The sequence below is a fragment of the Limimaricola litoreus genome (genome assembly GCF_024159025.1).
Classification (GTDB): Bacteria; Pseudomonadota; Alphaproteobacteria; order Rhodobacterales; family Rhodobacteraceae; genus Limimaricola; species Limimaricola litoreus.
Window position 1 is genome coordinate 1 of record NZ_JAMYXC010000044.1, and the last position, 47,329, is coordinate 47,329.

Sequence of the window (47,329 nt, forward strand, 5' to 3'; positions counted from 1 at the left end):
AGGGCGCGGCCACCGCCTCGCCGCTGCCCGCGGGCGAAAGCGCCGCCCCCGCCCCGCAGAGCGAGGCGGTGAGGGAGGCCGAGATCGTCGAGCCCGAGGGCACGATCCCGCCCGAGCGGACCGAGGCCGACGCCGTGGCGCAGGCGCGAAAATAGCCCTTTTCCCTCCGGCGTCCGGGTGCTAAGAGGCGCCCGGGCGCCGCTGTAGCTCAGCTGGTAGAGCACGTCATTCGTAATGATGGGGTCGGGGGTTCGAGTCCCTTCAGCGGCACCACCGCACAAGCGGACGAAAAAAAGGCGCGTCCCTCGGGGCGCGCCTTTTTCGTTTCAATCACACGCTTCTAGCGCGGGCTGCGCTTGGCGAGAATGCGTTGCAGCGTGCGACGGTGCATGCCCAGACGCCGCGCCGTCTCGCTCACGTTGCGGTCGCACAGCTCATAGACCCGCTGGATATGCTCCCAGCGCACGCGGTCGGCGCTCATCGGGTTCTCGGGCGGCGGCGGCAGCGCGTCGCCGCGCGCCAGGAGCGCATTGGTGACCTCGGTCGCATCGGCGGGCTTCGACAGGTAGTCGGTCGCGCCGATCTTGACCGCCGCGACGGCGGTGGCGATCGCGCCATAGCCGGTCAGCACCACGATCCGCGCCTCGGGGCGGCTTTCGCGCAGCGCCTCGACCACGTCGAGCCCGTTGCCGTCCTCGAGCCTGAGGTCGACCACGGCATAGGCGGGCGGGGTCTGCGTGGCGACGCGCCGCCCCTCCTCGACCGTGCCGGCGAGGGTGACCGCGAAGCCGCGCTTTTCCATCGCCTTGCCGAGGCGCTTGAGGAAGGCCTCGTCGTCGTCGACGAGCAGCAGGCTCGGATCGGGGCCGAGGTCGATCGCCTCTGCGTTCATGTCGGGCTCTCCTCTTGGGCGTGCGGGAAACCTAGCGTCGCCCGCCGCGGGGTCAATCCACCGCCTCGACGAGGCAGGCGATGCGGCGCGCGACCTCGTCGGGGCCGTCATCGCGCTTGAAGAACTCGACCGTGCCCTCCCCGGGCAGCACGAGGTAGGTCATCGTCTGGTGGTTCATCAGGTAGTAGTCGGGGTCGTCGTCGGCGCGAGCGTAATAGGTCGAATAGGCCTTGGCCGCCGCCTCGATCTGCGCGTCGCTGCCCGACAGACCGACCATCCGGGGGTGCATGTTGGCGGCGTAATCCCCCATCACCTCGGGCGTGTCGCGCGCGGGATCGACGGTGATGAACACCGGCTGCGCCGTGATGCCGTGATCCTCGGCGAGGATGTCGACGGCCGCCGCGTTGCGGGCATTGTCGACCGGGCAGACATCGGGGCAGGAGGTGTAGCCGAAGTAGACGAGGCTCGGCTCGGTGATGACATCGGCATCGGTGACCTCGCGCCCTGCGCCGTCGAGCAGGGTGAAAGGCCCGCCGAGCTGGTCGAAGCCGCCGGCGACATTGCCGGTGCGGCAGGCGGCGAGACGGTCCGACGGGGCGAGGATCGTGGTGGCGATCAGGGCGCCGCCGACGATGGCGGCGACGGTGGCGGCGGCGGCGATGGCGACTGGGCGCTGCATGCGAACTCCTGTGAGACGGGGCGCCGCATTGATGGCGGCCCGGGGCCCGCCTATCAATGGTCACCATTGACGCACAAGCCGGAGCCGCGCCTTGCCCCTTCCCGATACAGAGCTGGCGATGCTGCGCGACCTGGGCCGCCGCAACCGGGTCCGGCTCAAGACCCAGATCCTGCTGCGCTGGATCGCCCTGGCCGGGCAGACCGCGGCGGCGCTGGTGGCGGCGCTGGTCTACGGGCTGGTGTTTCCCATCGGGCCGGTGGCGATCACCATCGGCGCGGCGGGCATCCTCAACCTGCTGGCCGGTTTCCTGCTGCCCGCGACGCGGCGGCTGAGCGAGGGCGAATCGACCGCGATGCTGGTGTTCGACATCGCCCAGCTCTCGGTGCTCTTGTGGCTCACCGGCGGGCTCGACAACCCCTTTGCGCTGCTGATGCTGGCCCCGGTGACGATCTCGGCCACCATGCTGCGCCTACCCGGCGTGCTGCTGGTCAGCGGGCTGGCGCTGGTTTCGGTGACGGTGCTGTGGCTGTGGAGCCGGCCGGTGCTGTCGCCGCAGATGGTGGCGCTGACCCTGCCCGAGCTCTTGCGCCTTGGCTTCTGGCTGGCGCTGGCGATCGGCATCACCTTCATCGCGCTCTACGTGCGGCGGGTGACGCTCGAGATGCAGGCGATGGGCGACGCGCTGGCCGCGACGCAGCTGGCGCTGGCACGCGAGCAGAAGCTGACCGATCTGGGCGGTGTCGTCGCCGCCGCCGCGCATGAGATGGGCACGCCGCTGGCGACCATCACCCTGACCGCCTCGGAGCTGGTCGACGATCTCTCGGACAGCCCCGAACTGGCCGAGGATGCGGCGCTGATCCGGGCCCAGGCGATGCGCTGCCGCGACATCCTGCGCTCCATGGGGCGGGCGGGCAAGGAGGACACCCATCTGCGCCAGGCCCCGATCGAGGCGGTGGTGCGCGAGGCGGCCGAGCCGCATCTGGCGCGCGGGCGCGAGGTCGTCTTCGCGGTGGGCGCCGAGACGGAGGGGGCGCTGGAGACGCAGCCCTCGATCCACCGCCGCCCCGAGATCGTGCACGGGCTGCGCAACCTGATCCAGAACGCGGTCGATTTCGCGCAAGCTCGGGTCGAGATCGACCTGTCCTGGACCGATGACAGCGTGATGGTAACGATCGAGGACGACGGGCCGGGCTTTCCGCCCGGGCTGATCGACCGGATCGGCGATCCCTTCATGCGCTCGCGCCGCAGGCCCGGCTACGAAGGCATGGGGCTGGGGCTGTTCATCGCCAAGACGCTGCTGGAGCGCTCGGGCGCGCGGCTGAGCTTCGCCAATGGCGGCGAGCGGCTGCGCGCCAGCGGCGCCGCCGCCGGTGGGGCCATCGTCATGGTGGCCTGGCCGCGCCAGACGCTCGAGGCCTCCACCACCGTCCAGCCCGCCAATCCGCAGTTCCTGCCCTGAGGCGAGGCGCCCCTGGTTAACCCGTGGCTTGGTTAACCTATGGTTAAGACTTCCTGACCAGTCTGGAACGCACCCGCCACAGTTGCGTGCCTTCATGTTTCTTACACCTCCCGCCTCCTTGCTGATCGTGATCTTCGTGTCGACCCTTTCGGCGGCCGCGATCGTGTCCTTCGTGACCTGGTGGCGCGATCCGAACCGGCGCGACAGGGGGACGGGCGAGGCCGGGCAGAGCGTCTTTCTCTTCGACGGCGATTGCCTGATCGACGCCAGCCCCCCGGCCCGGCGGTTGCTCGACCGGCTCGATGGCATCGGCACGGAGCGGGCCCGGCTCTGCGCCCTGCTCGAACACCGGTTTCCGGGGCTGAGCGCGCGGCTCGACGCGGTCGAGGGCGATGGCAATTTTCGCAGCGACGCGCGCGGCGGGCTTGGGCGGATCGAGGTCGAGCATTGGAACGGGCTGCTGCGCCTGACGCTCGATTCCAACCAGGAGGCCGCCGCCGTCATCGACGCCATCGCCTTCGCCGCGCTGCAGGACGAGCTCGAGACCCTGCGCTGCATCGGCGAAGAGGCGCCGCAGCTGATCTGGAAGCTCGACGAAAGCGGCCGGCTGAGCTGGGCCAACAGGGCCTACATGGCGCTCGTCGAACGCGTGACCGATCCCCCCGGTGGCCTGTCCGACGACTCGGGTGGCCCGCTCCGGGGTTCAGCCGACTGGTCGCCCGAGGATCTGTTCCCGGACCCGGATTTCACCCCGTCCGGTCCGGATGCGGAAAGCTGCCGGGTCAACCTCGTCCTGCCCGGCGAAACCCGCCGCCGCTGGTACGAGATCACCCGCTTGCGACGCGGCGCCGAGCGGGTTCATTTCGCGCTCGATATCACCGAGATCGTCGAGGCCGAACAGGCCCGGCGCAAATTCGTGCAGACCCTGACCAAGACCTTCGCGCAGCTCGCCATCGGCCTCGCCATCTTCGATCGCGACCGCAAGCTCGTCATGTTCAACCCGGCCTTCCACGATCTGACCGGCCTGCCCATCGCCTTTCTGAGCTCGCGCCCGCAGGTGCAGACCGTGCTCGATCGGCTGCGCGACGGCAACATGCTGCCCGAACCCAAGGATTACGCCAGCTGGCGCGAGCAGGTCGCGGCGCTGGAGGCGGAGGCCGCGCGCGGCACCTATTGCGAGACCTGGTCGCTGCCCAGCGGGCAGACCTATCGCGTCACCGGGCGGCCGCATCCCGACGGGGCGGTGGCCTTCCTGTTCGAGGACATCACCGCCGAAATCTCGCTCACCCGGCATTTCCGGGCCCAGATCGACACCGGCCGCGCCGTGCTCGACACTCTGCCCGAGGCGATCGCGGTGTTTTCGGCGGGCGGCACGCGGTTGTTGCACAACAGCGCCTATGACGCGCTCTGGGGCGAGACCGGCTCCGAGCTTTCCGAGACGGGGCTGGTCGACGAGATCCGGCGCTGGCAGGGGATGCTGGCCCCCTCCCCGGTGCTGGGTGAGCTGCGCGATTTCGTGGCCGCCTTCGGGGAGCGGGCCGAATGGAGCGACCAGCTGCGGCTGATCGACGGGCGCGGTCTGACCTGCCGTTTCACCCCGCTGCCCGGCGGCGCGACGCTGACCAGCTTTTCGCCCGAAACGCCCGACCGGCCCCGCATCGCCCTGCGCAGCACCACGGCCGAGGAAGCCGGGCGCGAGAGCGAAGGGATGATCCGCCTGCAGCGCGGCTGACGGGGCGTTTCGGCTTGCAGCAGGCCGCCCAGCGCCTAGTTTGCAGCCATGAGCCTGATCGCCGGTCCCATAGCGCTTCGCGACGAATCGCACAGCCTCGCGCTGGCGCGCGCCCTAGCGCCGCATCTGCGCGCCGGGGACACGCTGCTGCTGTCGGGGCAGATCGGGGCGGGCAAGAGCTTTTTCGCCCGCGCGCTGATCCGCGCCCGCACCGGCAACCCCGACGAGGAGGTCCCCTCGCCCACCTTCACGCTGGTGCAGAGCTACGAGGCCCCCGGCGCGGAGATCTGGCATTGCGACCTCTACCGTCTGAGCGATCCCTTTGAGCTTGTCGAGCTGGGGCTCGATGAGGCGCTGGGCCGGGCGATCTGCCTGATCGAATGGCCCGACCGGATGGGCGACATGGCCCCGCCCGAGGCGCTTTCGCTCGCCTTCGAAGCCCGCCCCGACGGGCATATGCTCACCATGACTGGCAACGCGGATTGGCGCGCGCGGCTGGAGCCGGTACTTGGCTGAGATCGTGGATTTCCTTGCCCGGCACGGCTTGTCGGGCCATGCCCGGACGCCACTGGCGGGCGATGCCTCGTCCCGGCGCTACGAGCGTCTGAGCGGCCCCTCGGGCGAAAGCCTGATCCTGATGATCTGCCCGCGCGACACATTGCCCGCGCTCGATGCCTTTGTCGCCGTGGCGCGTCACCTTTGCGGTCTTGGCCTCTGCGCCCCGGCGATCCACGCGCTCGACCGCGACTCTGGGCTTGCGGTGATCGAGGATCTCGGGCCCGTGCAGGTCGCGCAATGGGCCGAGAGACATCCGCGCGACACAGCCCCCTACGAGACCGCGATCGACGTGCTGGCCCGGCTGCAGGCCGCACCGCCGCCATCGGGCCTCAAGGCGCTGACGCCAGCGGTTGGCACCGAGATGATCGACCCCTTGGGCGAATGGTACGCGCCCGGTCTCGATCTCGCGGCGCTGCAATCGGGCCTGCGCGACGCGCTGGAGCGACACGCGCCCGAGGCTTCGGTGCTGGCGCTGCGCGACTACCACGCCGAGAACCTGATCTGGCGGCCCGAGCGCGCGAGCACCGACCGGATCGGCCTGCTCGATTTTCAGGACGCGCTGCGCGCGCCGCCCGAATACGATCTCGTCTCGCTCCTGCGCGACGCCCGCCGTGATGTCTCCGAAAGCCTGCGCGAGGAGATGATCGCGCGCTTTGCCGCCGCCACGGGGCGCGAGGCGCACGCCGTCGCCGCCGCCTGCGCGGTGCTGGGGCTGCAACGCAACCTGCGCATCCTGGGCATCTTTGCCCGGCTCGCCCGGCGCGACGGCAAGACCCGTTATCTTGCGCTGATGCCCCGCGTCTGGGGCCAGATCCAGGCCGATCTGCGCCACCCCGCCCTGTCGGATCTCGCCGTCCACGCCGCCGCCATTCCCGCCCCCGAGGAGACCGCCGCATGACCCCGAACGGGACGCCCAGCGCCGTCATGATCTTTGCCGCCGGCCTTGGCCGCCGCATGGGGCCGCTCACCGCCCAGCGCCCCAAGCCGATGGTCGAGGTGGGCGGACGGCCCCTGATCGACCACGCGCTCGACCTCACCGCGCCGCTGATGCCGCTGCGGCGGGTCGTCAACCTGCACCACAAGGGCGAGGTGCTGCGCGATCATCTCGCGGGCCGCGACGTGATCCTGTCGGACGAAACGGACAAGCTCTTGGAAACCGGCGGCGGGCTGAGAAAGGCGCGGCCCCTGCTCGGCCCCGGCCCGGTCTACACGCTCAATTCCGACGCCATCTGGTCCGGCCCCAACCCGCTCCTGGCGCTGCGGCACGCCTGGGACCCGGCGCGCATGGAGGCGCTTCTCCTGCTGCTGCCGCGCGAGAACGCGATGGGCCACACCGGGCAGGGTGATTTCATCGTGGCTCCCGACGGGCAGCTCACGCGCGGGCCGGGTCATGTCTATTCCGGCGCGCAGATCATCCTGCCCGACGGGCTCGACGCGATCCCCGAGGAGGCGTTTTCGCTGAACCTGCTGTGGAACGAGATCGCGGCGCGGGACAGGCTCTACGGCGTGGTGCATGACGGGCGCTGGTGCGACGTCGGCCGCCCAGATTGCATCCCGATCGCCGAATCGATGCTGCAGGGCGATCATGTCCTCTGAAACCTTTCCCGACGCCGGTCCCGCCCATCTCTATGCCCTGCCCTGCGGCGTCGATTTCGCCGAAGGGCTGGTGGCGGGGCTGCGCGCGCGCTTCGGCGACCAGGGCCCCGAGGCGATGGCCCGCGTCACCGTCTATCTCGGCACCAACCGGATGCGCCGCCGGGTGCGCGACATCTTCGATCAGGGCCCGGCGACGCTGCTGCCGCGGCTGCGGCTCATCACCGACCTCGCGCTCGACCCCATGGGGCCAGAGCTGCCGCTCCCGGTCGCGCCGCTGCGGCGCAGGCTGGAGCTGACGCAGCTCGTCGCGCGGCTGATCGAGGCGCAGCCCGACCTGGCACCCCGCGCGGCGCTTTACGACCTGTCCGACAGCCTTGCCGGGCTGATGGATGAGATGCAGGGCGAGGGCGTGAGCCCCGACGATATCGCGGGTCTCGACGTGACCGACCTGTCGGGCCACTGGGCGCGGTCCTTGCAGTTTCTCAACATCGTCAACATCTGGTTCGGCCCCGACGCCGCCCCCGACCGAGAGGCGCGCCAGCGCATGGCGGTGGAGCGGCTGATCGCGACATGGGCCGAGACACCGCCCGAAGACCCTGTGATCGTCGCGGGCTCCACCGGCTCGCGCGGGGCGACGGCGCTGTTCCTCGACGCGGTGGCGCGGCAGGACAAGGGCGCCGTGGTGTTGCCCGGCGTCGACATGGACCAGCCGCAGGACGTCTGGGAGCGGCTCGACGAGGCGCTCGCCGCCGAGGACCACCCGCAGTTCCGCTTTCGCCGCATCCTGCGGATGCTCGAGATGGAGGCCGCCGAGCTGCGGCTGTGGCACGGCACGCCCGCGCCGTCGCCCGCGCGCAACCGGCTGGTCTCGCTGTCGCTGCGCCCCGCGCCGGTCACCGACCAGTGGCGCGACGAGGGGCCGGGGCTTGGCGATCTCGGCCCCGCGACCGAGGGGCTGACGCTGCTTGAGGCCCCCTCGCCCCGGATGGAGGCCGAGACCATCGCGCTGCGGATGCGCGCGGCCGTGGACGAGGGCAAGACCGTGGCGCTCGTCACGCCCGACCGGATGCTGACGCGGCAGGTCTCGGCGGCGCTCGACCGCTGGGATCTCGTGGCCGACGACAGCGCCGGCGTGCCGCTGCCGCTCACCCCGCCGGGGCGGTTTCTGCGCCTCGTGGCCGAAGCCATGGGCGAGCGGCCCGGCCCCTCGGCGATCCTGTCGCTGCTCAAGCACCCCTTGTGCCATTCGGGGCATGACCGGGGTCCGCACGTTAGACGTGCCAACGAGTTAGAACTTGAATTACGCAAAAAGGGTATTGCTTTCCCTAAGGCTGCCCAACTTCGAGAATGGGCAATCGAGACAGCAGGCTCAAAGCCGGGACGGATAAATTGGGCAGACTGGCTTTGCCATGCGCTGGACATGATCCCGAATGACGCCATACGACCTTTGTCTGAGCACTTGAAATGCCACATCGAATTAGCTGAATACCTAGCAGCTGGACCCGAAGCAGAAGGTAGTGGCCAGCTATGGGATAAGGATGCAGGCCGAAAAGCGCGTAAAACTTGTGAAACGCTAGCTGAACACGCTGAAGCATCTGGTGAAATGGGCATTCGCGACTATCGCGCGCTCTTTATCGGTGTCTTTAGAAATGAAGAAGTCCGCAACCCCGACACCGGTCACCCCCAAGTGCTCATCCGCGGCACGTTGGAGGCGCGGGTGCAGGGCGCGGATCTGACCATCCTCGCCAGCATGAACGAGGGCTCATGGCCCGAGGCCCCGCCCGCCGACCCGTGGCTCAACCGCAAGATGCGCGCGCAGGCGGGTCTGTTGCTGCCCGAGCGGCGCATCGGCCTTTCGGCGCATGACTACCAGCAGGCGGTGGCCGTGCGCGAGGTCTGGATCACCCGCTCGACCCGCTCGTCGGACTCTGAGACCGTGCCCTCGCGCTGGATCAACCGGCTGACCAACCTGCTCGAAGGCCTGCCCGAACAGGGCGGGCGCGCGGCCCTGGCCGAGATGCGCGCGCGCGGCGCCGATTGGTTAGCGCGGGCCACGGCGCTCTCGGTGGCGCAGGCCCGCGTGCCGCCAGCGCCGCGCCCAAGCCCGCGCCCGCCCCTCTCCGCGCGCCCCGACAAGCTCTCGGTCACCGCGATCCGAACGTTGATCCGCGACCCCTATGCCATCTATGCGCGCAATGTCCTGCGCTTGCGCAGCCTCGATCCGCTGACGTCGAGCCCCGATGCCGCGCTGCGTGGCACGGTGCTGCACGAGGTGTTCGAGAAATTCCTGAAGGAGGGCATTGCGCCTGCCGATCCGCGTGCCAAGGCGCGGCTGATGGCGGTGACCGAAGAGGTGCTGGAGGCGCAATGCCCATGGCCCACCGTGCGCAGGCTCTGGATTGCGCGGATTGTCCGGATCAGTGACTGGTTCCTGACCACCGAAGCCGCGCGGCAAAAGCTCGCTACGCCGCGCCATTTCGAGATCGACGGTTCGGCGAGGATGGAGGATCTGAACTTCACCCTGACCGCGCAGGCCGACCGGATCGACGAAGGCCCGGAAGGCTTGCACATCTACGACTACAAGACCGGCGCGCCGCCGACCAAGAGCCAGCAGAAGACTTTCGAGAAGCAGCTCCTGCTCGAAGCGGCGATGGCCGAGCGCGGCGGCTTCGACAAGGCGGGCGCGGGCCGGGTGGCGGGCGCGTCCTATATCGGGCTCGCGGGCAAGGGCACCACCGTCGACGCGCCGCTGGACGAAATCCCCCCCGCGCAGGTCTGGGCACAGCTGCGCGAGTTGATCGCGCGCTGGCAGGAGCCGGAGCGCGGCTATTCGGCGCGCATGGCGATGATGAGCGACAAGGACCGCAGCGATTACGACCACCTGTCGCGCTTTGGCGAATGGGACTTTTCGCAAGAAGCCCGAGGGGAGGATGTCGGATGATCCGCGACGACGCGACAGAGCGGCAGGTCCGCGCCGCCGACCCGGCCAACTCCACCTGGCTTTCGGCCAATGCGGGCTCGGGCAAGACCCGCGTGCTCACCGACCGAGTGGCGCGGCTGCTGCTCGACGGGACCGATCCGCAGAACATCCTGTGTCTGACCTACACCAAGGCCGCGGCCTCGGAGATGCAGAACCGGCTGTTCCGCCGCCTGGGCGAATGGGCGATGATGGAGGACGCGGCGCTGCGCGAGGCGCTGGAGCGGCTCGGCACGCCGCAGGCGATCACCCTGCGCTCGGCCCGCACGCTCTTTGCCCGCGCGATCGAAACGCCCGGGGGCTTGCGCATCCAGACGATCCATTCCTTCTGCGCGGGACTCCTGCGTCGCTTTCCGCTTGAGGCCGGGGTCAGCCCGCAATTCACCGAGATGGAGGACCGCACCGCGCAGCTTTTGCGCGCCGAGGTGGTCGATGCCATGGCCTCGGGGCCGGAGCGCCGTCTCGTCGATGCGCTGGCGCTGCAGGCCTCGGAGGGGGATTTCGACAAGCTGCTGATGGAGATCACGGCGCGGCGGGAGGCCTTTCTCACCGCGGCCGACGACGCCGCGCTGGCGCGATATTTCGACCTGCCCGCCGGGCTGACGCTGGAGCGGTTCTACGATGTCTGCCTCGAGCCGGATGATTTCGACACGCTGGAGGCGCTGCGCCTGCTGCTGCGCAAGGGCACGGTGACCGATCAGAAGGCGGCGGCCAAGCTCGACACCGTCGATCTCAAGGCCGCCCCCGATGCCGCCCTGCTCGATCTGCTCGAAAGCCTTTTTCTGTTCGGGGCCTCTGCCGCCGCCCCCTTCGGCGCCAAGATCGGCAAGTTTCCGACCAAGAAGCTGCGCGAGAGCGACCCGGCGCTGATCGAGCGGCTCGACGATCTGATGGAGCGGATCGAGGAGGGGCGCGCCACGCGGCTGGCGCTGAACGCGCTGGACAAGACCCGCAATCTCGATGCCTTTGCCCGGGCCTTCGTCCCCGCCTATGAGCGGCAAAAGCTCCTGCGCGGCATGCTCGATTTCGACGATCTGATCGGCAAGGCACGCAAACTTCTGACCGACCCGGCGGTGGCACAATGGGTGCTGTTCCGGCTCGACGGCGGGATCGACCATATCCTCGTCGATGAGGCGCAGGACACCTCGCCTTCGCAATGGGCGGTGATCGAGCGGCTGGCGCAGGAGTTCGCGGCCGGAGAAGGCGCGCAGCCCGAGCGCCGCCGCACCATCTTCGTCGTGGGCGACAAGAAGCAGTCGATCTATTCCTTCCAAGGCGCTGATCCCGAGGGTTTTGACCGGATGCAGGAGCATTTCCGCGAAAGGCTGGAAGCGGCGGGACAGGGTCTGAACCGGCTCGATCTGGAGCATTCCTTCCGTTCCTCCGAGGCGATCCTGCGCGCGGTGGACGCGACCTTCGTCGGCCCGCACCGCGAGGGGCTGGGCGGCGAGGTGCCGCACCGGGCGTTCAAGTCGGAGATGCCGGGTCGGGTCGATCTCTGGCCGCCGGTCGAAAAGCCCGAGGCCGAGGCAGAGGAGCCCGACTGGACCGACCCAGTGGACCGCCCCGGAGAGACCGACCCCGCCGTGGTGCTGGCGCGCCGCATCGCCGAAGAGGTGGTGCGGATGAAGGCCCATGAGACCATTCCCGTCGAGCGCGGCCATTCGGGCGTCTATGACCGTCGCCCCGTCAGCGAGGGCGATGTGCTGATCCTCGTGCAGCGGCGATCGGCGCTGTTTTCCGAGATCATCCGCGCCTGCAAGGCGGCGGGGCTCAACGTCGCGGGCGCAGACCGGCTGCGCATCGGCGGGGAGCTCGCGGTCAAGGACATCGCCGCCGTCCTGCGCTTTCTCGCCCTGCCCGAGGACGACCTGTCGCTCGCCTGCGCGCTGCGCTCGCCGCTCCTTGGCTGGAGCGAGGCCGATCTCTACAGCCTCGCCCAGGGCCGCCCCGGCCATCTGTGGCCCCGGCTGCGCGACGCGCGTGAGCGGTTTCCCAAGACTCTGGCGCTGCTCGACGACATGCGCCGGCAGTCCGACTACCTGCGCCCCTACGATCTCATCAACCGTCTGCTCCTGCGCCACGACGGCCGCCGCAAGCTGCTGGCCCGGCTTGGGCCCGAGGCGGAGGACGGGATCGACGCGCTGTTGTCCCAAGCGCTCTCCTACGAGCAGACGCAGGTGCCGGGCCTCACCGGCTTTCTCGAATGGCTGGAGACCGACGATCTGGAGATCAAGCGGCAAGCGGAATCTGCAGGCGATCGTCTGCGCGTGATGTCGGTGCATGGCGCCAAGGGGCTCGAGGCACCGATCGTGATCCTGCCCGACGCCGCCAAGCGCCGCGTGGACCTGCGCGACAAGCTCTATGACGCGGGTGAGGCGCAGCTCTGGGCCGGGGCTGCGGCCGAGATGCCCGAGCCGATGCGCGAGCTGCGCGAGGAGCTGATCGACGCGCAGGAGCGCGAGCGTCGTCGCCTGCTCTACGTGGCGATGACGCGGGCCGAAAGCTGGCTGATCCTCTGCGCGCCGGGCGATGTGGGCGAGGCGGGCGACAGCTGGCACGCCACCGTGGCCGAAGGGCTGGAACGGATCGGGGCCGCGCCTGCGCCGATGCCCGGCGGCGAGGGGCTGCGCTATGCGCATCTCGACTGGTCCTGCGGCGAGATGCTGCCGCCCCGCACCCCCGCCGCCGCCCTGCCCGCGCCGCCCGCCTACCCGTCCATCGCCTTGCCGGAGGCCGTGGCCGCGACGCTTTCGCCCTCGGATCTCGGCGGGGCCAAGGTGATGCCGGATGATGCGGGCGAGACCGATGGCGAGACGGCACGCGCGCGTGGCACGCTGATGCATCTTCTGCTCGAACACCTACCCGCTTTGCCCGAGGCGAGCCGCGCCGCACAGGGCCGCCGCCTTCTGGCCAATGCCGAGGAGGCCGAGGGGCTCGACGAGACCGAAAGCCTGCTCACCGATGCGCTGGGCCTCGTGTCCGCCCCCGGTCTGGAGGCGGTCTTTGCCCCCGGCACGCTGGCCGAGGCCGGGATCACTGCCGCCCTGCCCGAGCTGGGCGGGCTGCGGCTGCACGGCGCGATCGACCGGCTGGTGATCGAAGCCGATCGCGTGATCGCCATCGACTTCAAGACCAACCGCGTGGCGCCCGAGCGGCCCGAGGACACGCCCGAGGGCATCCTGCGGCAGATGGGGGCCTATGCCGCGATGCTGGAGCAGCTCTGGCCCGGCCGCAGGGTCGAGGTGGCGGTGCTGTGGACGGCGCGCGCGGCGCTGATGCCCCTGCCGCGCGATCTGGTCATGGCGGCCTTGCGCCGGGCCGCCCATTGACGCGCTAGGCCTGCGTCCTTACGTCTCTGATCCAACCCGAGACCCAAGGAGAGCCCCGATGGCCACCGTTGCAGTCAATGACGCGAATTTCGACGCCGAAGTGCGTCAGTCCGATGTCCCCGTCGTGGTGGATTTCTGGGCCGAGTGGTGCGGCCCCTGCAAGATGATCGGCCCCGCTCTTGAGGAGCTGTCCGAGGAGTATGGCGACAAGCTCAAGATCGTGAAGGTCAATGTCGACGAGAACCCGAATTCGCCCGCGCAGCTCGGCGTGCGCGGCATTCCGGCGCTGTTCCTGTTCAAGGATGGCGAAATCGTCTCGAACCGCGCTGGCGCAGCCCCCAAGGCCGCGCTCAAGGGCTGGATCGACGAATCGGTCTGATCCTTGGCCAAGCGATGACGATCAAGGCGCCTTCGGGCGCCTTTTTCGTGTCTGAACACGTCTCTGATCCGGGGCAAACTTGCCCTTCCCGGCCCCGGCCCCCATATCGGCCCGGACGGCGAAGGGGCCCTCCCCTTCATCTTTCGACAAATACGCATGGCGCGCGGGCCCACCCGCGCCCGACAGGAGGCAAGATGAGCGACGAGTTTCCCGGCTGGCACGGCACGACCATCATCGGCGTGCGCAAGGGCGGCAAGGTGGTGATCGCGGGCGACGGGCAGGTGAGCCTCGGCCAGACCGTGATCAAGGGCACCGCGCGCAAGGTGCGCAGGCTGTCGCCCGGCGGCTACGACGTCATCGCCGGTTTCGCGGGCTCCACGGCGGACGCCTTCACCCTGCTGGAGCGGCTGGAGAAGAAGCTCGAAGCCACGCCCGGTCAGCTCGCGCGCGCCAGCGTCGAGCTGGCCAAGGACTGGCGCACCGACAAGTATCTGCAGAAGCTCGAAGCGATGCTGATCGTCTCGGATGGCAAGGATCTTCTGGTCATCACCGGGGCGGGCGACGTGCTCGAGCCCGAGCATGACGTCACCGCCATCGGCTCGGGCGGCAATTTCGCGCTCGCCGCGGGGCGCGCCATGATGGAAACCGACCTCGATGCCGAGGAGGTGGCGCGCCGCGCCATGGCGATCGCCGCCGACATCTGCGTCTACACCAATGGCAAGCTGACCGTGGAGACGCTCGAGGCCTGAGCCTCGCGTCTGCCCCCCACAGAAGGACCCTCCCATGAGCGACCTGACCCCCCGCGAGATCGTCTCCGAACTCGATCGTTTCATCATCGGCCAGAAGGAGGCCAAGCGCGCCGTCGCCGTCGCCCTGCGCTCGCGCTGGCGGCGCAAGCAGCTCGGCGCGGATCTGCGCGACGAGGTGTATCCCAAGAACATCCTGATGATCGGCCCCACCGGCGTCGGCAAGACCGAGATCTCGCGCCGCCTCGCCAAGCTGGCGCAGGCGCCCTTTCTCAAGGTCGAGGCGACGAAATTCACCGAAGTCGGCTATGTCGGCCGCGACGTGGAGCAGATCATCCGCGATCTGGTGGAGGCCGCGATCTTCCAGACCCGCGAGCAGATGCGCGAGGATGTGAAATCCAAGGCGCACGAGGCCGCCGAGAACCGCGTCATCAGCGCCATCGCCGGCACGGATGCGCGCGACCAGACGCGCGAGATGTTCCGCCGCAAGCTGAAGTCGGGCGAGCTCGACGGCACGATGATCGAGATCGAGGTGACCGACAGCTCCAACCCGATGCAGGGCATGGACATCCCCGGCCAGCCCGGCGGCATGATGAATCTGGGCGATCTCTTCGGCAAGGCGATGGGCGGCCGCAAGGTCAAGAAGCGGGTGACGGTGGCCGAGAGCTACGAGCTTCTGATCGCCGACGAGGCCGACAAGCTTCTCGACGACGAGACGGTGACCAAGGCCGCGGTCGAGAACGTCGAGCAGAACGGCATCGTGTTTCTCGACGAGATTGACAAGGTCTGCGCCAAGGCGGATGCGCGCGGCGCGGATGTGAGCCGCGAGGGCGTGCAGCGCGACCTGCTGCCGCTGATCGAGGGCACGACCGTGACCACCAAGCACGGCCCGATCCGCACCGACCACATCCTGTTCATCGCGAGCGGCGCCTTCCACGTGGCCAAGCCCTCGGATCTGCTGCCCGAGCTTCAGGGCCGACTGCCGATCCGGGTCGAGTTGCGCGCGCTCACCGAGGAGGATTTCGTCCGCATCCTGACCGAGACCGACAATGCCCTGACACGGCAGTACACGGCTCTGATGGGCACCGAAGAGGTGACGGTCACCTTTACCGAAGGCGGCATCGCGGCGCTGGCGCGGATCGCGGCGGAGGTGAACCGCTCGGTCGAGAACATCGGCGCGCGCAGGCTCTATACCGTGCTGGAACGGGTGTTCGAGGAGCTGAGCTTCACCGCGCCCGACCGGGCGGGCGAGACGATCACCGTCGACGAGGCCTTCGTCGAAGAGCACCTGGGCGAGCTGTCGCGGTCGACCGACCTGTCGCGCTACGTGCTCTAGACCTCGCGCCAGACCCCCTTCGTCTTGGCGAAGCGCGCGGTCTGGATGATTCCGAAGCGGGGCCGGTCCTCGGCCCCGTATCGCTCCACCTTGATCGCGTCGGGCGCGATATGCAGCAGGTTGAAGTTGTTGGTCTCCTCGCGCAGCCGCGACGACAGCCCCGTGCCCGCCTGCACCAGAAGCACGCCCGGCGCCGCGGTGAGCGGGGCCACGGCGGCATTGTGCAGATGGCCCGAGAGCACCACATCGGCGCCGCAGCGCCCCAGGCAGGCGACGGCGGCGCGCGCCCCGCGCATCAGCCGCTTTTCCGTGCCCGGATCGTGTTCGAGCGGGTGGTGCATCATCGCCAGATGGGTCCGCCCGTCCTGCACCTCCGAAAACGCGTCGCAGATCCGCCTGATGGTGCGCCGGCTGATCTTGCCCGACTGCCAGGCAAAGCGGTTGACCGTGTTGACCCCGACCAGCGCCACCTCCTCGTCGGCATATTCCGGCTCCAGATCCTCGCTGATGATCTCCCGGTAGCGGTGGAACGGCTTAACGAAGCGCAGCCAGGGATTGTCGATCGGCGTGTCGTGATTGCCGGGCACGGTGAAGACTGGCGGCGTCAGCCGCGAGATGAAGCTGGCGGCCTGGGCGAACTGGCTTTCGCGGGCGCGCTGGGTCAGATCACCGGAAAAGGCCACGAGATCGGGCGCGAGCCCGTTGATCGTCTCGATCAACGGCTCCAGCAGATCCTCGCGGGTGCGGCCGAAATGCAGGTCCGAGATATGCAGCACGCGCCTCATGCCGCGCGCCCGTCCGGCCGGGCCGTTTCATTCGTCTCTTCCGGCACGATCACCTCGAAGGCATCGCGGATCATCTCAAACTCCAGCGGTCCACGCATGGTGAACTTCTCGCCGTCGCAGGCGACGAGCTGCTGGGGGCGCTTGAGATGGATCGTCAGCCTGTCGGCGCAGATCAGCTCGAAATCCTCGCCCAGCCGCATCTGCCGCACGGCGAGACGCAGCGCGTCGGACAAGAGCCCCACCCGCCCCTCGTTGGGCGCGACGAAGACCGAGAACTTGCCCCCGCGGATGCAATCGGCGCCCTGCAGCCCGAAATGTTCGAGCTGGAAGGCCGAGCGCGCCGCGAAGACCAGCGGCGTGCGGAAGCGCCGGCGCTGCCCTTCGATCTCGATCTCGACCTTGAGCGGACGCCGGAACCGCCAGAAGGTCTTGAGCACCGACCAATGCGCGGCGATGCGGCGGCGGCCCCAGCGGCGATAGACGGTTTCGCGCTCCTTGAGGATGGCGGGATAGACACCGATGCTGGCGTTGTTGAGGAAAAGCTGTCCGTTCACCGCGCCAAGGTCGATCGACCGGCGATGCCCGGCGGCGATGACGCGCGCCGCGCCCTCGGGGTCCTCGGGAATTCCACAGCCGCGGGCGAAGAAATTGAAGGTGCCCAAGGGCAGCACGCCCAGCGCGCAGTCCGACCCCCTGAGCGCCGAGGCCACGGCCATGATCGTGCCGTCGCCCCCTGCCGCCACCACGGTGCCGACGCCTTCGCCGACCGCGGCCTGTGCCGCCCCGGCGATGTCGCGGCCCTTGACGTGTCTGAGCTCGGCCTGAGGCCCGAGCACCTTCATCGCCTTGTCGATGGCCTCGGCTTCGCGGCTGTTGCGGCCCGAGTGATCGTTGCAGATCACACGGATCCCGGCCCGGTCCGGGGTGGGTCGGGCAGCGATCGGGTCGGACATGTCCGGTGGACTCCTTGCAAGGTTCGTCCCACAAACGCCTGGACTCGGGGAAGGTTTCGAATGGTACCGGCTTCGCCCGACCTCCCCGGCCGATCCCGGAACCTCGAAAGGCCCCCGCATGAGCTTCCTGCGTTTCCTGCGCGACAACGCGCCCTTCCTCGCCGCCGGCGCGCTGCTGAGCTTCGGCTCCTCCTTTGGCCAGACCTTCTTCATCTCGGTCTTCGCGGGCGAGATCCGCGCCGAGTTCGGGCTGGGCCACGGCGCCTGGGGCGGGATCTACACGCTGGGCACGACGCTTTCGGCGCTGGTGATGATCTGGGCGGGCGGGCTGACCGACCGGTTTCGCGCGCGCCGCCTCGGCCCGGCGGCGATGGCGCTTCTGGGACTGGGCTGCCTTGCCATGGCGGCCCTGCCGGGGGGCTGGGGCTGGGCGCTGGTGCCGGTGATCTTCGTGCTGCGATTCGCCGGTCAGGGGATGATGATCCATATCTCGGTCGTGGCCATGGCGCGCTGGTTCGCCGCCGGACGGGGCAAGGCGCTCTCGGTCGCCTCCATGGGCGTGGCGCTGGGTCAGGCGGTGCTGCCGGTGCTCTTCGTGGCCGGGCTGGGGCTGATGGACTGGCGGCTTTTGTGGGTCGCGGCGGCGGTGCTGTCGTTCCTCGCCATGCCGCCGGCGCTGGCGCTGCTGCGACAGGAACGGACGCCCCAGAGCATCGCGCGGGAGAGCCAGTCGTCCGGCATGGGCGGACGCCACTGGACCCGCAACGCGGCGGTGACGCATTGGCTGTTCTGGCTGATCGTCCCGGCGCTGCTCGGCCCGCCGGCCTGGGGGACGGCGCTGTTCTTCCAGCAGGTGCATCTGTCCGAGGTGAAACCCTGGAGCCTCGGGCAATGGGTGGCCTTGATGCCGCTCTTCACCGCGCTGACCATCGGCGCCAACTTCGCCACCGGCGCAGCACTCGACCGGTTCGGCACGGCGCGGCTGATGCCGTTTCTCATGCTGCCCTGGACGCTGGCCTTCCTCGTGCTCTCACAGGCCGACGGGCTCGGGATGGCGGCGCTGGGTCTTGCGGTGCTCGGGATCGGCACCGGTGCGCAGGCGGTGCTGCCCGGCGCCTTCTGGGCCGAGTTCTACGGCACGCGCCACATCGGCGCGGTCAAGTCGGCGGCGGCGGCGGTGATGGTCTTCGGCTCGGCGGTGGGACCGGGGGTGAGCGGGCTGCTGATCGACCACGGCGTCGATTTCCCCGGTCAGATGCTGGGCATCGCGGCCTATCTCGGCCTCGCGGGGCTGCTGGCGGCCTTCGGCGTGCGTCGCGCGGCGCGGCTCTTGCCCCGGGCGCAGGCGCTGGCCCGCGCTGCCTAGCGCGCGCGGCGCAGATAGACGTAATAGGCGCCTTCGCCGCCATGGCGGATATGGGCCGGGGTGATCTGCAGCACCGCCTGCCGAAGCGGCGACAGGCCGAGCCATTGCGGCACCTGGTGCCGCAACACCCCGTGGCGCACCGGCATCGGCGCCTCGTAGTCCTTTTCACGGCCCTTGCCGGTGATCACCAGCACCAGCCGGCGGCCCATCGCCTGGCTCGACAGGATGAAGGCCACGAGCTCGGGATGCGCCTCGGACATGGTCATGCCGTGCAGGTCGAGCCGGGCCTCGGGCTTGAGCTTGCCACGGGTCATCCGCCCATGCGCCTTGGCGTCCATCGCCACCGGAGCGGCGCGCAGCCGGTCGCGCAGCCTCGGCAACAGGTCATCCTTGCGCGCTGCATCGGCCTTCTGCCCGACCCTGAACCGGGGCAGCGGGTCGAAATGCTCCGGCGCGGCGGGCTTGGCAGGCTTGGGCTCGGGTTTGGAGTCGGGCGCGGGCGCGCGCGGCTTGTGCATCGGTGCGGCCTGGCGCGCGACGCTGTCCCACAGCGCCCGCTCTTCGGGCGACAGGTGCCGGGGCCTGCGCGCCATCAGGCCGGATCGGCCAAGGTCTGCGGCAGCATGTCGAGCGCGCGCTGAATCGGCAGCAGCATCACCATCCGCCCGGTGTCGCGGGTCCGGCCCGCGCGCTTGCCCGCGAGCCTGCCGGTGCCGAAGAAGATGTCGGCGCGCTGGGCGCCCTTGATCGCCGATCCGGTGTCCTGCGCCATCATCAGGCGGCGAAACCGGTCCTCGCCCTCGGTCTCGATCCAGACCGGCGCGCCGAGCGGCACGAACGAGGGGTCCACCGCGATCGTGCGCAGCGGCGTGATCGAGCGGTTCATCGCGCCCAGCGGCCCGCGCTCGGGCGGCACCTCGTTCACCTCGCGAAAGAACACGTAAGAGCGGTTGGTCCAGAGCAGCTCGCGCCCGTCGACCGGGTTGCGCCTGACCCATGAGCGGATCACGTCGGCCGAGACCTGATGCGGCTCGTAGATGCCGCGCGCCACCAGCTCCTGCCCGATCGAGGAATAGGGCTGGCGGTTGGCCGCGCCGTAACCGAGCCGGATCACCTGTCCCGAGGGCAGGCGCACCCGGCCCGAACCCTGGATCTGCAAGAAGAACAGCTCGACCGGATCGACATAGGCGATCTCCAGCCCGCGCCCCCTGAGCGCGCCGCCCTGCTCGATCTCCTGCCGGGTGAGCCATGGCCCTTCGGAGGGCAGATCCTCGGGCACGCGGTAGACCGGGGCGACATGACGGCCGTCGGGCACCTCGGAGCCGCGCAGCTCGGGCTCGTAATAGCCGGTGAAGAGCGCCTCGGCCCCGTCCTCGACCATCACCGGCAGAAAGAACAGCTCGAAGAAGCTCTTCGCATCCTCGGTCTCGCCCGCCATGCCGCACAGCGCCTGCCAGTCGCGGTCGCGCAGGTCGCGGCAGGTTTCGAGAAAGGCCTCCAGCGCGGCGGCGTGGTCATCGGCGGCCCAGCCGTCGAGCTGCTGGAAATCCAGGAGCTTCGGGCTTGCCGCCGCGCCGAGCGGCAGCCCGAGGGCCAACGCCAGTGCCGCCGCGCGCCGGATCATTCCCCGGTCGCCACCAGTTTCCAATTGGGATCGTCGGTGCCCATCACCCGGCCAAAGGTCCAGACGTCACGCTGGCGCTTGATCTCGCTGGTCGAGCCCTCGACGATCTCGCCCGCGGCGTTGCGCACCACATAGGTCAGCTCGCCGGTGAAGCGCACGGCAATCTCGCCCTCGCGGGTATCGGCATCGAAGCTCGCGTCGCGCACCGCGACCTCGCCCAGCCCGACGAATGTCGCCTCGACCTTGAGCCCCTCACGCTCGCGCGCGGCGACCACCTCGGCAAAGGCCTCGTGGACATCGTCGGAGAGAAACGGCTTCACGCTTTCGAGATCGCCGTTCTCGAAGGCCATGAGAATCATCTCGTAGGCGCCGCGGGCCCCTTGCAGGAACTCGCTCAGGTTGAACGACGAATCCGCGGCCTTCATCGCGTAGAGCGCCTTGGCGGTGTCGCTGCCCTCGGGCACGTGATCGGTGATGTCGCGGTCGGGACCGCCCTCGATCACCTCGAACTCGGGACGCGAGCGCCGCTTTTCGGTCTGCGCGGGCAGACTCGGCTTCTCGAATCCCTCGCGTGTGCCCAGCACCCCGCGTAGCCGCAGGATCAGGAAGATCGCGATGCCTGCGAGCACCAGAAGCTGGATGATGGGAGAGTTCATTCGGAGCCTCATGTCAGCACGGGCCTCGCACCGGACCCATGTCGCACCTATGTAAGCCACGCGAACCTTCAAGTCCACCGACCCCCCGGCGCGGATCGTCGCGGGGCAGGGGGACGCTCACAGACCTTCGGGAGACCGCCCATGTGGCTCTTCATCGCCTTCCTCGCCGTGCCGCTGATCGAGATCGGCCTGTTCATCCAGATCGGCGGGCTGATCGGGCTCTGGCCGACGCTGCTGATCGTGGTTCTGACCGCCATCGCGGGCACCGCGCTGGTGCGCGGGCAGGGGCTTCAGGCGATCGCCCGGCTCAAGCGGTCGATGGCCGAGCTGTCGGACCCCTCGCGCGCGCTGGCCGACGGCGCGATGATCCTGTTTGCCGGCGCGCTGTTGCTGACACCGGGCTTTTTCACCGATGCCTGCGGCTTCGCGTTGCTGATCCCGGCGGTGCGCGGGCGGGTGTTCCGGCTTCTCAAGGACAAGGTGAAGGTGGCGAGCTTCGAGATGGGCCAGCCGCCGCATGGCGCCTCTCAGGGGTATCCGGGCCGCCATCAGCGTCCGCGCGACACGGTGATCGACGGCGATTACCAGGAGCTGGGCGAAGGCCCCGCGCCGACGCACCCTTCGGGTTGGACCCGGCATTGAGGGGGCGCGCGGGGGCTGATAGATAAGGCCCAACTGACACCGGAGGATCCCAGATGACCGACACGCCCGACGCCCCCGCCAGCCCGCAGCCCGAAGGCCAGGCGCAACAGCAGCCCAAGGTGACGCAGCGCATCGTCGCGCAATACATCCGCGACATGTCCTTCGAGAACGCGCTGGCGCAGAAGGGCCTCTCCGGCGATCTGCAGCCCGAGGTCTCGGTTCAGGTCAACCTCGACGCGCGCAAGCGCGGGCAGGAGGGCCAGTACGAGGTGATCACCAAGCTCAACATCACCTCGAAGGCCAAGGACTCGGGCGAGCCGCTGTTCATCTTCGAGATCGAATATGCCGGCGTGTTCCAGATCTCCGGCGTGCCGGACGAGCAGCTGCACCCCTACCTGCTGATCGAATGCCCGCGCATGACCTTTCCCTACCTGCGCCGGATCGTCTCGGATGTGACCCGCGACGGCGGCTTCCCGCCGCTGAACCTCGAGCAGATCGACTTCCTGCAGCTCTATCGCAACGAGCTTCAGCGCCGCGCGCAGCAGCAGCAGGCCCAGAAGGCCGCCGAAGCCGAGCAGGGCCCCTCGGGCACCGCCTGAGGCCTAGCCGAACCTTTTCCAAAGCGCGTCGTCGCCCAATTTGCCGATGAACTCGGCATGGGTGGCGGCCTCTTCCTCGGTGATTCGGGGCGGCAGGGGCGCCGGCCGCGGACGCGGGCGCCATTCGGCCTGCGTGGTATCGGTGCCGCCGCCCTGCGCGACACCCAGCGCGAAATCGGGCTGCCGGCCGCCGATCAGCTCCAGATAGACCTCTGCCAGGATCTCGCTGTCGAGAAGCGCGCCGTGCAACGTGCGCGCGCCGTTGTCGATGCCGAACCGGCGGCACAGCGCGTCGAGCGAGGCGGGCGAGCCGGGAAACCGCTTGCGCGCGATGGCCAGCGTGTCGAGCGCGCGGTCCATCGGAATCTTCGGCTTGTTGACCCAGCCCAGCTCGGCGTTGAGAAATTTCATGTCGAAGGCGGCGTTGTGGATCACCAGCCGCGCCTCGCCGATGAAATCGAGAAACTCCTGCGCGATGGCCGCGAATTTCGGCTTGTCTCGCAGGAAGTCATCGCCCAGCCCGTGCACCTCGAAGGCGCCCTTGGGCATGGAGCGTTCCGGATTGATGTATTGGTGGTAGGTGCGGCCCGTGGGCATGTGACCTTGCAGCTCGACCGCGCCGATCTCGACGATGCGGTCGCCCTCGGCAGGCTCGAAGCCGGTGGTTTCGGTGTCGAGTACGATCTCACGCATCGCGCAGCTGCCTCCTGATCCGGTCGATCACATCTCGCACGCCCGCGCGGGCCGCGTCGAGTGTCACCGTCTCGATCAGGTAATCGGCAAGGCCGCGTTTCTCAACATCCGGCATCTGCCGTGCGAGAATGGCATCGAGCTGCGCGCGGGTCATGCCGGGGCGCGCGAGCACGCGTATGGCCTGCACCTCGGGCGGCGCGCTGACCACCACCACCGCGTCCATTTGTGCCTCGCCGCCGGTCTCGTAGAGCAGCGGGATATCGAGCACGGTGATGTCGGCGGACTGCGCGGCGATGAAATCCTCGCGGTCGGTCTGCACCAACGGATGCACGATGGCTTCGATGCGGGGCAGGGCCGTCGGATCGGCGGCGATGATCCGCTTGAGCGCATCGCGCGAGACCGCATTATCGAGGATTGCCTCGGGGAAGGCTGCGCGCATCGGCTCCACCGCGGCACCGCCCGGCCCGTAGAGCCGGTGCACGGCGGCATCGGCGTCCCAGACCGGCAGGCCCTCATCGGCGAACATCGCGGCGGTGGTCGATTTGCCCATGCCGATGGAGCCGGTGAGGCCGAGCCGGAAGGTCATGCCAGCACCGTCCTGCGCAGCGCCTCCGTCACCTGTGGCGTGGCGCCGAACCAGCGCTCGAAGCCCGGCACCGCCTGGTGCAGCAGCATGCCCAGCCCGTCCACCGTGCGGCAACCGCGCGCGCGCGCGGCGATGAGCATCGGCGTGTCGAGCGGCGTATAGACCAGATCCGTCGCCAGCGCCGAGACGGGCAGGGTGGAAAGATCGAGATCGAAGGGATCGGCTCCCGCCATGCCGAGCGAGGTGGTGTTGACGAGGGTCGCCGCGCTATCCAGCACCGGGGCCGTCTCGGCCCAGTCGATGACGCGGATCTTCGGCCCGAAGGCTTCGGCCAGCGCCTCGGCCCGGGCGCGGGTGCGGTTGGCGAGCCGGATCTCGGGCACACCTGCCTCGATCAGCGCATCGAGCACCGCGCGCGCGGCTCCGCCCGCGCCCAGCACCACCGCCGGACCGGCGCTGGCCGACCAATCGGGCGCGTTCTGGCGCAGATTGGCGATGAAGCCATGACCGTCGGTGTTGTCGGCGTGGATGCCATCCTCGCGGAAGGTCAGCGTGTTGGCCGCACCGATGCGCTTGGCGCGGTCGCTGACATGATCGGCGATCTGCAATGCGGCGAGCTTGTGCGGCAGTGTCACATTGGCGCCGCGAAACCCCATGCGGGGCAGGGTGCGCACGACCTCGTCGAAGTCCTTTGGCTCCACGTGAAGCGGGACGTAGTGCCCTTCGATCTTCAGCTCCGAAAGCCAATGCGCGAAAAGCCGCGGCGAGCGGGAATGGGCGATGGGGGCGCCGAGAACCCCCGCCAGCGGAATGCGATGCGCGCTCATCTGTCGAGATCTCCCCTCAGCACCAGCCAGTTGATCAGCTCGACCAATGGCAGGCCGAGCACGGTGAAATAATCGCCCATGATCCGCACGAAGAGGCGCACGCCCTCTTCCTCGAGCTTGTAGCCGCCGACCGCGTGGCGGATGGATGTCCAGTTGCGCTCGACATAGTCGCGAAGGTAAGGCTCGGAGCATTTCGCCATGTCGAGCCGGACCACGCCGACATGGCGCCAGACCGGTTCGCCATCGAGGCAGACCACCGCGGCCGAAAGAAGCTGATGCGTGCGGCCCGACAGGCGGGTGAGTTGCTCGACCGCCTCCTCGGGGGTTTCGGGCTTGGACAAGACCTCACCGCCGAGGTTGAGCACCTGATCGCAGCCGAGCACCAGCGCGCCGGGACGACGGGCCGAGACCTTGAGCGCCTTCATCTCGGCGAGCTTGTCGGCCAGATCGCGCGGCGGCGCGCCCTCGGCCAGAAGTGCTGCCTTGAGCGCGGCTTCGTCAATGCGCGCCTTTTCGATCTCGAAAGGGATTGCGGCCCCCTTCAGCAGGCTGGCGCGGATCTCGGATCCGGAGGCGAGGACGAGGTTTTCGGTCATGGCGGCCTGTGGACGACTCTAGGGAGGAATCGGGATCGAATCATGAGCACGACTCGGTGGAGAGTTGTGACCGGTGTCGCGACTCGGGACAAGCGGGGTGAGTCGCCGGTGCGACTCAGCGAGTTATCCACGGGGGACGAGAACAACGCGCAGCTTGGGGCCGATTGTGGGCAAAAGCGTGAGTCAAGCTGGCGACTCGGGGCATTCCGATGGCAAGGCGGAAATTTTTATATTTTGGATACAATAAGTTAAACAATGTAGCCGAGTCGTTCTGACTCCGTCGAGGAGTCGATCATCCTGTGGACGACTCTGAGGATAGGTGTTCAAACCCCGCTTATCCACCTCCCTACTACTCTCATCATCTTTTCTTTTATCCTTATTCATTTGAGAAGGAGCCGGTCTGAGAAGGGGACCAAAATGACCGATCTGCTGGCTGCCGCCTATCCGTGGATAAAGACGGGGCACATCCTGTCCTTCGTGGCGTGGATGGCCGGGATGTTCTACCTGCCGCGGCTCTTCGTCTATCACGCGGAGCGGGCCGAGAAGGGGTCCGAGCTCGATGAAACCTTTCAGGTCATGGAAACGAAGCTGCTGAAGCTGATCATGGGCCCGGCGATGATCTCGACCTGGGTCTTCGGTCTGCTGCTGATCTCCACCGGCGTCGTCGACTGGTCCCAGCCCTGGCCCTGGATCAAGGCGGTGGCGGTTCTGGCGATGACGGGGATGCATGGCTGGCTGTCGAAGCGCCGCCGTGAATTCGCGGCCGGCACCAACAGCCGTACGGGGCGGCAGTATCGCATCGCCAACGAGGTGCCGACGCTGCTTTTGCTGGTGATCGTGGTGGCGGTGGTGGTGCGTCCGTTCTGAGCGCTCTCGCAAAGCAACATTGACGCGCGACTTATCCACGCCTAAGACTTCTCCCCGCTTGCCCGTCCGGGCGAAGCGATTCCATTTTCACGACTGACAAGAGCGGCCCGAGGGCCGCCGCAGGATCGTTGCATGTCCCAGGACCGCCTGAACCTCGCCGATCTGAAGGCGCAAAGCCCGAAGGATCTTCTCTCCCTGGCCGAAGAGCTGGAGATCGAGAACGCCTCGACCATGCGCAAGGGCGACATGATGTTCGCCATCCTCAAGGAGCGGGCCGAGGAAGACTGGGTCATCGGCGGCGACGGCGTGCTCGAGGTGCTGCAGGACGGCTTCGGCTTCCTGCGCAGCCCCGAGGCGAACTATCTGCCCGGCCCCGACGACATCTATGTCTCGCCCGACATGATCCGCCAGTTCTCCCTGCGCACCGGCGACACGGTCGAAGGCGTGATCCAGGAGCCCAACGAGAACGAGCGCTACTTCGCGCTGGTCAGCGTCGAGAAGATCAACTTCGAGGCGCCCGAGCGGGCCCGGCACAAGGTTGCCTTCGACAACCTGACGCCGCTCTATCCCGATGAGCGGCTGAAGATGGAGGTCGAGGAAGAGGCGGCGACCAAGGACCGCTCCGCGCGGATCATCGATCTCGTCTCGCCGATCGGCAAGGGCCAGCGCTCGCTCATCGTGGCGCCGCCGCGCACCGGCAAGACGGTGCTGTTGCAGAACATCGCCCATTCGATCGAGAAGAATCACCCCGAGTGCTATCTCATCGTGCTGCTGATCGACGAGCGGCCCGAGGAGGTCACCGACATGCAACGTTCGGTGAAGGGCGAGGTCGTCTCTTCGACCTTCGACGAACCCGCGACGCGCCACGTGGCCGTCTCCGAGATGGTGATCGAAAAGGCCAAGCGGCTCGTCGAGCACAAGCGCGACGTGGTGATCCTGCTCGATTCGATCACCCGCTTGGGCCGCGCCTTCAACACCACCGTGCCGTCCTCGGGCAAGGTGCTTACGGGGGGCGTCGACGCCAATGCGCTGCAGCGGCCCAAGCGGTTCTTCGGCGCGGCGCGCAACATCGAGGAGGGCGGTTCGCTCACCATCATCGCGACCGCGCTGATCGACACCGGCAGCCGGATGGACGAGGTGATCTTCGAGGAATTCAAGGGCACGGGCAACTCCGAGATCGTGCTCGACCGCAAGGTCGCTGACAAGCGCGTCTTCCCGGCGATGGACATCCTCAAGTCCGGCACCCGCAAGGAAGAGCTGCTGGTCGAGAAGATCGACCTGCAGAAGACCTATGTCCTGCGCCGCATTCTCAACCCGATGGGCACCACGGATGCGATCGAGTTCCTGATCTCGAAGCTGAAGCAGACCAAGACCAACTCGGACTTCTTCGATTCGATGAACACCTGACGCGGAGCGCGGCGATGGATGTGGACAACATCTACGCCCTGGCGACCGCGCGGGGCCGGGCAGGGGTGGCCGTGGTCCGGATTTCGGGCCCGGCGGCGCATGGCGTGGCCGAACGCATGGCCGGGCCCTTGCCCCGCCACGGACGGGGCCTGCGGCGGCTTCGCTCGGCGGGCGGCGAGGTGCTCGATGAGGCGCTGGTCCTGACCTTCGAGAAGGGGCGCAGCTTTACTGGTGCACCGGTCGTCGAGCTTCATCTGCATGGCAGCCGGGCCGTGATCAACGCCGTCCTGCACGAGCTTTCGCAGCAGCCGGAACTGCGGCTGGCACAGCCGGGCGAGTTTACCCGTCAGGCGCTGGAAAACGGCCGATTGGATCTGTCGCAGGTCGAAGGTCTGGCCGATCTCGTCGATGCGGAGACCGAAGCGCAGCGGCGTCAGGCGATGCGCGTCATGTCCGGTGGGTTGGGGCAGAAGGCCGATCTGTGGAAGCGGGACCTCCTGCGCGCGATGGCGCTGTTGGAAGCCACGATCGATTTTGCCGATGAGGATGTCCCTGTCGATGTCACGCCTGAGGTTCTTGAAATCCTTGCACGGTGCGAGGACGCCATGCGCGCGGAGATGCAGGGCGTGGGGGCCGCGGAACGCATCAGGGATGGGTTCGAGGTGGCGATCATCGGCGCGCCCAACATGGGAAAATCGACGCTTTTGAACCACCTGGCTGGCCGAGAGGCCGCGATTATATCGGATATTCCGGGCACGACCCGCGATGTCATCGAGGTTCGCATGGATCTTCGGGGCTTGCCGGTCACCTTGCTGGACACCGCCGGGCTGCGGGAGGCCGGAGACGAGGTCGAGGCGATCGGCATCGCGCGCGCCAGACAGCGTGCCGAGACCGCCGATATCCGTGTGCATCTGGTGACGGCTGACGATTTCGTCACCCGAGCTGATCGCCCGGACGACCTCGTGCGCGTGGGACGCGCGGATCGGGAGCCCTCCGGGTATCCCGGGGTGTCCGGCCTGACCGGTTTCGGCGTTCCAGAATTGCTCGACGAGATTGCGGGCCGGCTCGAGAAGCGAAGCGAGGGAGCCGGGGTCGCGATTCGGGAGCGGCATCGCGAGGCGCTGATGTCCGGAATCGCCGCGCTGCAGGATTGTCGCGCAACGGCGGAATCCACTGATATGCTCGATCTTGCCGCCGAGGATCTTCGAGTCGCCGTGCGTACGCTTGACAGTCTGGTGGGGCGAGTCGATGTGGAGGATGTGCTCGGTGAAATTTTCTCGAGCTTCTGCATCGGAAAATAGGGGTTGTTTCACGTGAAACATGGAACCTACGATATCATCGTGGTCGGTGGTGGACATGCCGGCGTCGAAGCCGCGGCCATCGCATGCCGCATGGGGGCCAAGACGGCTCTGATCACCATGAAGGCCGCGACCATCGGCGCCATGTCCTGCAACCCTGCGATTGGCGGGCTCGGCAAGGGCCATCTGGTGCGCGAGGTCGATGCGCTTGACGGTCTCATGGGCCGCGTCGCCGATGCCGCGGGGATCCAGTTTCGGCTGCTGAACCGCAAGAAGGGTCCGGCGGTCCAAGGCCCAAGGTTGCAGGCGGATCGCGAGCTCTTTCGAAATGCCATGCAGCAGGAACTTGCGCAGATCGAGCTCTTGGACATTTTGGAAGGCGAAGTCGCCGATCTGGAGATGGTGCAGGGGCGGATCTCCGGCGTGCATCTGGCCGATGGAACACGGATCGGCACTGCCGCCGTGGTTCTGACAACGGGAACCTTCCTGGGTGGCATGCTGCACTTTGGCGGGGAAACGCGGCCAGGCGGGCGCATGGGCGACGCAGCCTCCAACCGATTGGCGGAACGGATCCGGGGATTGGATCTCCCCATGGGTCGCCTGAAGACCGGCACACCCGCGCGTCTCGACGGAAAGACCATCGACTGGTCTCGGCTTGAATCCCAGCCCGGCGATGACGAGCCTGTCATGTTGTCGTTCCTGAACGACGCGCCGACAGCGGGGCAGGTCTCCTGCGGGATCACCCATACCAATCCACGCGCGCACGAAATCATTCATGCAAACCTCGAGAAATCCGCGATGCACAGCGGCAATATCTCCGGTTCCGGCCCGCGGTACTGCCCCTCAATCGAAGACAAGGTCGTGCGTTTCGCGGAAAAAGACAGCCATCAGGTCTTTCTCGAACCTGAAGGGCTGACCACGGATACGGTCTATCCCAACGGGATTTCCACCTCCTTGCCTTTGGATGTGCAGGAAAGCTTTATCCGCAGCATGGTCGGTCTGGAACAGGTCCGGATCGAACAGCCCGGTTATGCCATTGAATACGACTATGTCGACCCAAGGGCGCTCGGTTCTGGACTTGAATTGAAATCGCTGCCCGGTCTGTATCTGGCAGGCCAGATCAATGGGACCACCGGTTATGAGGAGGCAGCCGCACAAGGGTGCGTTGCCGGATCCTCTGCCGCGGCCACCGTGCTGGGCCTTCCCCGTTTGCCGTTCAGCCGGACGAGCTCCTACATTGGCGTGATGATCGATGACCTCATCACGCGTGGGGTGACCGAACCCTACCGGATGTTTACGTCGCGGGCGGAGTTCCGTCTCTCTTTGCGCGCCGATAATGCCGATCAAAGGCTCACTGCTGCAGCTCGGGAAGTGGGCTGTATCGGTGAGGCGCGTTGGGAAGCCTTCGCTCGCAAGATGGACAAGCTAGACGCGGGCCGGGCCGCTTTGTCCTCGGCGAAATTCCCGGCAGCGGAATTGGCAAGACGGGGTGCTAAGCTCAACCCGGAGCGTCAGTCGAAAACCGGCTTGGAAGCTCTGTCGCTATCGGATGTTAAATTCTCGACCTTGACCGAACTAGCACCTGATCTGGCCGAAATCGAGCCTGCAATCGGGGCGCAGATCAAGAACGAAGCCATCTACAGTGCCTATCTCAAGCGCCAGAGCCGAGATGCGGATGCCATCCGCCGCGACGAGGCGCGGAAGCTGCCGCGAGATCTGGACTACACGAGCATCTCGGGGCTCTCTGCCGAGTTGCAGGACAAGCTTCAGAAAGCGCGGCCAAGCTCGGTCGGCGAAGCCGGGCGGATCGAGGGGATGACCGCGGCCGGGTTGCTTTTGTTGATGAACGCAAGCCGCAGGCTTGCGGCATGACACTGACGCCTTCTTCGCCCCCCCTCGAAGCACCTACTGTTTCACGTGAAACAAGTGAGCGCCTGGATCACTATGTTAATCTAGTGCAGAAATGGTCGCGCTCGATCAATCTCGTCTCGAAAAACGACCTTGATCAGGTAAGGGAGCGCCACATCGAGGATTCCTTGCAGCTGGCGGCCTTTCTTCCAACGGGTGAGGCGCAGTGGATCGATATCGGTTCCGGAGGCGGGTTTCCCGGCGTCGTCATGGCCATCGTGGCAGGCGAAGCTGCGCCAGGGTGTCGGTTCGAGCTGGTCGAAAGCGACGGTCGAAAGGCCGCCTTTCTGAGGACGGTGGCTCGGGAACTGAAGCTCAACGCGGTGGTCACATGCGAACGCATCGAAAAGATGACCCCCCGCGACGCCGACATCCTGAGCGCTCGGGCCCTCGCGCCGCTCGATATGCTGTTGACCTATGCCGACAGGCATCTCGCCCCTGACGGCATATGCCTCTTCCTCAAGGGAAAAGCATTCGAGCCGGAAGTCGCGAGCGCGCAGCAGAGCTGGAATTTCGGCATGGCATCCTATGTCAGCCGTACCGATACCTCGGCCCGCCTGCTTCGCATAAGTGGCATTCAACATGTCTGAGACCTGTCGCATCATAGCCTTGGCCAACCAGAAAGGCGGCGTCGGCAAGACAACGACGGCGATCAATCTCGGCGCCGCATTGGCGAAGGCCGGAAAGCGCGTACTGCTGGTGGATATGGACCCCCAGGGCAACGCCTCGACCGGTCTCGGTCTTGCGGCGGGCGATCGTCGATCCACTAGCTACGATCTGCTGCTCGAAGACGCGCCGGCGACTGCGGGGATCCATGGGACCCAGGTCGTGGGATTGGATATCATCCCGGCCACGACGGATCTCAGCTCCGCCGACGTGGACCTCATGGCATCAAAGGGAAGAAGCCGCAGCCTGCGCAATCGTCTTGCCGAGCTTCTGCGCGATCGCCCCGATTACGACTATGTGCTGATCGATTGCCCGCCCGCGCTGAATCTTCTAACCATCAACGCCATGGTCGCCGCCGGTTCGATCATCGTGCCGCTCCAGAGCGAGTTTTTCGCGCTCGAAGGTCTTTCGCAGCTGATGCTTACGCTGCGCGAAGTGCGCGCCTCGGCCAATGAGGCGCTACGGATCGAAGGCGTCGTTCTAACCATGTACGACCGCAGGAACAATCTGTCCCAGCAGGTCGAAGCCGACGCGCGTGGCACCCTTGGCGATCTGGTGTTCCGAACCGTCATACCGCGCAACGTGCGCTTGAGCGAAGCGCCGTCTCATGCCATGCCGGTTCTCGATTACGATCCCGCCTGCGCGGGAAGCATGGCCTATCTCGAACTGGCCGCCGAAGTGATACAACGCGAGGGGTAGGGCTCGACATGGCCGAAAGACAGAAGACGCGCGGACTGGGCCGAGGGCTCTCGGCGCTCATGGCCGATGTGTCCCAGGATCAGACAGCCGCGGAAGAGGCGAGGCGTCCCGACATGATGGTTCCGATCGAAAGAATCCGGCCCAACCCCGATCAGCCGCGTCGTCACTTCGACGAAACCGCGCTCGATGAGCTGGCCGCTTCCATCCGCGAAAAAGGGGTGATCCAACCGCTTATCGTGCGCCGCGATCCGTCGCGCGAAGGTCATTTCGAGATTGTCGCGGGCGAACGCCGCTGGCGCGCCTCGCAGCTAGCAAAGCTGCACGAGCTGCCTGTCCTGATTCGGGAATACAGCGACACGGAGGTTCTCGAGGTCGCGATCATCGAGAACATCCAGCGCGCCGATCTCAATGCCATAGACGAGGCGGCGGGCTATCGGCAGCTCATGGATCGCTTCGGTCATACCCAGGAACAGCTGGCCAGCGCCTTGGGCAAGAGCCGCAGCCATATCGCGAATCTGATGCGCCTGTTGTCGCTGCCCGAAGACGTGCAGGAGATGCTGACTTCGGGCCAGCTGACGGCGGGCCATGCGCGGACGCTCGTCGGAAACGAGCAGGCCTCTAGCCTGGCCCGGCAGATCCTGCTCAAGGGAATGTCCGTCCGCGACGCGGAGTCGCTGGTGCGCAAGCCGGGCAAGGCCCCGTCTCCCCGCGCTGCGCGCAAGTCGGGCAAGGATGCCGACACGGTGCAGATCGAAAGCGACCTCTCGGCCACCTTGAAGATGTCGGTGAGCATCGACCATGATGCGCATGGCGAAGGCGGCAAGGTCACGCTGCGCTACCGCGACCTTGCCCAGCTCGACGATCTTCTGCGGCTGCTTTCGGGCAACTGAAGGCGTCTCAAGCCAGAAGTTCGCGCAAGATCCCGTTGAGAACCGGTCGGCCGGCCTGCGTCGCAAAAAGCCGGTCGTCGGAGCGTTGCAGCAGCCCAAGCTCCGACAATCCGGTCACCTTTGCATCGAACCCGGGAAGATCGCGGATCAGCTCGGACGAAAGCGCGATACCCTCGCTGAGCCGAAGCCCCATCATCAGAGCCTCTTCCCGGCATTCGAGGGGGGTCAGCAGCACACGGTCGAGTTCGCCGCCATTGCCCGTCTCCACGGCTTTCAGCCAGGCTCCGGGGGCCTTCGGGGCTTCGGTCGCCCAGCGATCGGCGTCGAAACTCAGGCGGCCATGCGCGCCTGGCCCGATGCCGAGCCAATCCCCGGCGCGCCAATAGATCAGATTGTGCCGGCTTTCGGCTCCCGGCACCGCATGGTTGGAAATTTCGTAGGTGGGAAGCCCCGCCGATGAGGCGAGGTCTTGCGTGATCTCGTACATATCCGCCGCGTGGTCCTCGTCGGGCAGGCCTCGAAGACCCCCGCGCGCCAGCCGATCGCCAAAGGCCGTGCCGTCCTCGACCGTCAGCTGATACATCGACAGATGATCGGCGCAGAGCCCCAGCGCGCGGTCCAACTCGCTGGCCCAGTCTTCCGGTGTCTGATCCTGGCGGGCATAGATCAAATCGAAGCTGACCCGCTCGAAGGCAGAGCGCGCGATATCAAAGGCTCGAAGGCCTTCATCGACACTGTGCAGGCGCCCGAGCCGTTTCAGATCGACATCGTTCAGCGCCTGCATCCCCATGGAGACGCGGTTGACCCCTGCGGTTCGGTAGCCTGCAAACCGGCCCGCCTCGATCGAGGTGGGATTGGCCTCCAGCGTCACCTCGAAATCGTTGCGCAGCCGCCAGCGCCGTTCGATCCGGTCGAGGATCTGCCCGACGATCCGCGGCTCCATAAGGCTCGGCGTCCCGCCGCCGAAAAAGACCGATCCGAGGATGCGGTCTCCCGTCTCCTCGGCCAGCCTATCGATTTCCTTCAGATAGGCAGAGGCCCAGCGGTCCTGATCGATCGACTGCGCCACATGGCTGTTGAAGTCGCAATAGGGACACTTGGCCTGGCAAAAGGGCCAATGCAGGTAGAGCCCGAACCCGCCGCGCTGCCAGTTCTGCAAGGTCTCAGCCAAAACACCCTCGAAGCTTCTCCACGGCGCGCGCCCGGTGGCTCATCGCGTTCTTCGTCTCGGCATCCATCTGTGCAAAGGTGACCTCATGCCCCTCGGGCACGAAGATCGGGTCATAGCCATGCCCTCTTGCCCCGCGCATGGGCCATATCACCTCGCCCCCGGCGTGGCCTTCAAAGATCTCCTCATGTCCGTCGGGCCAGGCCAAGACCAGCGTGCAGCAGAACCGCGCGCGATGCGGAGCCGGCGCGGCCGAAGCTTCCAGCTCGTCATGCACCCGCTTCATGGCAATGTCGAAATCGCGGCCCGCGCCGGTTTCGGCCCAATCCGCGGTATGGACCCCGGGGCGCCCGTCGAGGTCGAAGACCTCCAGCCCGCTGTCATCCGCAAGCGCGGGCAGACCGGTCGCCGCCACCGCCGCCCGCGCCTTGATACGCGCATTGCCGACAAAGGTCGTTTCGGTCTCCTCGGGCTCGGGCAGGCCATGATCGGCATTGCCCGTCACCGTGACGCCGAAGGGCGCCAGAAGCGCGCGAAACTCGTCGAGCTTGCCCGCGTTATGCGTGGCGACGACGAGCGATCTCTCGGTGAACCGGCGCATCAGGACACGGCCTCGAGCTGCTTGCGGGCCAGCTCGGCACAGCCCGCTTCGGCCAGATCGAGAAGCTGCCCCATCTGCTCGCGCGAGAAGGTCGAGCCTTCGGCCGACATCTGCACCTCGATCAGCCGCGCGCCGGACATGACGAAGTTTCCGTCGACACCCGCTTCGCTGTCTTCGGGATAGTCGAGGTCGAGCACGGGCTGCCCTGCATAGAGACCGCAGCTCACCGCCGAGACCGGATCGGCCAGTGGATCGGTCTTGACCAAGCCCGCGGTCATCAGCTTCTGCACGGCCAGTTTCATGGCGACCCAACCACCGGTGATCGCGGCGCAACGCGTCCCGCCATCGGCCTGGATCACGTCACAATCGACGGTGATCTGCCGCTCGCCCAGGGCATGGAAATCGACGCCCGCGCGCAAGGAGCGTCCGATCAGCCGCTGGATCTCCTGCGTGCGGCCCGATTGCGCCGCCTTGGCCTCGCGCCGCATCCGGCTGTTGGTCGCACGCGGCAGCATGCCGTATTCCGCCGTCACCCAGCCCTGGCCCGAGTTGCGCCGGAAGGGGGGCACGCGCTCTTCCACGGTGGCGGTGCAGATCACATGGGTGTGGCCGACGCGGATCAGGCATGAGCCTTCCGCATGACGGTTGAAGCCCGTGTCAATCTCGACGTCGCGCAGCGCGTCGTTGGTCCGGCCGGAGGGGCGCATGGTCTCATCCTTTCATGTATCGGGCTTGCGCATACGCCTTGCCCGCCCCAAATCCAAGGCCGACCCGGACCCGGGACCGGTATGGGGCCGCATTGACCTTGCCCCGGTGCCGCCCCTAATGTGCCGTGCCCCCATGAGGACCCGAGCCCGCGATGCCAGACAGATCGCCCCGAATCGAGGATATGAACGACCGCTCCCGCGAGGTGTTCCGCCGCGTGGTCGAGGGCTACCTTGAAACTGGCGCCCCCGTCGGCTCGCGCAGCCTGACCCGTCACATGTCCGAAAAGGTCTCGGCCGCGACAATCCGCAACACCATGCAGGATCTCGAACATCTGGGCCTTCTGGGCAGCCCGCATGTCAGCGCGGGCCGCATCCCGACCCAATCGGGGCTGCGGATGTTCGTCGACGGTCTGCTCGAGGTCGGCGATCTCGACGGCGACGACCGCCGCCGCATCGACCGCTCCATGGAGGAGGCCGACGGAGACGTGGCCTCGCTGCTCGACCGCGTGGGCCATGCCTTGTCGGGGATCACCCACGGCGCTTCCCTCGTGCTGACGCCCAAGCACGAGGCCCCGATCAAGCATGTCGAGTTCGTCTCGCTTTCGCCCGAACGTGCGCTGGTGGTGCTGGTCTTCGCCGATGGCCATGTCGAGAATCGCATCTTCACGCCCCCCGCCGGTCAGACGCCGTCCTCGATGCGCGAGGCGGCGAATTTCCTCAATGCCATCGCGGGCGGCCACACGTTGCGCGAACTGGCCGGCGTGATCTCGCGCGAGATCGCGGCGCGGCGGCAGGAGATCGACCGGCTCGCCGCCGATCTGGTCGAATCCGGTCTCGCCACATGGGTCAATCCCGGCGAGCAGGGTGAAAGGCTGATCGTGCGCGGTCGCGGAAACTTGCTGGGCGAGACGGCCGAAGCCGAGGATCTCGACCGGATCCGTTCACTCTTCGACGATCTCGAACGCAAGCGCGATCTGGCGCAGTTCCTCGACCTGGCCGAAGAGGGTGACGGGGTGCGCATCTTCATCGGCTCGGAGAACAAGCTTTTCTCACTTTCGGGTTCCTCTTTGGTCGTTTCTCCTTATATGAACGCCGACCGTAAGATCATCGGCGCCGTGGGCGTCATCGGCCCGACCCGTCTCAATTACGGGCGGATCGTGCCCATCGTGGACTACACAGCACAGTTGGTCGGGCGCCTCGTCTCCGACCGCTCCTGAAGGGAAAGACAGCAAATGGCAGAGCAAGACGAACCGCGCAGCCTCGACGAGCTGGCCGCAGAGGTCGACGAGAACGGCGAGGTGAGCGCCGAAGCCGCCGAGGGCTCGGACGATCTGGAGATTCTCAAGCGCGAGCGCGACGAGATCCGCGACCGCTTCATCCGCGCGCTGGCCGATGCCGAGAACACCCGCAAGCGGGCCGAGCGCGACCGGCGCGAGGCCGAGAATTACGGCGGCTCCAAGCTCGCGCGCGACCTGCTTCCGGTGCATGACAACCTGCGCCGCGCGCTTGACGCGATTGCCGAAGACCAGCGCGAGGCGCAAAAGGCGCTGATCGAGGGGATCGAGCTGACCATGCGCGAGCTGCTCAGCGTCTTTAAGAAGCACGGCATCCACCCGATCGATCCACAGGTTGGCGACAAGTTCGACCCGCAGGTGCATCAGGCGATGTTCGAGGCCCCGGTGCCGGGGACCAAGGCGGGCGAAATCATCCAGGTCGCGGCGCAGGGCTTCCTGCTGCACGACCGGCTGCTGCGCCCGGCGCAGGTCGGCGTGTCATCGTTTAAAGAAAGTTAATGAATTTCCGGAACTTCTCGGATGCTCGACCGTTCTGTCGGCAAGTTCTAGTTAAAGAGTTCGAAAGGCGCAGCCGTTCAGGCTGCGTCTTTTTTATTGCTCAGGCCGAACCTGCCGGAAGAAGCCCCCGCAGCTCGTAGATCAGCTCCAATGCCTCGCGCGGTGACAGCTCATCGGGCTGTAATTCGCGCAGCCGCTCCTCAACGGCCGAGGCTGCCGCAGGGCCCGGTTCGGAAGCAGGCGGCACGGCGGCGAAAAGTGGCAGATCGTCGATCAGCGCTTGCCGCGCGCCGCGGCCCGGCCCCTCGCGTTCGCCCTGTTCGAGCGCCTGCAGCACCACCCGCGCCCTTTCGACCACCGAGGCCGGAAGCCCCGCAAGCCGCGCCACCTGCACACCGTAACTGCGATCGGCGGTGCCGCGCCGCACCTCGTGCAAAAAGATCACCTCGCCTTGCCATTCGCGCACCGCGACCGTGGCCGTCGCCACGCCGTCGAGCTTGGCGGCAAGCTGGGTCATCTCGTGGTAGTGGGTGGCAAAGATGCCCCGGCAACGGTTGATCTCGTGCAGATGCTCCAGCACCGCCCAGGCGATCGACAGCCCGTCATAGGTCGCCGTGCCACGCCCGATCTCGTCGAGTATGACCAGCGCGCGGTCATCGGCCTGGTTGAGAATCGCCGCCGTCTCGACCATCTCGACCATGAAGGTCGACCGCCCGCGTGCCAGATCATCGCTCGCACCGACGCGGCTGAAGATCTGGCTGACGATGCCGATATGCGCCGAAGCGGCGGGCACGAAGCTGCCGATCTGCGCCAGCACGGCGATCAATGCGTTCTGCCGCAGGAAGGTCGATTTGCCCGCCATGTTCGGCCCGGTGAGAAGCCACAGCGGCGCATCACCGAGATCGCAGTCGTTGCCGACAAAGCTCTCTCCAGTCCGGCGCAGAGCCTGTTCCACCACCGGATGCCGCCCGGCCTCCACGTGAAACGCGCGGCTGTCGTCGAGCCGGGGGCGGCACCAGTCGGCCCCGCGCGCCAGATCGGCGAGACCACAGGCAAGATCGATCTTCGACAGTGCGCGCGCAAGTTGGCCCAAGGGGCCGGCGGCATCGAGAATAGAGCCTTTCAGCCTGTCGAAGACCCTTTTTTCAAGCTCCAGCGCATGACCGCCCGCGTTGAGGATGCGGGTTTCGATCTCGTTGAGCTCGACCGTGGTGAAACGCACCTGGTTCGCCGTGGTCTGGCGATGGATGAAGCGCTCCGAATGCGGCGGGGCGAGCATCTTGGCGGCATGGGTGGCCGTGGTCTCGATGAAGTAGCCCAGCACGTTGTTGTGCTTGATCTTGAGGCTCTGGATACCGGTCTCGGCAGCATACTCCGCCTGCATCCCCGCGATCACCCCGCGCCCCTCGTCGCGCAGGCGGCGCGCCTCGTCGAGTTCTTCGTCGTAGCCCGCGGCCACGAAGCTGCCATCGCGCGCCAGAAGCGGCGGCTCGGCCACCAGAGCCTGATCGAGCAGCTCGTGCAACGCCGCGTGGCCCGACAGGTCGCGCACCGCCTCGGCCAGCGGGGCGGGCAGGTCGCGCCCTTCGGTCAGCGCGCCGATGTCGTCGGCCACCTCGAGCGTCGCCCGGATCGCCGCCATGTCGCGCGGGCCGCCCCGGTCGAGGGCGAGGCGCGAGAGCGCCCGGTCGAGGTCATGCGCGCCGCGCAGACGCGCGCGCAGATCCTCGCGCAGACGGTCCTCTTCCACCAGATGCGCCACCGAGGCCTGCCGCGCGGAGATGGTGCCCAAGTTGCACGAGGGCGAGGCCACGCGCCGCTCCAGAAGCCGTGCGCCGCCTGCCGTCACGGTGCGGTCGATCGCGTGCAGGAGAGAGCCGTCGCGCCCGCCGCCCATCGCATGGGTCAGCTCCAGCGAACGGCGCGTCGCGGCGTCGATCCGCATCGCCGACATCCGCGCCTCCTGCTGCGGCGGGCGCAACAGCGGCAGCTTGCCCTTCTGGGTCAGCTCCAGATATTCGACCAGCGCTGCCATGGCGGAGATTTCCGCGCGCGAAAACGCGCCGAAGGCGTCGAGCGAGGCGACCTGCCACAGTGCCGCGAGCCGCTTCGCCCCGCCCGAGCTGTCGAAGGCACCCCGGTGCAGCGGCGTCACGGCAAGGTCGAAGCCCTCCGTGACCTCGAACAGGGCCTGTTCCATGCTGTCCTCGACGAGGAGCTCGCGCGGGGTGAGCCGCGCCAGCTCCGGGCCCAGTGCCAGCTTTTCGCAGCCCAGCACCGAAAGCGCGCCCGTGGAAATATCGACCCAAGCCAGCGCGCAATCCTCGCGCAGCTCGGAGAAGGCGGCGAGGAAGTTGTGCCGCCCCGCGTCCAGAAGGCTCTCCTCGGTCAGCGTGCCAGGGGTGACGAGGCGCACCACGTCGCGCTTCACCACCGATTTCGAGCCGCGCTTCTTGGCCTCCGCCGGGTCTTCGAGCTGCTCGGCGATGGCCACGCGAAAGCCCTTGCGGATGAGCGTGAGAAGATAGCTTTCGGCGGCGTGGACGGGCACGCCGCACATGGCGATGTCCTGCCCCATGTGCTTGCCGCGCTTGGTCAGCGCGATGTCGAGCGCCTCGGCCGCGGCAACCGCGTCGTCGAAGAACATCTCGTAGAAATCGCCCATCCGGTAGAACAGCAGCGCATCCTGATGCGCCGCCTTGATCTCCAGATACTGCGCCATCATCGGCGTCACGGTGCCGGCCTGCGTGTTCATGCGTCTCTCCCGGGGGTGCAGCGGCGCGACACTAGCTTTTGCAGGGCCCGTGCGAAACCCCGCAGCCGCGCTGACGCTAGGGCGTTGCGCCGCGCCGCAGCATCCCGCTATGCCTGTCGGTCCAAGGCAGGAGGGACGAAAGAATGGCCAAACCCCGTTTCACGCGCGAGGACGCGCTGAACTTCCACGAGGCCCCAAGCCCGGGCAAGTGGGAGGTGACGGCCACCGTCCCGATGACCACCCAGCGCGACCTGAGCCTCGCCTACAGCCCCGGCGTGGCGATCCCCTGCGAGGTGATCGCCGAGCAGCCCGAGACGGCCTATGATTACACCAACAAGGGCAATCTCGTCGCGGTGATCTCGAACGGCACCGCGGTTCTGGGCCTTGGCAACCTCGGCGCGCTGGCCTCCAAGCCGGTGATGGAGGGCAAGTCGGTGCTGTTCAAGCGCTTCGCCGATGTGAACTCGATCGACATCGAGCTTGATACCGAGGACGCTGACGCCTTCTGCGCGGCGGTGAAGCTGATGGGGCCGAGCTTCGGCGGCATCAACCTCGAGGACATCAAGGCGCCCGAGTGCTTCATCATCGAGCAGCGGCTCAAGGAAGAGATGGACATCCCCGTCTTCCATGACGACCAGCACGGCACCGCCGTCATCTGCGCGGCCGGCCTGCTCAACGCGCTGCACATCTCGGGCAAGAGGATCGAGGAGGTCCGCATCGTGCTCAATGGCGCAGGCGCGGCGGGCATCGCCTGTCTCGAACTCCTGAAGGCGATGGGCGCGCAGCACGACAACTGCATCATGTGCGACACCAAGGGCGTGATCTGGCAGGGTCGCACCGAGGGCATGAACCAGTGGAAATCGGCCCATGCGGCCAACACCTCGCTGCGCACGCTGGAGCAGGCGATGGACGGGGCCGACGTCTTCCTCGGGGTTTCGGCCAAGGGGGCGGTGACGCAGGAGATGGTCAAGAGCATGGCACCGAACCCGGTGATCTTCGCCATGGCCAACCCCGACCCGGAGATCACCCCCGAAGAGGCCCATGCGGTGCGCGAGGACGCGATCGTCGCCACGGGGCGGTCGGACTACCCCAATCAGGTCAACAACGTTCTGGGCTTTCCCTACCTGTTCCGCGGCGCGCTCGACATCCACGCCCGCGCGATCAACGACGAGATGAAAATCGCCTGCGCCGAGGCGCTGGCCGCGCTGGCGCGCGAGGAGGTGCCCGACGAGGTCGCCGTCGCCTATGGCCAGAAGCTCAGCTTCGGGCGCGATTACATCATCCCCACGCCCTTCGATCCGCGCCTCATCCACCGCATCCCGCCCGCCGTCGCCCGCGCCGGCATGCAGACCGGGGTGGCACGGCGCGAGATCGAGGACATGGAGCAGTACGAGCAGGCGCTGAAGGGCCGGATGGACCCGACCGCCAGCGTGCTGCGCGGTCTCAACGCCCGCGCGCGGGCCGCGCAGGCGACGATGATCTTCGCCGAAGGCGACGATCCGCGCGTGCTGCGCGCCGCGGTGCAGTATCAGCGTTCGGGCTTCGGCAAGGCTCTGGTGGTCGGGCGCGAGGCCGACGTGGCCGAGAAGCTCGCCGCCGAGGGCATGGCCGATGCCGCCGCCGAGCTCGAGGTGGTCAACGCCGCCAACACGCCGCATCTCGATACTTACAAGGCGTTCCTCTACCAGCGGCTGCAGCGCAAGGGGCTCGACCAGCACGACATCCACCGCCTCGCCGGGCGTGACAGGCATGTCTTTGCCGCGCTGATGCTGGCGCATGGCCATGGCGACGGCATGATCACCGGGGCCACGCGCAAATCGGCGCATGTGATGGAGCTGGTGAACCACGTCTTCGACGCGGGCCCGCATGACGGCGCGGTCGGGGTTTCGGTGGTGATGCACAACGGGCGGATCGTGCTCATCGCGGACACGCTGGTGCATGAATGGCCCGATGAGGAGGATCTCGCCGATATCGCGACGCAGGGCGCGCAGGTGGCGCGCGAGCTGGGGCTGGAGCCCAGGGTCGCCTTCGTCAGCTTCTCGACCTTCGGCTATCCGGTCTCCGAGCGCGCGACCAAGATGCATGTGGCGGCCTCGGTGCTCGATCGCCGCGGCGTCGACTTCGAATACGAGGGCGAGATGGCCGTCGACGTCGCGCTGAACCCCAAGGGGCAGGAGAACTATCCCTTCTCGCGGCTCACCGGCCCGGCCAACGTGCTGGTGGTTCCGGCGCGGCACTCGGCCTCGATCTCGGTCAAGCTGATGCAGGAGATGGCGGGGGCGACGGTGATCGGCCCGATCCTGTCGGGCGTCGACAAGCCGATCCAGATCTGCTCGACCGTCTCGACCGTGAACGACATCGTCAACATGGCCGTCATGGCTGCCTGCAAGGCGAGGCGCGCATGATCTGGAATCTGGGCTCGATCAACGCCGATCACGTCTATTCGGTGCCGCATATCCCCGCCCCGGGCGAGACGCTGGCCGCGACCGCGCTGTCCTACGGGCTGGGCGGCAAAGGGGCGAACATGTCGGTGGCGGCTGCGCGCGCGGGCGCGCGGATCGCGCATCTGGGAGCCGTGGGCGCCGATGGCGGCTGGATGGTCGAGCGGCTGGAGGGCTACGGCGTCGATTGCGCCCATGTACAGCGCCGCGAGGGGCCCTCGGGCCATGCCATCATCGCCGTGGATGCCGAGGCCGAGAACGCCATCACGCTCTTTCCCGGCGCCAATCGCGAGATCGACCTCGACGCCGTGAAACAGGCTCTGGGCAAGGCCGCACCGGGCGATCTGCTGGTCACGCAGAACGAGACCAACGGCCAGGTCGAGGCCGCGGCGCAGGCGCGGGCGCTCGGGCTGCGGGTGGTCTATGCCGCCGCCCCCTTCGAAGCCGAGGCGGTGCGCGCGGTGCTGCCGCATCTTAATCTTCTGGTGCTCAACGAGGTCGAGGCGCAGCAGCTCTCGAAGGCGCTGGGCACACCGATCGAGAGCCTGCCGGTGCCGCAGGTTGTCGTGACGCTCGGTGCGGCGGGCTGCGACTGGATCGAGACACGGACCGGCGCGCGGCATCATGTCGATGCACCGCAGGTCGAGGCGGTCGACACCACCGGCGCGGGCGACACCTTCACCGGCTACCTGCTCGCAGGGCTGTCCGAGGGGCTCGAGATGCGCGCGGCGCTGGAGCTGGCCACGCGGGCGGGCGCGCTCAAGGTCGGGCGGCACGGCGCGGCCGATGCCATCCCCACGCGCGAGGAGGTCGCGCGGGCGGCGTTCTGAGCCACGGCGCGACGCGGATCATGCAGGATTTCGTCTTCTCGGACCCTTGGGCGCTTCTGGCGGGCTGCGTCGCGGTGGTGCTGGTCGGCCTCTCCAAGGGGGGCCTGGGCGGCGCGCTGGCGCTCTTGGGCGTGCCGATCATGGCGCTGGCGATTCCGCCGGTGCAGGCGGCGGGCATCCTCTTGCCGATCCTTCTGGTGATGGATGCGATCAGCCTCTGGGCCTGGCGCGGCCAGTATCACGCGGCGACCTTGAAGCGGATGCTGCCCGGCGCGGCGATCGGCATCGGCATCGGCTGGCTGACGGCGGCGCTCGTGTCGGATGCAATGGTGCGGCTGATCGTCGGGGTGGTGGCGCTGGCCTTCTCGGCGCGCTGGCTCTTGTCGGGGCAGACCCGCCGCGCCGCGCCCCGGCCGCAGAACGCGGCCCGCGCCTCGGTCTGGGCGACGCTGGCGGGCTATACCAGCTTCGTCGCTCATGCGGGCGGCCCGCCGTTTCAGGTCTATGCGATGCCGCTGCGGCTCGATCCGAAGCTCTATACCGGCACCAGCGTGATCTTCTTCGCGGTGGTCAATGTCATCAAGGTGATCCCCTACGCCGCGCTGGGCCAGTTCGACGCCACCAACCTCTTCGCCGCCGCGGCGCTGCTGCCGCTGGCGGTGGTGGCGACGCTGTCGGGCGCCTTCGTGGTGCGAAGGATGCGGGCCGAGGTCTTCTACCCGGTGATGTATGTCATGGTAGTGCTCGTCGGTCTCAGACTGTGTTGGGACGGCCTCTCCGCGCTGTTTTAGAGCCCACCGGGCTTTGACAGCGCCGGCCGGGGCCGCGCATCCTGCGCGCACGCAGATGAGGCCCGGACGACGGGCCATCGAAAGGTCCACCCATGCAGATCTCCGTCAGCCTCGCGCCCCCCTCGGATCCCGGCTCCGAAAGCGGCCCGGTCACGGTCGGCTGGTGCCTGAGCGAGACCAAGGGCGGGCTGATCTACGCCCCGCCCGAGCGCGTCCGCTCGACCGATCTCGACCGGCGTCACGCCAAATCGGCCTCGCGCTGCCCGGCGGTGATCAATCTCGAAAGCCGCTATTTCCTGATCCGCTGCCCCTTCGACATCAACGTCGGCTTCGAGCGCGACGAGAAGGGCGCGCCGCGGCTGCGCAACCTGAGCGGCCCGGCGAGCGCGATCCGCGGCTCCAAGCTCGGCGAAAAGCTGCATATCGTTTCCGAGGCCGAATGGCGCCACAAGGGCGTGCCGACGCTGCAGCTGGCGCTGCCCTATGTCTTCCTGTGCGACGCGCCGGTCTATCTCAGCCAGGTCTCGCCCTTCATGCACTACACCCCCGACCCGCTGCCCGGCACGATCTTCGGCGGGCGCTTTCCGATCAACGTCTGGCCGCGCCCCATGATGTGGGCCTTCGAGTGGCACGAGCCCGCCCGGCCGCTGAAGATCTCGCGCGGGGATCCGCTGTTCTACGTCGGTTTCGAGACGATGCCGCAGGATCGCGGGGTGGCGATGGTCGAGGCGCAGCGCACGCCCGAGCTTCTGGAGTATCTCGATCTGATCTCGGGGGCGGTGAACTACGTGAACCAGACCTTCTCGCTGTTCGAGGCGGCCGAGGCCCGCCGCCCCGAGACGCTGGTCACCCCGGTGGCGCGCCGGCCGCGCGGACAGTGAACGCCACCGTGTTCGATCGGCGCCGGATCACCGATCTGCACCGCGCGGGCGATCTGGCGGCCGCGCGGCCGCTTTATGTCGATTGGCTGGCGGCGCGGCCCGACGACGGGTTGATGTGGACCAATTTCGGCGCGCTGCTGCGCGCGCAAGGGCTCCTCGAACAGGCGCTGCGCGCGCAGCGCCGCGCGCAGCGCCTTCTGGGCGGGACCAACGCGACCTTGCGCAACAACCTCGCCAACATCCTCACCGACCTCGGGCAGAACGAGGAAGCGATCGCGCTGCGCCGCGCCGGGCTCGAAGCCGGGCCGGACGACCCGCAGGACCGGGCGATGATCGGCCGGGCGCTGCGCGCGAGCGGCCGGGCCGAAGAGGCGGTCGAGGAGTTGCGCGCCGCCCGCGCGGCGCATCCCGATCATGTCGAGATCCGGCTGCAGCTGGCCCTGTTGCTTCTCAGCTGCGGGCGCTACGCCGAGGGCTTCGCCGAATACGCCGTGCGCTGGCAGACCGACGAGATGGGGCCGCGCCGGACCATCGCGCCGCGCTGGGCGGGCGAGCCGATCGAAGGGCGCTCGGTGCTGGTGCTGCCCGAGCAGGGCTTCGGCGACGTGGTGGCGTTCTCGCGTTTCCTGCCCCTCTTGCACCGCATGGGCGCGGGGCAGGTCATATTGCAGGCCAAGCGGCCACTGGCGCGGCTTCTGGCGCGGCTCGAGGGGGTGGACCGGGTGGTGCCGGTGGCGGCGGGGCCCGAGGTCGACCTGCAGGTCGAGATGATGGACCTGCCGACCATCGCCTTCGCGCGCGACCCTGCGGTGCCGCCGCCCGCGCGGCTCGCCGTGGCCGAGGACAGCCGCGAGAGGGCCCGCCGCCGTCTTGCGCACCATCCCCGGGGGCTGCGCGTGGGGGTGGTCTGGACCGGCTCGGAAGGCTACCGCGCCAACGCCGCGCGCTCCTTTCCGCATGAGCGGCTTCTGGAGCTGAGCGAGATTCCAGGCGTGCAGCTCTTCTCTCTCTACAAGGGCCCGGCCGCGGCGGCGTTTCACGCCGACGGCAGCGCCGCCTTCATCCCCGATCTGGGCTCCTCGGACCGCGATTTCGCCGATTGCGCGGCACTGATGCTGGAGATGGACCTGATCCTCACCTCCGATACGGCGACGGCGCATATCGCGGGCTCGCTCGGCCGCCCGGTCTGGACCCTCCTGCACCACGATGCCTTCTGGCTCTGGGGGCAAAGCGGCGCGACCACGCCGTGGTACCCTTCGATGCGGCTCTTCCGGCAGGCGCGCCCGCGCGATTGGGACGGGGTATTCGCACAGGTAAGCCGGGCGCTTTCGGCCCTCGTGGCAGCCCAGGCGTCGGGCCGCAGGCGCCAGGCATGAAGCCGATCCTCGTCCCGATCTCGCCCGGCGAGCTGATCGACAAGCTGACGATTCTCGAGATCAAATGCGCGCGGATCACCGACCCGGACAGGCGCGCCAACGTGGCGCATGAGCGGGAGCTGCTGGAGGCGGCACTGGCAGAGGCGTTGTCGGGGGCGCCGCCGGATGCGCGCATCACCGCCCTGCGCGCAGAGCTGGTCGAGATCAACACAGCGCTGTGGGAGATCGAGGACGAGATCCGCGCCCACGAGGCGCGGCGCGATTTCGCGGAAGGCTTCGTCGCGCTCGCCCGCGCGGTCTACCGCACCAACGACCGCCGCGCCGCCGTCAAGCGGCGGATCAACGCCCGGCTCGGCTCCGAGCTGGTGGAGGAGAAATCCTACGTCGATCCCGATGTGGCGCATGGCGGGGCGAACGAGGGCTGATCCCGGCTCGCGCCGATGCGGCCCGGCGGCGGCGCAAAGGCGGTCGCCCCGGTTACACCTCGGCTTAACGCCGCCGCGCTATCGCCTTTCCGGGGGCCATCGGGGCCGAAGGGGGAGCTGCATGTCCGTGCAAAACGCGCCGATCATCATCAAGCGCAAGAAGGTCATCGCCGGGGGCGGGCACCATGGCGGGGCCTGGAAGGTGGCCTATGCCGATTTCGTCACCGCCATGATGGCCTTCTTCATGCTGATGTGGCTGCTCAACGCCACCACCGAGCAGCAGCGCAAGGGGCTGGCCGATTACTTCGCGCCGACCATCGCGATCAGCCGCACCTCCGCCGGCGGCGCCGATGTGCTCGACGGCGACACGCTGCACCAGAGCGATTCGCTAAGCCAGTCGGGCACCGGCTCCAACATGGGGCTGCGCGGGGCCGTGCCGCCCGACAAAAGCCCGCCGCGCGTGCGCCCGGGCGAGGGCGCGGCGGCCGCCGAGGTGGCCGCATTGCGCGAGATCGAGGAGATGCTGCTCGGGCGCGGCGGCGAGAGCCTCGTGGCGCGCAAGGCGCTGCGCCACGTGGTGACGAAGCTGACCGACGAGGGGTTAGTGATCGAGATCTTCGCCCGGCCCGGCGCGCCGATCTTTCTGCCCGGCGACACCGTGCCACTGCCGGTCACCCGCGCGCTTCTGGGGCTGGTGGCGCAGACCGCCGGGCTGGTCGGCAACCCGGTCGCGGTATCGGCCCATCTGGCCGCGCGCCCCGTGGTGCTGGCCGACAACCCGGTCTGGCGCCTCTCCTCGGGCCGGGCCGAGGC

General features: G+C 67.8%; 44 protein-coding genes and 1 tRNA gene. 30 read left to right on the forward strand and 15 right to left on the reverse strand.

The window, feature by feature from the left end; genetic code table 11:
• The first annotated feature begins 197 nt into the window (after nucleotides 1–197).
• Nucleotides 198–273, forward strand: a tRNA-Thr gene (locus NHG85_RS03425).
• Nucleotides 274–340: 67 nt separating this feature from the next.
• Here the strand turns inward: NHG85_RS03425 and NHG85_RS03430 are convergent.
• Entirely contained in the window at nucleotides 341–892 is a 552-nt protein-coding gene (locus tag NHG85_RS03430; protein ID WP_253329834.1) for an ActR/PrrA/RegA family redox response regulator transcription factor, read from the reverse strand.
• Between the two features lie 52 nt (nucleotides 893–944).
• Nucleotides 945–1,571, reverse strand: a complete 627-nt coding sequence (locus NHG85_RS03435) for an SCO family protein (protein WP_253329836.1) — start codon at nucleotides 1,569–1,571, stop codon at nucleotides 945–947.
• A gap of 91 nt (nucleotides 1,572–1,662) precedes the next feature.
• Between NHG85_RS03435 and regB the strand changes: the two genes are divergently transcribed.
• The 10 genes from regB (at nucleotide 1,663) to hslU (ending at nucleotide 15,686) form a co-directional block, all read left to right on the forward strand.
• Entirely contained in the window at nucleotides 1,663–3,030 is a 1,368-nt protein-coding gene (regB, locus tag NHG85_RS03440; RefSeq protein WP_253329838.1) for a sensor histidine kinase RegB, read from the forward strand.
• 94 nt (nucleotides 3,031–3,124) lie between these two features.
• Nucleotides 3,125–4,762 carry a PAS-domain containing protein gene (locus NHG85_RS03445; protein WP_253329840.1) on the forward strand — a complete coding sequence of 546 codons (1,638 nt, stop codon included), beginning with the start codon at nucleotides 3,125–3,127 and terminating at the stop codon, nucleotides 4,760–4,762.
• A gap of 48 nt (nucleotides 4,763–4,810) precedes the next feature.
• On the forward strand, nucleotides 4,811–5,278 hold the full coding sequence (gene tsaE / locus NHG85_RS03450; RefSeq protein ID WP_253329842.1) for a tRNA (adenosine(37)-N6)-threonylcarbamoyltransferase complex ATPase subunit type 1 TsaE: 468 nt from the start codon (nucleotides 4,811–4,813) through the stop codon (nucleotides 5,276–5,278).
• Nucleotides 5,271–6,218 carry an aminoglycoside phosphotransferase family protein gene (locus NHG85_RS03455; RefSeq protein ID WP_253329844.1) on the forward strand — a complete coding sequence of 316 codons (948 nt, stop codon included), beginning with the start codon at nucleotides 5,271–5,273 and terminating at the stop codon, nucleotides 6,216–6,218. The genes tsaE and NHG85_RS03455 overlap by 8 nt, the downstream gene beginning before the upstream one ends.
• Entirely contained in the window at nucleotides 6,215–6,916 is a 702-nt protein-coding gene (locus NHG85_RS03460; RefSeq protein ID WP_253329846.1) for a nucleotidyltransferase family protein, read from the forward strand. The genes NHG85_RS03455 and NHG85_RS03460 overlap by 4 nt, the downstream gene beginning before the upstream one ends.
• Nucleotides 6,906–9,857, forward strand: a complete 2,952-nt coding sequence (addB, locus tag NHG85_RS03465; protein ID WP_253329847.1) for a double-strand break repair protein AddB — start codon at nucleotides 6,906–6,908, stop codon at nucleotides 9,855–9,857. Before NHG85_RS03460 ends, addB begins: the two co-directional genes overlap by 11 nt.
• Nucleotides 9,854–13,225, forward strand: a complete 3,372-nt coding sequence (gene addA, locus NHG85_RS03470) for a double-strand break repair helicase AddA (RefSeq protein WP_253329849.1) — start codon at nucleotides 9,854–9,856, stop codon at nucleotides 13,223–13,225. The genes addB and addA overlap by 4 nt, the downstream gene beginning before the upstream one ends.
• 58 nt (nucleotides 13,226–13,283) lie before the next feature.
• Complete coding sequence (gene trxA / locus NHG85_RS03475; protein WP_253329851.1) at nucleotides 13,284–13,604, forward strand: thioredoxin; 321 nt, start codon at nucleotides 13,284–13,286, stop codon at nucleotides 13,602–13,604.
• 194 nt (nucleotides 13,605–13,798) lie between these two features.
• A complete protein-coding gene (hslV, locus tag NHG85_RS03480) occupies nucleotides 13,799–14,353 on the forward strand; it encodes an ATP-dependent protease subunit HslV (protein WP_253329853.1) in 555 nt (184 codons plus the stop codon).
• Between the two features lie 34 nt (nucleotides 14,354–14,387).
• The gene (gene hslU, locus NHG85_RS03485; protein WP_253329855.1) at nucleotides 14,388–15,686 is read left to right on the forward strand and encodes an ATP-dependent protease ATPase subunit HslU; all 1,299 of its coding nucleotides are present in this window, start codon (nucleotides 14,388–14,390) and stop codon (nucleotides 15,684–15,686) included.
• On the opposite strand, the gene NHG85_RS03490 is transcribed toward hslU, so the two are convergent.
• Both NHG85_RS03490 and NHG85_RS03495 read right to left on the reverse strand, forming a co-directional pair.
• On the reverse strand, nucleotides 15,683–16,471 hold the full coding sequence (locus NHG85_RS03490; protein WP_253329857.1) for a metallophosphoesterase family protein: 789 nt from the start codon (nucleotides 16,469–16,471) through the stop codon (nucleotides 15,683–15,685). The two genes, hslU and NHG85_RS03490, sit on opposite strands and share 4 nt — an antisense overlap.
• Nucleotides 16,468–17,424, reverse strand: coding sequence for a diacylglycerol/lipid kinase family protein (locus tag NHG85_RS03495; RefSeq protein ID WP_253329859.1), 957 nt, complete (start codon nucleotides 17,422–17,424; stop codon nucleotides 16,468–16,470). The genes NHG85_RS03490 and NHG85_RS03495 overlap by 4 nt, the downstream gene beginning before the upstream one ends.
• Nucleotides 17,425–17,542: 118 nt before the next feature.
• Between NHG85_RS03495 and NHG85_RS03500 the strand changes: the two genes are divergently transcribed.
• A complete protein-coding gene (locus NHG85_RS03500; RefSeq protein WP_253329860.1) occupies nucleotides 17,543–18,790 on the forward strand; it encodes an MFS transporter in 1,248 nt (415 codons plus the stop codon).
• Here NHG85_RS03500 and NHG85_RS03505 read toward each other — a convergent pair.
• The 3 genes from NHG85_RS03505 to NHG85_RS03515 are packed head-to-tail and all read right to left on the reverse strand — an operon-like array spanning nucleotide 18,787 to nucleotide 21,070.
• Complete coding sequence (locus NHG85_RS03505; protein WP_253329862.1) at nucleotides 18,787–19,383, reverse strand: Smr/MutS family protein; 597 nt, start codon at nucleotides 19,381–19,383, stop codon at nucleotides 18,787–18,789. The genes NHG85_RS03500 and NHG85_RS03505 overlap by 4 nt on opposite strands.
• Nucleotides 19,383–20,414 carry a murein transglycosylase A gene (mltA, locus tag NHG85_RS03510; RefSeq protein ID WP_253329864.1) on the reverse strand — a complete coding sequence of 344 codons (1,032 nt, stop codon included), beginning with the start codon at nucleotides 20,412–20,414 and terminating at the stop codon, nucleotides 19,383–19,385. The genes NHG85_RS03505 and mltA overlap by 1 nt, the downstream gene beginning before the upstream one ends.
• Nucleotides 20,411–21,070 carry a Tim44/TimA family putative adaptor protein gene (locus tag NHG85_RS03515; RefSeq protein WP_253329866.1) on the reverse strand — a complete coding sequence of 220 codons (660 nt, stop codon included), beginning with the start codon at nucleotides 21,068–21,070 and terminating at the stop codon, nucleotides 20,411–20,413. The genes mltA and NHG85_RS03515 overlap by 4 nt, the downstream gene beginning before the upstream one ends.
• Nucleotides 21,071–21,211: 141 nt before the next feature.
• Here NHG85_RS03515 and NHG85_RS03520 point away from each other — a divergent pair, with 141 nt between their 5' ends.
• Nucleotides 21,212–21,712, forward strand: coding sequence for an FxsA family protein (locus NHG85_RS03520; protein WP_253329868.1), 501 nt, complete (start codon nucleotides 21,212–21,214; stop codon nucleotides 21,710–21,712).
• 53 nt (nucleotides 21,713–21,765) lie between these two features.
• Nucleotides 21,766–22,311 carry a protein-export chaperone SecB gene (gene secB / locus NHG85_RS03525; RefSeq protein WP_253329870.1) on the forward strand — a complete coding sequence of 182 codons (546 nt, stop codon included), beginning with the start codon at nucleotides 21,766–21,768 and terminating at the stop codon, nucleotides 22,309–22,311.
• 3 nt (nucleotides 22,312–22,314) lie between these two features.
• Here secB and dnaQ read toward each other — a convergent pair whose 3' ends face one another.
• The 4 genes from dnaQ to NHG85_RS03545 are packed head-to-tail and all read right to left on the reverse strand — an operon-like array spanning nucleotide 22,315 to nucleotide 25,013.
• Nucleotides 22,315–23,004, reverse strand: a complete 690-nt coding sequence (gene dnaQ, locus NHG85_RS03530; protein ID WP_253329872.1) for a DNA polymerase III subunit epsilon — start codon at nucleotides 23,002–23,004, stop codon at nucleotides 22,315–22,317.
• Nucleotides 22,997–23,590 carry a dephospho-CoA kinase gene (coaE, locus tag NHG85_RS03535; protein WP_253329873.1) on the reverse strand — a complete coding sequence of 198 codons (594 nt, stop codon included), beginning with the start codon at nucleotides 23,588–23,590 and terminating at the stop codon, nucleotides 22,997–22,999. The genes dnaQ and coaE overlap by 8 nt, the downstream gene beginning before the upstream one ends.
• A complete protein-coding gene (locus NHG85_RS03540; protein ID WP_253329875.1) occupies nucleotides 23,587–24,417 on the reverse strand; it encodes a shikimate dehydrogenase in 831 nt (276 codons plus the stop codon). Before NHG85_RS03540 ends, coaE begins: the two co-directional genes overlap by 4 nt.
• Nucleotides 24,414–25,013 (reverse strand): Maf family protein, encoded by a 600-nt coding sequence (locus tag NHG85_RS03545; protein ID WP_253329876.1) that lies wholly within the window; start codon nucleotides 25,011–25,013, stop codon nucleotides 24,414–24,416. Before NHG85_RS03545 ends, NHG85_RS03540 begins: the two co-directional genes overlap by 4 nt.
• A 417-nt stretch (nucleotides 25,014–25,430) precedes the next feature.
• Between NHG85_RS03545 and hemJ the strand changes: the two genes are divergently transcribed.
• The 7 genes from hemJ to NHG85_RS03580 all read left to right on the forward strand — a co-directional run bounded on the left by hemJ (nucleotide 25,431) and on the right by NHG85_RS03580 (nucleotide 32,748).
• Nucleotides 25,431–25,880: a protoporphyrinogen oxidase HemJ gene (hemJ, locus tag NHG85_RS03550; protein WP_253329877.1), complete on the forward strand. Its 450-nt coding sequence runs from the start codon at nucleotides 25,431–25,433 to the stop codon at nucleotides 25,878–25,880.
• A gap of 132 nt (nucleotides 25,881–26,012) precedes the next feature.
• The gene (rho, locus tag NHG85_RS03555) at nucleotides 26,013–27,287 is read left to right on the forward strand and encodes a transcription termination factor Rho (RefSeq protein ID WP_253329880.1); all 1,275 of its coding nucleotides are present in this window, start codon (nucleotides 26,013–26,015) and stop codon (nucleotides 27,285–27,287) included.
• A 20-nt stretch (nucleotides 27,288–27,307) separates the two neighbouring features.
• Nucleotides 27,308–28,588, forward strand: a complete 1,281-nt coding sequence (gene mnmE, locus NHG85_RS03560; protein ID WP_253329905.1) for a tRNA uridine-5-carboxymethylaminomethyl(34) synthesis GTPase MnmE — start codon at nucleotides 27,308–27,310, stop codon at nucleotides 28,586–28,588.
• Between the two features lie 12 nt (nucleotides 28,589–28,600).
• The gene (mnmG, locus tag NHG85_RS03565; RefSeq protein WP_253329882.1) at nucleotides 28,601–30,457 is read left to right on the forward strand and encodes a tRNA uridine-5-carboxymethylaminomethyl(34) synthesis enzyme MnmG; all 1,857 of its coding nucleotides are present in this window, start codon (nucleotides 28,601–28,603) and stop codon (nucleotides 30,455–30,457) included.
• On the forward strand, nucleotides 30,454–31,083 hold the full coding sequence (gene rsmG, locus NHG85_RS03570; protein WP_253329883.1) for a 16S rRNA (guanine(527)-N(7))-methyltransferase RsmG: 630 nt from the start codon (nucleotides 30,454–30,456) through the stop codon (nucleotides 31,081–31,083). The genes mnmG and rsmG overlap by 4 nt, the downstream gene beginning before the upstream one ends.
• A complete protein-coding gene (locus tag NHG85_RS03575) occupies nucleotides 31,076–31,858 on the forward strand; it encodes a ParA family protein (RefSeq protein WP_253329907.1) in 783 nt (260 codons plus the stop codon). Before rsmG ends, NHG85_RS03575 begins: the two co-directional genes overlap by 8 nt.
• Before the next feature lie 8 nt (nucleotides 31,859–31,866).
• Nucleotides 31,867–32,748 (forward strand): ParB/RepB/Spo0J family partition protein, encoded by an 882-nt coding sequence (locus NHG85_RS03580; RefSeq protein WP_253329884.1) that lies wholly within the window; start codon nucleotides 31,867–31,869, stop codon nucleotides 32,746–32,748.
• A gap of 7 nt (nucleotides 32,749–32,755) precedes the next feature.
• On the opposite strand, the gene hemW is transcribed toward NHG85_RS03580, so the two are convergent.
• The 3 genes from hemW to rph are packed head-to-tail and all read right to left on the reverse strand — an operon-like array spanning nucleotide 32,756 to nucleotide 35,224.
• The gene (gene hemW / locus NHG85_RS03585) at nucleotides 32,756–33,907 is read right to left on the reverse strand and encodes a radical SAM family heme chaperone HemW (RefSeq protein ID WP_253329910.1); all 1,152 of its coding nucleotides are present in this window, start codon (nucleotides 33,905–33,907) and stop codon (nucleotides 32,756–32,758) included.
• Nucleotides 33,908–33,911: 4 nt separating this feature from the next.
• The gene (rdgB, locus tag NHG85_RS03590) at nucleotides 33,912–34,517 is read right to left on the reverse strand and encodes an RdgB/HAM1 family non-canonical purine NTP pyrophosphatase (RefSeq protein WP_253329885.1); all 606 of its coding nucleotides are present in this window, start codon (nucleotides 34,515–34,517) and stop codon (nucleotides 33,912–33,914) included.
• A complete protein-coding gene (rph, locus tag NHG85_RS03595) occupies nucleotides 34,517–35,224 on the reverse strand; it encodes a ribonuclease PH (RefSeq protein WP_253329886.1) in 708 nt (235 codons plus the stop codon). The genes rdgB and rph overlap by 1 nt, the downstream gene beginning before the upstream one ends.
• 182 nt (nucleotides 35,225–35,406) lie before the next feature.
• Between rph and hrcA the strand changes: the two genes are divergently transcribed.
• Both hrcA and NHG85_RS03605 read left to right on the forward strand, forming a co-directional pair.
• Nucleotides 35,407–36,441, forward strand: coding sequence for a heat-inducible transcriptional repressor HrcA (gene hrcA, locus NHG85_RS03600; RefSeq protein ID WP_253329887.1), 1,035 nt, complete (start codon nucleotides 35,407–35,409; stop codon nucleotides 36,439–36,441).
• A gap of 15 nt (nucleotides 36,442–36,456) precedes the next feature.
• Nucleotides 36,457–37,017: a nucleotide exchange factor GrpE gene (locus NHG85_RS03605; RefSeq protein ID WP_253329888.1), complete on the forward strand. Its 561-nt coding sequence runs from the start codon at nucleotides 36,457–36,459 to the stop codon at nucleotides 37,015–37,017.
• A gap of 100 nt (nucleotides 37,018–37,117) precedes the next feature.
• Here NHG85_RS03605 and mutS read toward each other — a convergent pair whose 3' ends face one another.
• A complete protein-coding gene (gene mutS / locus NHG85_RS03610) occupies nucleotides 37,118–39,772 on the reverse strand; it encodes a DNA mismatch repair protein MutS (protein WP_253329890.1) in 2,655 nt (884 codons plus the stop codon).
• Between the two features lie 143 nt (nucleotides 39,773–39,915).
• Between mutS and NHG85_RS03615 the strand changes: the two genes are divergently transcribed.
• The 7 genes from NHG85_RS03615 to NHG85_RS03645 form a co-directional block, all read left to right on the forward strand.
• Nucleotides 39,916–42,177 carry an NADP-dependent malic enzyme gene (locus NHG85_RS03615; RefSeq protein WP_253329891.1) on the forward strand — a complete coding sequence of 754 codons (2,262 nt, stop codon included), beginning with the start codon at nucleotides 39,916–39,918 and terminating at the stop codon, nucleotides 42,175–42,177.
• Nucleotides 42,174–43,043, forward strand: a complete 870-nt coding sequence (locus NHG85_RS03620) for a ribokinase (RefSeq protein ID WP_253329893.1) — start codon at nucleotides 42,174–42,176, stop codon at nucleotides 43,041–43,043. The genes NHG85_RS03615 and NHG85_RS03620 overlap by 4 nt, the downstream gene beginning before the upstream one ends.
• A 20-nt stretch (nucleotides 43,044–43,063) precedes the next feature.
• Entirely contained in the window at nucleotides 43,064–43,834 is a 771-nt protein-coding gene (locus NHG85_RS03625; RefSeq protein WP_253329895.1) for a sulfite exporter TauE/SafE family protein, read from the forward strand.
• A 92-nt stretch (nucleotides 43,835–43,926) separates the two neighbouring features.
• Entirely contained in the window at nucleotides 43,927–44,715 is a 789-nt protein-coding gene (locus NHG85_RS03630; RefSeq protein ID WP_253329897.1) for a hypothetical protein, read from the forward strand.
• An 8-nt stretch (nucleotides 44,716–44,723) separates the two neighbouring features.
• Entirely contained in the window at nucleotides 44,724–46,091 is a 1,368-nt protein-coding gene (locus NHG85_RS03635; protein WP_253329899.1) for a tetratricopeptide repeat protein, read from the forward strand.
• Entirely contained in the window at nucleotides 46,088–46,516 is a 429-nt protein-coding gene (locus NHG85_RS03640; RefSeq protein ID WP_253329901.1) for a DUF6165 family protein, read from the forward strand. The genes NHG85_RS03635 and NHG85_RS03640 overlap by 4 nt, the downstream gene beginning before the upstream one ends.
• A 121-nt stretch (nucleotides 46,517–46,637) precedes the next feature.
• On the forward strand, nucleotides 46,638–47,329 hold a 692-nt coding region (locus tag NHG85_RS03645; protein ID WP_253329903.1), incomplete at its 3' end, for a flagellar motor protein MotB.

Excerpts from the sequence above, each read along its gene's own strand:
- NHG85_RS03575 (WP_253329907.1), top strand. The coding sequence starts at position 31,076 with ATGTCTGAGACCTGTCGCATCATAGCCTTGGCCAACCAGAAAGGCGGC.
- coaE (WP_253329873.1), bottom strand. The coding sequence starts at position 23,590 with ATGACCTTCCGGCTCGGCCTCACCGGCTCCATCGGCATGGGCAAATCG.
- NHG85_RS03605 (WP_253329888.1), top strand. The coding sequence starts at position 36,457 with ATGGCAGAGCAAGACGAACCGCGCAGCCTCGACGAGCTGGCCGCAGAG.
- rsmG (WP_253329883.1), top strand. The coding sequence starts at position 30,454 with ATGACACTGACGCCTTCTTCGCCCCCCCTCGAAGCACCTACTGTTTCA.
- NHG85_RS03630 (WP_253329897.1), top strand. The coding sequence starts at position 43,927 with ATGCAGATCTCCGTCAGCCTCGCGCCCCCCTCGGATCCCGGCTCCGAA.
- hslU (WP_253329855.1), top strand. The coding sequence starts at position 14,388 with ATGAGCGACCTGACCCCCCGCGAGATCGTCTCCGAACTCGATCGTTTC.
- tsaE (WP_253329842.1), top strand. The coding sequence starts at position 4,811 with ATGAGCCTGATCGCCGGTCCCATAGCGCTTCGCGACGAATCGCACAGC.
- NHG85_RS03495 (WP_253329859.1), bottom strand. The coding sequence starts at position 17,424 with ATGTCCGACCCGATCGCTGCCCGACCCACCCCGGACCGGGCCGGGATC.
- trxA (WP_253329851.1), top strand. The coding sequence starts at position 13,284 with ATGGCCACCGTTGCAGTCAATGACGCGAATTTCGACGCCGAAGTGCGT.
- rph (WP_253329886.1), bottom strand. The coding sequence starts at position 35,224 with ATGCGCCCCTCCGGCCGGACCAACGACGCGCTGCGCGACGTCGAGATT.
- hrcA (WP_253329887.1), top strand. The coding sequence starts at position 35,407 with ATGAACGACCGCTCCCGCGAGGTGTTCCGCCGCGTGGTCGAGGGCTAC.
- NHG85_RS03490 (WP_253329857.1), bottom strand. The coding sequence starts at position 16,471 with ATGAGGCGCGTGCTGCATATCTCGGACCTGCATTTCGGCCGCACCCGC.
- NHG85_RS03500 (WP_253329860.1), top strand. The coding sequence starts at position 17,543 with ATGAGCTTCCTGCGTTTCCTGCGCGACAACGCGCCCTTCCTCGCCGCC.
- addA (WP_253329849.1), top strand. The coding sequence starts at position 9,854 with ATGATCCGCGACGACGCGACAGAGCGGCAGGTCCGCGCCGCCGACCCG.
- NHG85_RS03620 (WP_253329893.1), top strand. The coding sequence starts at position 42,174 with ATGATCTGGAATCTGGGCTCGATCAACGCCGATCACGTCTATTCGGTG.
- hslV (WP_253329853.1), top strand. The coding sequence starts at position 13,799 with ATGAGCGACGAGTTTCCCGGCTGGCACGGCACGACCATCATCGGCGTG.
- secB (WP_253329870.1), top strand. The coding sequence starts at position 21,766 with ATGACCGACACGCCCGACGCCCCCGCCAGCCCGCAGCCCGAAGGCCAG.
- NHG85_RS03445 (WP_253329840.1), top strand. The coding sequence starts at position 3,125 with ATGTTTCTTACACCTCCCGCCTCCTTGCTGATCGTGATCTTCGTGTCG.
- NHG85_RS03545 (WP_253329876.1), bottom strand. The coding sequence starts at position 25,013 with ATGACCGAAAACCTCGTCCTCGCCTCCGGATCCGAGATCCGCGCCAGC.
- hemJ (WP_253329877.1), top strand. The coding sequence starts at position 25,431 with ATGACCGATCTGCTGGCTGCCGCCTATCCGTGGATAAAGACGGGGCAC.
- NHG85_RS03615 (WP_253329891.1), top strand. The coding sequence starts at position 39,916 with ATGGCCAAACCCCGTTTCACGCGCGAGGACGCGCTGAACTTCCACGAG.
- NHG85_RS03505 (WP_253329862.1), bottom strand. The coding sequence starts at position 19,383 with ATGGCGCGCAGGCCCCGGCACCTGTCGCCCGAAGAGCGGGCGCTGTGG.
- mltA (WP_253329864.1), bottom strand. The coding sequence starts at position 20,414 with ATGATCCGGCGCGCGGCGGCACTGGCGTTGGCCCTCGGGCTGCCGCTC.
- NHG85_RS03520 (WP_253329868.1), top strand. The coding sequence starts at position 21,212 with ATGTGGCTCTTCATCGCCTTCCTCGCCGTGCCGCTGATCGAGATCGGC.
- NHG85_RS03430 (WP_253329834.1), bottom strand. The coding sequence starts at position 892 with ATGAACGCAGAGGCGATCGACCTCGGCCCCGATCCGAGCCTGCTGCTC.
- mutS (WP_253329890.1), bottom strand. The coding sequence starts at position 39,772 with ATGAACACGCAGGCCGGCACCGTGACGCCGATGATGGCGCAGTATCTG.
- NHG85_RS03625 (WP_253329895.1), top strand. The coding sequence starts at position 43,064 with ATGCAGGATTTCGTCTTCTCGGACCCTTGGGCGCTTCTGGCGGGCTGC.
- NHG85_RS03515 (WP_253329866.1), bottom strand. The coding sequence starts at position 21,070 with ATGAACTCTCCCATCATCCAGCTTCTGGTGCTCGCAGGCATCGCGATC.
- NHG85_RS03435 (WP_253329836.1), bottom strand. The coding sequence starts at position 1,571 with ATGCAGCGCCCAGTCGCCATCGCCGCCGCCGCCACCGTCGCCGCCATC.
- dnaQ (WP_253329872.1), bottom strand. The coding sequence starts at position 23,004 with ATGCGTGAGATCGTACTCGACACCGAAACCACCGGCTTCGAGCCTGCC.
- rho (WP_253329880.1), top strand. The coding sequence starts at position 26,013 with ATGTCCCAGGACCGCCTGAACCTCGCCGATCTGAAGGCGCAAAGCCCG.
- rdgB (WP_253329885.1), bottom strand. The coding sequence starts at position 34,517 with ATGCGCCGGTTCACCGAGAGATCGCTCGTCGTCGCCACGCATAACGCG.
- addB (WP_253329847.1), top strand. The coding sequence starts at position 6,906 with ATGTCCTCTGAAACCTTTCCCGACGCCGGTCCCGCCCATCTCTATGCC.
- NHG85_RS03640 (WP_253329901.1), top strand. The coding sequence starts at position 46,088 with ATGAAGCCGATCCTCGTCCCGATCTCGCCCGGCGAGCTGATCGACAAG.
- NHG85_RS03540 (WP_253329875.1), bottom strand. The coding sequence starts at position 24,417 with ATGAGCGCGCATCGCATTCCGCTGGCGGGGGTTCTCGGCGCCCCCATC.
- NHG85_RS03460 (WP_253329846.1), top strand. The coding sequence starts at position 6,215 with ATGACCCCGAACGGGACGCCCAGCGCCGTCATGATCTTTGCCGCCGGC.
- NHG85_RS03580 (WP_253329884.1), top strand. The coding sequence starts at position 31,867 with ATGGCCGAAAGACAGAAGACGCGCGGACTGGGCCGAGGGCTCTCGGCG.